General features: G+C 62.4%; 54 protein-coding genes, 1 tRNA gene, 1 pseudogene and 1 riboswitch (1 of these 57 running past the window's edge). Of the genes and pseudogenes, 46 read left to right on the plus strand and 10 right to left on the minus strand.

The annotated features are described in order from the left end of the window. Positions 1-344: 344 nt before the first annotated feature. A complete protein-coding gene (locus ABH924_RS08130) occupies positions 345-848 on the minus strand; it encodes a hypothetical protein (RefSeq protein WP_404497979.1) in 504 nt (167 codons plus the stop codon). Between the two features lie 316 nt (positions 849-1,164). On the opposite strand from ABH924_RS08130, the gene ABH924_RS08135 reads away from it, so the two are divergent. The 14 genes from ABH924_RS08135 (at position 1,165) to hisF (ending at position 12,841) form a co-directional block, all read left to right on the plus strand. Next, the gene (locus tag ABH924_RS08135) at positions 1,165-2,046 is read left to right on the plus strand and encodes a cytochrome (RefSeq protein WP_404497980.1); all 882 of its coding nucleotides are present in this window, start codon (positions 1,165-1,167) and stop codon (positions 2,044-2,046) included. 50 nt (positions 2,047-2,096) lie between these two features. Further along, positions 2,097-2,663: a peptide deformylase gene (def, locus tag ABH924_RS08140; protein ID WP_404497981.1), complete on the plus strand. Its 567-nt coding sequence runs from the start codon at positions 2,097-2,099 to the stop codon at positions 2,661-2,663. Next, complete coding sequence (gene fmt / locus ABH924_RS08145; protein WP_404497982.1) at positions 2,660-3,580, plus strand: methionyl-tRNA formyltransferase; 921 nt, start codon at positions 2,660-2,662, stop codon at positions 3,578-3,580. The genes def and fmt overlap by 4 nt, the downstream gene beginning before the upstream one ends. Further along, positions 3,577-5,127: a transcription antitermination factor NusB gene (locus tag ABH924_RS08150; RefSeq protein ID WP_404497983.1), complete on the plus strand. Its 1,551-nt coding sequence runs from the start codon at positions 3,577-3,579 to the stop codon at positions 5,125-5,127. The genes fmt and ABH924_RS08150 overlap by 4 nt, the downstream gene beginning before the upstream one ends. Before the next feature lie 93 nt (positions 5,128-5,220). Next, complete coding sequence (gene rpe / locus ABH924_RS08155; RefSeq protein ID WP_404497984.1) at positions 5,221-5,892, plus strand: ribulose-phosphate 3-epimerase; 672 nt, start codon at positions 5,221-5,223, stop codon at positions 5,890-5,892. A gap of 70 nt (positions 5,893-5,962) precedes the next feature. After that, positions 5,963-6,117, plus strand: a riboswitch (FMN riboswitch). An 84-nt stretch (positions 6,118-6,201) separates the two neighbouring features. After that, entirely contained in the window at positions 6,202-6,900 is a 699-nt protein-coding gene (gene pnuC, locus ABH924_RS08160; RefSeq protein WP_404498113.1) for a nicotinamide riboside transporter PnuC, read from the plus strand. Next, positions 6,897-8,048, plus strand: a complete 1,152-nt coding sequence (ribD, locus tag ABH924_RS08165; RefSeq protein WP_404497985.1) for a bifunctional diaminohydroxyphosphoribosylaminopyrimidine deaminase/5-amino-6-(5-phosphoribosylamino)uracil reductase RibD — start codon at positions 6,897-6,899, stop codon at positions 8,046-8,048. The genes pnuC and ribD overlap by 4 nt, the downstream gene beginning before the upstream one ends. After that, positions 8,048-8,686, plus strand: coding sequence for a riboflavin synthase (locus ABH924_RS08170; protein WP_404497986.1), 639 nt, complete (start codon positions 8,048-8,050; stop codon positions 8,684-8,686). The genes ribD and ABH924_RS08170 overlap by 1 nt, the downstream gene beginning before the upstream one ends. 71 nt (positions 8,687-8,757) lie before the next feature. Next, complete coding sequence (gene ribB / locus ABH924_RS08175; protein WP_404498114.1) at positions 8,758-9,378, plus strand: 3,4-dihydroxy-2-butanone-4-phosphate synthase; 621 nt, start codon at positions 8,758-8,760, stop codon at positions 9,376-9,378. Continuing rightward, entirely contained in the window at positions 9,375-10,076 is a 702-nt protein-coding gene (gene ribA, locus ABH924_RS08180; RefSeq protein WP_404497987.1) for a GTP cyclohydrolase II, read from the plus strand. The genes ribB and ribA overlap by 4 nt, the downstream gene beginning before the upstream one ends. Positions 10,077-10,170: 94 nt before the next feature. Beyond that, a complete protein-coding gene (gene ribH, locus ABH924_RS08185; RefSeq protein ID WP_404497988.1) occupies positions 10,171-10,656 on the plus strand; it encodes a 6,7-dimethyl-8-ribityllumazine synthase in 486 nt (161 codons plus the stop codon). A 117-nt stretch (positions 10,657-10,773) separates the two neighbouring features. After that, positions 10,774-11,037, plus strand: coding sequence for a phosphoribosyl-ATP diphosphatase (locus ABH924_RS08190; RefSeq protein ID WP_018778638.1), 264 nt, complete (start codon positions 10,774-10,776; stop codon positions 11,035-11,037). 142 nt (positions 11,038-11,179) lie between these two features. Then, positions 11,180-12,040 carry an ATP phosphoribosyltransferase gene (gene hisG, locus ABH924_RS08195; protein ID WP_234750229.1) on the plus strand — a complete coding sequence of 287 codons (861 nt, stop codon included), beginning with the start codon at positions 11,180-11,182 and terminating at the stop codon, positions 12,038-12,040. A gap of 24 nt (positions 12,041-12,064) precedes the next feature. Next, positions 12,065-12,841, plus strand: coding sequence for an imidazole glycerol phosphate synthase subunit HisF (gene hisF, locus ABH924_RS08200; RefSeq protein ID WP_234750232.1), 777 nt, complete (start codon positions 12,065-12,067; stop codon positions 12,839-12,841). 89 nt (positions 12,842-12,930) lie between these two features. On the opposite strand, the gene ABH924_RS08205 is transcribed toward hisF, so the two are convergent. After that, positions 12,931-13,575 carry a TIGR03085 family metal-binding protein gene (locus ABH924_RS08205; RefSeq protein WP_234750234.1) on the minus strand — a complete coding sequence of 215 codons (645 nt, stop codon included), beginning with the start codon at positions 13,573-13,575 and terminating at the stop codon, positions 12,931-12,933. Between the two features lie 89 nt (positions 13,576-13,664). Between ABH924_RS08205 and hisI the strand changes: the two genes are divergently transcribed. The 11 genes from hisI to pyk all read left to right on the plus strand — a co-directional run bounded on the left by hisI (position 13,665) and on the right by pyk (position 28,941). After that, complete coding sequence (gene hisI / locus ABH924_RS08210; protein WP_404497989.1) at positions 13,665-14,093, plus strand: phosphoribosyl-AMP cyclohydrolase; 429 nt, start codon at positions 13,665-13,667, stop codon at positions 14,091-14,093. Between the two features lie 57 nt (positions 14,094-14,150). After that, positions 14,151-15,731, plus strand: a complete 1,581-nt coding sequence (locus ABH924_RS08215) for an anthranilate synthase component I (RefSeq protein WP_404497990.1) — start codon at positions 14,151-14,153, stop codon at positions 15,729-15,731. Further along, positions 15,728-16,333 (plus strand): Trp biosynthesis-associated membrane protein, encoded by a 606-nt coding sequence (locus ABH924_RS08220; RefSeq protein WP_404497991.1) that lies wholly within the window; start codon positions 15,728-15,730, stop codon positions 16,331-16,333. Before ABH924_RS08215 ends, ABH924_RS08220 begins: the two co-directional genes overlap by 4 nt. An 89-nt stretch (positions 16,334-16,422) precedes the next feature. Continuing rightward, positions 16,423-16,695 carry an HGxxPAAW family protein gene (locus ABH924_RS08225; protein ID WP_236817197.1) on the plus strand — a complete coding sequence of 91 codons (273 nt, stop codon included), beginning with the start codon at positions 16,423-16,425 and terminating at the stop codon, positions 16,693-16,695. Between the two features lie 2 nt (positions 16,696-16,697). Continuing rightward, on the plus strand, positions 16,698-17,516 hold the full coding sequence (gene trpC, locus ABH924_RS08230) for an indole-3-glycerol phosphate synthase TrpC (protein WP_234750249.1): 819 nt from the start codon (positions 16,698-16,700) through the stop codon (positions 17,514-17,516). A gap of 110 nt (positions 17,517-17,626) precedes the next feature. Next, entirely contained in the window at positions 17,627-19,009 is a 1,383-nt protein-coding gene (trpB, locus tag ABH924_RS08235) for a tryptophan synthase subunit beta (protein WP_234750252.1), read from the plus strand. Further along, positions 19,009-19,821, plus strand: coding sequence for a tryptophan synthase subunit alpha (gene trpA / locus ABH924_RS08240; protein ID WP_234750255.1), 813 nt, complete (start codon positions 19,009-19,011; stop codon positions 19,819-19,821). The genes trpB and trpA overlap by 1 nt, the downstream gene beginning before the upstream one ends. 19 nt (positions 19,822-19,840) lie before the next feature. After that, entirely contained in the window at positions 19,841-21,058 is a 1,218-nt protein-coding gene (lgt, locus tag ABH924_RS08245; RefSeq protein ID WP_404497992.1) for a prolipoprotein diacylglyceryl transferase, read from the plus strand. A 262-nt stretch (positions 21,059-21,320) separates the two neighbouring features. Further along, positions 21,321-25,934 (plus strand): glutamate synthase large subunit, encoded by a 4,614-nt coding sequence (gene gltB / locus ABH924_RS08250; RefSeq protein WP_234750259.1) that lies wholly within the window; start codon positions 21,321-21,323, stop codon positions 25,932-25,934. Continuing rightward, on the plus strand, positions 25,927-27,384 hold the full coding sequence (locus ABH924_RS08255; RefSeq protein WP_404497993.1) for a glutamate synthase subunit beta: 1,458 nt from the start codon (positions 25,927-25,929) through the stop codon (positions 27,382-27,384). The genes gltB and ABH924_RS08255 overlap by 8 nt, the downstream gene beginning before the upstream one ends. Before the next feature lie 57 nt (positions 27,385-27,441). Further along, entirely contained in the window at positions 27,442-28,941 is a 1,500-nt protein-coding gene (gene pyk / locus ABH924_RS08260) for a pyruvate kinase (RefSeq protein WP_404497994.1), read from the plus strand. 209 nt (positions 28,942-29,150) lie between these two features. On the opposite strand, the gene ABH924_RS08265 is transcribed toward pyk, so the two are convergent. Beyond that, complete coding sequence (locus ABH924_RS08265; RefSeq protein ID WP_028266834.1) at positions 29,151-29,756, minus strand: ANTAR domain-containing response regulator; 606 nt, start codon at positions 29,754-29,756, stop codon at positions 29,151-29,153. Between the two features lie 196 nt (positions 29,757-29,952). Here ABH924_RS08265 and ABH924_RS08270 point away from each other — a divergent pair. Both ABH924_RS08270 and ABH924_RS08275 read left to right on the plus strand, forming a co-directional pair. After that, positions 29,953-30,034: transfer RNA gene (locus tag ABH924_RS08270), tRNA-Leu, on the plus strand. 86 nt (positions 30,035-30,120) lie between these two features. Then, complete coding sequence (locus ABH924_RS08275) at positions 30,121-31,251, plus strand: tyrosine-type recombinase/integrase (protein WP_404497995.1); 1,131 nt, start codon at positions 30,121-30,123, stop codon at positions 31,249-31,251. Between the two features lie 36 nt (positions 31,252-31,287). Here the strand turns inward: ABH924_RS08275 and ABH924_RS08280 are convergent, their stop codons facing one another. Then, entirely contained in the window at positions 31,288-31,536 is a 249-nt protein-coding gene (locus tag ABH924_RS08280; RefSeq protein WP_241708264.1) for a hypothetical protein, read from the minus strand. A gap of 92 nt (positions 31,537-31,628) precedes the next feature. Then, on the minus strand, positions 31,629-31,889 hold the full coding sequence (locus tag ABH924_RS08285) for a winged helix-turn-helix domain-containing protein (RefSeq protein WP_404497996.1): 261 nt from the start codon (positions 31,887-31,889) through the stop codon (positions 31,629-31,631). Positions 31,890-32,118: 229 nt separating this feature from the next. On the opposite strand from ABH924_RS08285, the gene ABH924_RS08290 reads away from it, so the two are divergent. Continuing rightward, positions 32,119-32,604, plus strand: coding sequence for a hypothetical protein (locus ABH924_RS08290; protein ID WP_404497997.1), 486 nt, complete (start codon positions 32,119-32,121; stop codon positions 32,602-32,604). Here ABH924_RS08290 and ABH924_RS08295 read toward each other — a convergent pair. Then, positions 32,558-32,881 carry an ArsR/SmtB family transcription factor gene (locus ABH924_RS08295; RefSeq protein WP_404497998.1) on the minus strand — a complete coding sequence of 108 codons (324 nt, stop codon included), beginning with the start codon at positions 32,879-32,881 and terminating at the stop codon, positions 32,558-32,560. The genes ABH924_RS08290 and ABH924_RS08295 overlap by 47 nt on opposite strands. 304 nt (positions 32,882-33,185) lie before the next feature. Here ABH924_RS08295 and ABH924_RS08300 point away from each other — a divergent pair, with 304 nt between their 5' ends. The 3 genes from ABH924_RS08300 to ABH924_RS08310 all read left to right on the plus strand — a co-directional run bounded on the left by ABH924_RS08300 (position 33,186) and on the right by ABH924_RS08310 (position 35,867). Then, positions 33,186-33,971, plus strand: coding sequence for a sigma factor (locus ABH924_RS08300; protein WP_404498115.1), 786 nt, complete (start codon positions 33,186-33,188; stop codon positions 33,969-33,971). A gap of 52 nt (positions 33,972-34,023) precedes the next feature. Continuing rightward, positions 34,024-34,749 carry a hypothetical protein gene (locus ABH924_RS08305; protein WP_404497999.1) on the plus strand — a complete coding sequence of 242 codons (726 nt, stop codon included), beginning with the start codon at positions 34,024-34,026 and terminating at the stop codon, positions 34,747-34,749. A 299-nt stretch (positions 34,750-35,048) separates the two neighbouring features. Continuing rightward, positions 35,049-35,867, plus strand: coding sequence for a C40 family peptidase (locus ABH924_RS08310; protein ID WP_404498000.1), 819 nt, complete (start codon positions 35,049-35,051; stop codon positions 35,865-35,867). Positions 35,868-36,338: 471 nt separating this feature from the next. Here ABH924_RS08310 and ABH924_RS08315 read toward each other — a convergent pair whose 3' ends face one another. After that, positions 36,339-36,926 carry a TetR/AcrR family transcriptional regulator gene (locus ABH924_RS08315; RefSeq protein ID WP_404498001.1) on the minus strand — a complete coding sequence of 196 codons (588 nt, stop codon included), beginning with the start codon at positions 36,924-36,926 and terminating at the stop codon, positions 36,339-36,341. A gap of 88 nt (positions 36,927-37,014) precedes the next feature. Here ABH924_RS08315 and ABH924_RS08320 point away from each other — a divergent pair, with 88 nt between their 5' ends. From ABH924_RS08320 to ABH924_RS08370, 11 genes are all read left to right on the plus strand, one after another. Beyond that, the gene (locus ABH924_RS08320) at positions 37,015-38,850 is read left to right on the plus strand and encodes a CocE/NonD family hydrolase (RefSeq protein WP_404498002.1); all 1,836 of its coding nucleotides are present in this window, start codon (positions 37,015-37,017) and stop codon (positions 38,848-38,850) included. Beyond that, positions 38,843-39,652: a cyclase family protein gene (locus ABH924_RS08325; protein ID WP_404498003.1), complete on the plus strand. Its 810-nt coding sequence runs from the start codon at positions 38,843-38,845 to the stop codon at positions 39,650-39,652. Before ABH924_RS08320 ends, ABH924_RS08325 begins: the two co-directional genes overlap by 8 nt. Beyond that, the gene (locus tag ABH924_RS08330; RefSeq protein ID WP_404498004.1) at positions 39,649-40,614 is read left to right on the plus strand and encodes a fumarylacetoacetate hydrolase family protein; all 966 of its coding nucleotides are present in this window, start codon (positions 39,649-39,651) and stop codon (positions 40,612-40,614) included. Before ABH924_RS08325 ends, ABH924_RS08330 begins: the two co-directional genes overlap by 4 nt. A 31-nt stretch (positions 40,615-40,645) precedes the next feature. After that, the gene (locus tag ABH924_RS08335) at positions 40,646-41,071 is read left to right on the plus strand and encodes a carboxymuconolactone decarboxylase family protein (RefSeq protein WP_404498005.1); all 426 of its coding nucleotides are present in this window, start codon (positions 40,646-40,648) and stop codon (positions 41,069-41,071) included. 244 nt (positions 41,072-41,315) lie between these two features. After that, entirely contained in the window at positions 41,316-41,507 is a 192-nt protein-coding gene (locus ABH924_RS08340) for a hypothetical protein (RefSeq protein ID WP_404498006.1), read from the plus strand. 121 nt (positions 41,508-41,628) lie between these two features. Continuing rightward, positions 41,629-42,939 (plus strand): 3-hydroxyacyl-CoA dehydrogenase family protein, encoded by a 1,311-nt coding sequence (locus tag ABH924_RS08345; protein WP_404498007.1) that lies wholly within the window; start codon positions 41,629-41,631, stop codon positions 42,937-42,939. A 32-nt stretch (positions 42,940-42,971) separates the two neighbouring features. Then, entirely contained in the window at positions 42,972-44,153 is a 1,182-nt protein-coding gene (locus ABH924_RS08350; protein WP_404498008.1) for an acyl-CoA dehydrogenase family protein, read from the plus strand. A 9-nt stretch (positions 44,154-44,162) separates the two neighbouring features. Then, positions 44,163-45,803 carry an AMP-binding protein gene (locus tag ABH924_RS08355; RefSeq protein WP_404498009.1) on the plus strand — a complete coding sequence of 547 codons (1,641 nt, stop codon included), beginning with the start codon at positions 44,163-44,165 and terminating at the stop codon, positions 45,801-45,803. A 736-nt stretch (positions 45,804-46,539) separates the two neighbouring features. Then, on the plus strand, positions 46,540-47,817 hold the full coding sequence (locus tag ABH924_RS08360) for a hypothetical protein (protein ID WP_404498010.1): 1,278 nt from the start codon (positions 46,540-46,542) through the stop codon (positions 47,815-47,817). Beyond that, positions 47,814-50,258, plus strand: coding sequence for a ThiF family adenylyltransferase (locus ABH924_RS08365; protein WP_404498011.1), 2,445 nt, complete (start codon positions 47,814-47,816; stop codon positions 50,256-50,258). Before ABH924_RS08360 ends, ABH924_RS08365 begins: the two co-directional genes overlap by 4 nt. Next, a complete protein-coding gene (locus ABH924_RS08370) occupies positions 50,258-51,331 on the plus strand; it encodes a patatin-like phospholipase family protein (protein ID WP_404498012.1) in 1,074 nt (357 codons plus the stop codon). Before ABH924_RS08365 ends, ABH924_RS08370 begins: the two co-directional genes overlap by 1 nt. Before the next feature lie 243 nt (positions 51,332-51,574). On the opposite strand, the gene ABH924_RS08375 is transcribed toward ABH924_RS08370, so the two are convergent. The 3 genes from ABH924_RS08375 to ABH924_RS08385 all read right to left on the minus strand — a co-directional run bounded on the left by ABH924_RS08375 (position 51,575) and on the right by ABH924_RS08385 (position 54,926). Then, positions 51,575-52,234 (minus strand): hypothetical protein, encoded by a 660-nt coding sequence (locus tag ABH924_RS08375; protein ID WP_404498013.1) that lies wholly within the window; start codon positions 52,232-52,234, stop codon positions 51,575-51,577. Positions 52,235-52,387: 153 nt separating this feature from the next. Beyond that, positions 52,388-53,506, minus strand: coding sequence for a hypothetical protein (locus tag ABH924_RS08380; RefSeq protein ID WP_404498014.1), 1,119 nt, complete (start codon positions 53,504-53,506; stop codon positions 52,388-52,390). A 52-nt stretch (positions 53,507-53,558) separates the two neighbouring features. After that, positions 53,559-54,926 carry a HEPN domain-containing protein gene (locus ABH924_RS08385; RefSeq protein ID WP_404498015.1) on the minus strand — a complete coding sequence of 456 codons (1,368 nt, stop codon included), beginning with the start codon at positions 54,924-54,926 and terminating at the stop codon, positions 53,559-53,561. 481 nt (positions 54,927-55,407) lie between these two features. On the opposite strand from ABH924_RS08385, the pseudogene ABH924_RS08390 reads away from it, so the two are divergent. The 4 genes and pseudogenes from ABH924_RS08390 to ABH924_RS08405 form a co-directional block, all read left to right on the plus strand. Further along, positions 55,408-55,514 (plus strand): annotated as a pseudogene (locus ABH924_RS08390) (ATP-binding protein); the annotation flags it as partial. A gap of 452 nt (positions 55,515-55,966) precedes the next feature. Continuing rightward, entirely contained in the window at positions 55,967-56,254 is a 288-nt protein-coding gene (locus ABH924_RS08395; RefSeq protein WP_404498016.1) for a hypothetical protein, read from the plus strand. 12 nt (positions 56,255-56,266) lie between these two features. Further along, positions 56,267-57,664, plus strand: a complete 1,398-nt coding sequence (locus ABH924_RS08400) for a type IV secretion system protein (protein WP_404498017.1) — start codon at positions 56,267-56,269, stop codon at positions 57,662-57,664. Continuing rightward, positions 57,657-57,671, plus strand: the 5' end (the start) of a protein-coding gene (locus tag ABH924_RS08405; RefSeq protein WP_404498018.1) for an SCO6880 family protein. Its footprint extends 1,482 nt past the window's final position; only the first 15 of its 1,497 coding nucleotides appear in the window; it begins with the start codon at positions 57,657-57,659; its stop codon lies beyond the right edge, outside the window. The genes ABH924_RS08400 and ABH924_RS08405 overlap by 8 nt, the downstream gene beginning before the upstream one ends.

Raw genomic sequence — 57,671 nt, forward strand, 5'->3', positions numbered from 1 at the left:
GGCACTTCACCGAGGCAACGAAACCACCCATCCGGAGGTTTTCAAATGAGGCAACGTATTACTCTTCCCGGAGGTATTGCAATGAGGCAACAGGGACAGAGGTGCCGCGATTGCCTGCGGTTCTCACACCGTTTTGGATCACTTGGCGAATAAGTGCGTGACTGACGCCACGTGCCGCGGCCTGCGCCACAGCGTGACGTGTCAGGTGCCCCAGGACTAACAAAGCAGGGATCCAGAATGGATCCGCCACCACGGGGAACGCAGTTCCCGAAGTGAACTGAACTCGTTGAACGAGGGTAGACCCGTCTATTTCGAACTTGGTCTCCACGGGGTGGCCCTTCGCGTCAACCGCCCAAGGCCGCAACTGAACCAATTTGATTGTCAAGGCTGTCCCGTATCGTTATCCCGCCATCCTCAAGCGGAACTAGCTGGTTCTCTTCCCTGAACTCGAAGCGATACTCCCTTGGCGACGAATTGTCCGTAATATGGATCAACGCTCGGAACGCCCCACTGCCGGCGTCCTCAATAGATGACGTGAAACGCGCCCCAGACGTTACGTGCGTCGTCAGATCACCTTTCGGTTTTTGCATAGTCGGATGGCCGGGCAAGCCCATCTGAACCTGTGTTCCTCCGTCGGTTGTCGAGGTGACTCGGCCGCTTTCGACGGACAAGTTTCGACGATCGCTGCTCCAGGTGGAGTCCAAAATCTGATCAGTCTGACTGCTGAGTGCCGACAACAAGTCGGCAGCGACCGGATCCGGTTGATTGGCGTGAGCCACAACTGGACTCATGGCCGCGGCAACCATGCCAACAGCAACTGCTACCCCCAAAAACCGGTAAATGCTCATGCTTCCCCTCCATCTAGCTGGCGTGGCTCTTGTCGGCGGTTCAACAAGAGTTTTCGGAGATGCTTTCAGCATTTTGAGGTTGATTGTCGGGTGACGGCGAAAATGAGTGCTTGGCCCAGCGAAAATGAGTGCTCTGCCCGGCGAAAATGAGTGCTCTGCTTTGAAAGGAATGAGTAGTACCGATCCGCCGGCGGCGGTCATGACCGTTGGTGGTCAGGTACGCGGGAGGGGACCCACCGATCGACGGAGCGTGCTTTCGACGGCAGCCACCTAGGCTCCGCATCTTCTTGTCAGCGGTGTGTGAAAGAGTTTTCCTATGACAGATCCACTGCTTGCCCACGCCACCGAATACGGCCGGATGTATGCCCGGTCCACGTCCGAGACCTTCTCGGTCCCTTCCATCACCACAGTGATCGGCCAGCAGGCCCACTCCCTGGACGGCTGGTTCGGCTACATGGGTGCCAGCAGCCTGGCGAAAGATCCCGAACTCCCACAACATCTGTCCAGTCCCGCCAAGCTAAGGCAGGCCGTCAACAAGGCAGCCAAGGCTGCGGAGGTGTACCGGGACGACGCCGCACGACGCGGCGACCGCGTGCATAACTACTGCGAGCAAGTGGCCCTCCGCGCCCTCGGACGCCCGCACCGCGTGAAGGAGACGCGTGAAGAGCTCGCTTCACATGGTGAGGAAGCCTTCGCGGCCCGCTTCGACGAATGGTGGGAGCTCTACCGGGTGGAGCCCATTGCGCCCGAGATCACCGTGTGGAACGCCAGCGTTGGCTACGCCGGAACCCTTGACCTCGTCGCCAAAGTCAACGGCAGGGTCTGCCTGATCGACTACAAGACCAAAGGCACCACCCGCGATGGAACAGTGAAACCCCTCGACGACAAGGTGGTGATGCAACTGGTTGCGGGCATGAAGGCCGAGGAGAGCCTTGTGGATCCAGTCGCAGGGGAGTGGGAGCCGTGGAAATACGGTGAAAACCCTGTCCTGCTTGCGGTGGCTATCGGCGAGACCGAAGTGCGTCCCCAGCGGGCCAACCCGGACGTTCTCAAGCACCACTGGTGGAAGTTCTGCGCCTTGAAGCGGGTGTGGGAGATGTCTGCCGATGTGGCTGCAGCCGGAACGGCGCTGCTCCCTGTAGCTCCGCCGTCGTACCCTGCCGCCGCGGCGCCCGCAGGCTCAACTAAACTGGCCTAGGCCCCTTTTGCGGGGACCGAAGCTTCGCCGATCGTGAGGAAAGACAGCACATGGCCATTTTGAGTATCCGTATCATCGGCGACCCCGTGCTCCGCACGGTTGCTGATCCAGTCACGGAATTCGGGCCTGAGCTCGCCAAACTCGTGTCGGACATGACCGAGACCATGGAAGACGTGGACGGTGCAGGGCTCGCCGCCCCGCAGATCGGCGTCAGCCAGCGGGTCTTCACTTACCGGATCGGCGGCGTGGAAGGCCACGTCATCAACCCCGTGCTGGAAAACAGCGATGACTTCCAGCCTGACGAGGTGGAAGGCTGCCTTTCCATTCCCGGACTCGCCTTCCCGGTTCGCCGCCGCAGGACCACACGCGCCACCGGCGTGGACCTGAACGGCAACCCCGTGTCCGTCGAGGCAGAGGGCATGCTCGCCCGCTGCTTCCAGCACGAGACCGACCACCTGGACGGGATCCTGTTCACCGACCGCCTCGAGGGTGAAGACCGGAAAACCGCCCTCCGGGCCATCCGTGCGGCGAACTACCACTCCGTGACAGAACGGACCACCGCCAAGAGGGCCAACACTGTGGGCTCCAGCTTCGGCAGCTTCGGGGCTGCCGAATGAGGGTGCTTTTCGCCGGCACCCCGGCTGTAGCAGTCCCTTCCCTTGACGCGCTGATCGCGGCCGGATTCGAGATCGTGGCGGTACTGACCAGGCCGGATGCCCCGACCGGCCGCAAACGGATCCTGACGCCGTCGCCGGTGGCAGCACGTGCGGCTGAACTGGGCATCGACATCATCCACGCCTCGAAAGTGGACGCCGGGACCACCGAGCGGATCGCTTCTTATGAGCCGGACGTCGCAGCGATTGTCGCCTATGGGGGACTCGTCCCCAAAGCCGCACTCGGAGTGCCGCGCCACGGCTGGATCAACCTCCACTTCTCCCTCCTTCCTGCCTGGCGCGGCGCCGCACCGGTCCAACGTTCAGTCATCGCCGGTGACGACATCACGGGAGCTGCTACCTTCCTCCTCGAAGAAGGACTCGACACCGGACCGGTCTTCGGGACTTTGACGGAAACCGTACGCCCTGAAGACACGTCCGGCGACTTGCTGGAGCGGCTCTCGCGCAGCGGCGCGATCCTGCTCACCCAGACACTGTCCGCCGTCGAGTCCGGCAAAGCGGCCCCCCAGCCCCAGCAAGGCGATGTCTCACTCGCGCCCAAACTAACGCTCGACGATGGCCGGCTCGACTGGACGCAACCGGCCCTCGCCATCAACCGCAGGTCCCGCGGCGTCACGCCCGAGCCGGGAGCGTGGACCATGCTCGACGGGCAGCGCGTCAAACTGGAGACTGTCGCTTTGCGCCCGGACATCCGGGACCTTGCACCGGGCCAGGTCCGGGTTGACGGCAAGAACGTCCTGGTCGGGACCGGATCCCATGCAGTGCAGCTCGGGCGGATCCAGCCTGCGGGCAAGAAGATGATGCCGTCGGCCGATTGGGCCCGTGGTTTGGCAACACCAGAAAGCGTGGAATTCGAATGAATGAGTCCGGCCGGCGCGGCCCCAACGACAATGGGAACAGGGACGGCGGGGGCCACGGCAACCGCGGTCCCCGCGGCGAAAGCAACCGCAACGCCCAAGGCCGCGAACGCAACAGGGGCCCGCAACGCGGTTTCTCCACCAACGCACCGTCCCAGAGGACCCGGCGCGCGGATCCGGCACGATTGGTGGCGTTCGAAGTCCTGCGCGCAGTCGCTTCGGAAGACGCATATGCAAACCTTGTGCTGCCCTCACGGATCCGCCACCACCACCTCGACAGGCGCGACGCCGGATTCGCCACTGAGCTGAGCTACGGGGCACTGCGCGGCCAGGGGATGTACGACGCCGTCCTCACCCAGTGCGTCGACCGGCCGCTCGACCAACTCGACCCGGCAGTCCTTGATGCGTTGCGCCTTGGTGCCCACCAGCTGCTCGCCATGCGCGTGCCTGCCCACGCCGCACTCGACCAGACTGTCGGGCTGGCCCGCGCGGTCATCGGAGCCGGCCCGTCGTCGCTCATCAACGCGGTGCTCCGAAAAGTCACCGCCAGGACGCTGCCGGAGTGGCTTGACCACCTGCTGGAAAACGAGACCGACGAAACCAAGATCGCTTCCATACGCCACGCGCACCCGGAATGGATTGTCAGGGCGCTGCGCCAATCGCTCGTCATTCATGGCCGTCCCGCGAACGAAATCACCGAACTGCTCGAAGCCGACAACGCAGCCCCTGTGGTGAACCTGGTGGCGTTGCCCGGCATAGGCAATCTTGATGAAGCCCTGGAGAGCGGGGCCACTCCCGGCGAACTCGTCATCGACTCGGCGCTGTCCAGCGGTGGCGACCTCGGGCGCATGTCCTCCATCCGCGAAGGCACCACGCGCGTCCAGGACGTCGGATCCCAGTTGGTAGCACGCGCCGTCGCGGCCGTGGACCTCGGACGGGGCGCCAAGGACGGCGAGAAGTGGCTGGACCTTTGTGCCGGTCCCGGTGGCAAGGCCGCGCTGCTGGCCGCCCTCGCCCGCCAGGAAGGCGCGAGCCTCTTGGCCAATGAACCCGCCGAACACCGGGCAAAGCTGGTCAGCCAAGCCCTCTCGGCGGTTCCGGCGGACGCCTGGACCGTGCGGGTAGGCGACGGTCGCGACGTCGGCAAGGAACAGCCGGAAACTTTCGACCGCGTGCTGGTCGACGTCCCCTGCAGCGGCCTTGGCGCGCTCCGCCGCCGCCCCGAATCACGCTGGCGCCGGACGCCCAAGGACCTTGCCGATCTCGGTCCGTTGCAGCGCGAATTGCTCAACTCGGCCATCGACGCCGTCAAACCGGGCGGAGTGGTGGCGTACGTGACGTGCTCCCCGCACCCGGCCGAAACCACCGCCGTCGTCAGCGATGTCCTGCGCAAGCGGGACGACCTGGAGCAGATCGACGCCGGAGCGGCCCTGGACGCGGTCAGCCTGAGTGGCAACCTGGGCGCCGGGCACGAGTTGACCGCCCAATTGTGGCCGCACGTGCATCAAACCGATGCGATGTTCCTGGCGCTTATCCGGAAGAAGCCGTAACCTTCGCCGCCATTCCGCGGCTGAAAGTCCCGCGTGCCTAAGCTGGAGAATTGCCAAAACCATCAGACCGCCACCAACACTGAGGGAACTGCCTTGACCGAGTGCTGTATCAACCCGAGCATCCTGTCCGCGGACTTCGTGAACCTGGAAGCCGAGCTGAAGAGAATCAGCAACGCCGACGCCGTCCACGTCGATGTGATGGACAACCATTTTGTCCCGAACCTGACGCTCGGCCTGCCGGTTGTGGAGCGGATCCAGGCTGTGAGCCCGGTCCCGCTCGACGCCCACCTGATGATCGCCGACGCCGACCGCTGGGCGCCGGCCTACGCCGACGCCGGCGTGGCTTCCGTGACCTTCCATGCGGAAGCGGCGATGGCTCCCATCAAGCTCGCCCGTGAGCTCCGTGCCCGCGGTGCGAAGGCAGGTATGGCCCTTCGTCCGGCCACGCCCGTGGAACCATACCTGGACATGCTCAGCGAACTGGACATGCTCCTCATCATGACCGTGGAACCGGGCTTCGGCGGACAATCCTTCCTGGACGTCACGCTGCCGAAGATCCGTCGGGCGCGTGCGGCGATCGACGGCTCGGGCATCGGCGTCGCAATCCAGGTCGATGGCGGCGTCACGGAGGAGACCATTGTCCGGGCAGCCGAGGCCGGCGCGAATGTGTTCGTTGCCGGGTCCGCCGTCTACGGCCATGCGGACCCCGCTGCCGCTATTGAGCGGCTGCGTGCCGCCGGCCTCGCGGCAATGTGGCAACAATGACGCAATTGCATGCATATTGCTCCGGGAATACATCGGCCATGCCTCCAGTTGTGTCAGAATAGCAACACACATACGTGCTCCGGGGTCGGTGTAATTCCGAGCCGGCGGTTATAGTCCGCGACCCGCGAGCCATCGCGTTTCCTTCACGGGAATCACGACGGCGGACGGTTGAACTGGTGGAATTCCAGTACCGACAGTTAAAGTCTGGATGGGAGAAGCACGTACAGTCATGCCTTGGCGTTCCGTGCGTCCGGCATCGCACTGTCGTACACCCCCGGAGCCATCGCGGCATTCGAGGGAAGGAACGACATGGACTTTCTGCGATGGCTCTTCGAAGCACAGATTCCCGTAGGCGGATCTGTCCTTGTTCTTCGCGAAGTGCTAGGCAATATTTTCGGGCTCGCCAGCGCCCTGGGCGGCATGCGCCGCAAAGTCTGGGCATGGCCCATCGGGATCGCAGGCAACCTGCTCCTGCTGACGGTCTTTCTTGGCAACGTCTTCGGTGCCGCCTCGCCGGCAACCCTGTGGGGCCAGGCCGGACGCCAGATCATGTTCATCAGCGTCGCCGCCTACGGCTGGTACCGCTGGCGCCAGGGCCTCCAATCAGGCACCCACGGCCGCGCCATTGTGCCCGGATGGGCAAGCCCCAAAGTGCGGATCGCAATGGTGGCAGCCATGATTGCGGGAACAGCCGCCCTGACTCCCGTCTTCGATTCCATGGGTTCCTACCCTCCTGTGTGGGCAGACGCGTGGACCTTCATGGGTTCACTCCTGGCGACGTATGGGATGGCACGCGGCTGGACCGAATTCTGGCTGATCTGGGTTGCCGTTGACATCGTGGGAGTTCCGCTGCTTTTCAGCGCAGGCTACTTTGCCAGCGCGTTTATGTATCTCTTTTACGGGTTCTTCACACTTGCCGGATTCTTTGTCTGGTGGCGCGCTGACCGACGTGAAAGCCGGCCGCTCAGGCCAATGCCCGAGCCGGAAACTGCAGGAGCCCTCTCATGAGCGACGTTTCGAAGCTGAATTTCCCGGAGGCTGAGTCTGCGGCCATGGAGACCGCACTGCACGTGGCCCTCCGGGGACACCGTGGCGCGAATCCCTTGGTGGGAGCGGTTGTGCTCGGGCCCAACGGAGAGCAACTCATTACGGGCTACCACCGCGGCGCCGGCACGCCACACGCCGAGGCGGATGCCATCGCCAAGGCGCAGGCAAAAGGCCTCGACCTCACCGGAACAACCATGGTGGTGACCTTGGAGCCTTGCAACCACATAGGGCGCACGGGACCTTGTGCGCAGGCCATCATTGACGCCGGCATCTCCCGCGTGGTCTACGCCGTGGACGATCCCCACGATCCCGCCGCCGGAGGTGCCGGGACGCTGCGCGCTGCCGGAGTGGACGTGCAGTCCGGGCTTGCCGCCGCCGAGGCCTTGAAGCTGAACCGCGAGTGGTTCCACGCGGTGGAAGCCAGGCGCCCCTTCGTCACGCTTCACATTGCACAGACCCTGGACAGCAGGATCGCGGCCACGGACGGGACCAGCCAATGGATCTCCAGTCCGGAATCGCTGGCCGACAACCACGGACTGCGGCGCTTGATCGACGCCATTCTGGTGGGCACCGAAACGGTCCTGGTGGACAACCCGCGGCTGACGGCGCGCGAGGCGGATGGCGAGGAATCGCAAAGCCAGCCGCTCCGGGCCGTCATGGGGCTGCGGGAGGTCCCCGCGGATGCCGCGGTACGGGGGACTGACGGCAAGTTCATCCATTTGCCGACCCGCGACCCTTCCGAGGCCTTGGAGTTGCTTTTCGCCGAAGGCGTCCGGCACGTCATGGTGGAAGGCGGTTCCCGCATCCTGAGCGCCTTCCTTGCCGCGGGTCTCGTGGATGAATTGATCGTCTATCTTGCGCCCACCCTGTTGGGCTCCGGTACAGCGGCCCTGACGGATCTCGGCATCTCCACCCTCGCCGACGCCCAGCACTGGAACTGGGACGACGCCGGCGGCGGTTCAGTCCATGCACTGGGTCGCGACCTCCGGCTGCATCTGAGGTCCGGACCATCGGAGGGAAACAAACCGGCCTGGACGAAATCCCACACCGAACACCACGAACCATTTCCGGGCAAGGACGCCTCGGACACCACTACAGGAGGACACTGATGTTTACCGGAATCGTTGCTGAACAAGGCACGGTCCTGTCCGTCGAGCACGACGGCGAGGCCAGCGCCACGCTGCGCCTCATGGCCCCCAGCACCACTGAAGGGCTTGGCCTGGGCGGCTCCATCGCCGTCAACGGCGTGTGCCTCACCGCGACGGACATCGACGGCCGGGAGTTCAGCGTTGACGTCATGGGCGAAACCCTCGTCCGGACCACTATCGGCGAACTGACCGCGGGTGACACTGTGAACCTCGAGCGTTGTGTCCAGGCGGGCGGCCGCTTGGACGGCCACGTCGTCCAGGGGCACGTCGACGGCGTCGGGCGGCTTCTGGAGCGCGAGTCGCTGGGCAACTGGGACCGCCTCCGCTTCGCCGTGCCGGCCCCGCTGGCACGGTACATCGCCGAAAAGGGGTCAATCGCCGTCGACGGCGTTTCACTCACCGTCACCGCCGTCAGCCCGGCCGAAGAAGAGAACCCATGGTTTGAAGTGGGACTCATTCCCACCACCCTGGACGAAACCGGGCTCGGGGCCAAGGCCACAGGCGGCCGCGTCAACCTTGAGGTGGACGTCCTCGCGAAATACACCGAGCGCCTGCTGTCCTTCCGTACACCGGCAACCGCCGCCGGGGCTGCCCAGTGAGCGCCGCACACAACGGCAGTACCACAGTGGTGCGCCAGGGGCTGGACCCCGTTGAGAAGGCCGTGCAGGCCATGGCGGCCGGCCGCCCCGTCATTGTTGTGGACAATGAAGACCGCGAAAACGAAGGCGACATCATCTTCGCCGCCGAACACGCGACGCCCGCCCTCATGGGATGGACCATCCGCTACAGCTCGGGAGTCATTTGCGTTCCCCTCGAGGAGTCGCGGGCTAATGCCCTGGCGCTGCCGCCCATGGTCCTGGTCAATGAAGACGCCAAGGGCACGGCCTATACCGTGTCCTGTGATGCTGCGGTGGGCGTGAGCACCGGTATTTCCGCAACGGACAGGGCCCTGACGGCCCGGATTCTGGCTGATTCCAGCAGCACGCCGTCCTCGATCACCCGTCCCGGGCATATTTTTCCGCTCCGGGCCGTTAAGGGGGGAGTGCGTGAACGTCCGGGACACACGGAAGCGGCAGTTGATCTTTGCAGGCTTGCGGGGCTCGCCCCGGTGGGCGTGATCGCCGAGTTGGTACATGACGATGGTGAAATGATGCGCCTGGACAGCCTCCGGGAGTTCGCTGCCGAGCATGGATGTCCTTTGATTTCGATCGAGGATCTCGTGGCTTACGTTGTAGCGTCGGAGGCTGAGCACCAGGTTGCAATTCCGGCAGGAAACGAGGAGCAGCGATGACTACAGCGACAACGCACGACGGCGGCACGCCCGCGCGCGCAACGCATCCCGTGAGCGGCGGCCCGATTGTCCAGCTACCCACCGCCTTCGGTGAGTTCGTGGCACAGGCGTGGATCGACCTTGCAACGGGTGCGGAGCACCTGGCGGTAAGTTCCCCGAAAGCGCCGCGTGCAGGCAAGGCCCCGCTGGTGCGCCTGCACTCGGAGTGCCTCACGGGCGACGTTTTCGGCTCGTACCGCTGCGATTGCGGCGAACAGCTGGCCTACGCCCTCGAGCTGATCCGCGAAGAGGGCGGCACCCTGCTCTACCTGCGCGGACAAGAAGGCCGCGGCATCGGCCTGGCCAACAAGATCAAGGCCTACGCACTGCAAGAGGCCGGATTCGACACGGTTGAGGCCAACGAGCAGCTCGGGCTGCCGGTGGACGCCCGCTGCTACAAAGCGGCTGCGCAGATCCTTGCCGAAATGGGCCTTCACGAAATCCGCCTCCTGAGCAACAACCCGGACAAGCAGAACAGGCTTGCCGCGGCTGGCGTGAAGGTTGTCGAGATGGTGCCCACCGAGGTTCCGTCCCGTGAAGAAAACCTTCGCTACCTTCAGACCAAGAAGGACCGCATGGACCACCGACTGACCCTCGGCGACACCGAACCGGCCGGCACCCATGCAGCTGCCGGCACTTTTGACCTCGAACAAGACTGAACTGCACTACCAAGACTGAACTGCACTACCAAGACTGAACTGCACTACCAAGACTGAACTGCACCAACAAGGCTGAACGGACTACCACACACCCATGAGCGGACACGGCGCCCCCACCATCGACCTCACCACCCTGAACCCGGAGGAAACCCACCAACTGAAACTCGCCATCGTGGCCGCGAGCTGGCATACCCAGATTATGGACGGGCTCCTCGACGGGGCACTGCGTGCTGCAAAGGAAGCCGGCATCTCCGAGCCCACCGTGCTGCGCGTCCCGGGGTCCTTTGAGCTGCCCGTCGCGGCCGCACGGCTCGCGCCGCACTTTGACGCCGTCGTTGCCCTCGGCGTCGTGATCCGCGGCGGGACGCCGCACTTCGACTACGTGTGCCAGGCGGCGACGTCGGGACTCACCGAAGTAAGCGTCCGCACCGGCGTGCCGGTGGGCTTCGGCGTGCTCACCTGCGATACCGAGCAGCAGGGCCTGGACCGCGCCGGACTGGAAGGCTCGTCCGAGGACAAAGGGCACGAAGCCGTGACCGCGGCGCTCTCCACTGCACTGACCCTCAAGCAGTACACCTAGCAAATCGACGCAAGGGATGTGGGCGTGCCGGCGCACTTTGTGCGTTCGCTCACATCCCTTCCGTCATCCAATGACCCGACAGGCGGTCACCGGCCCCGAGCAAGTAGGCTGTAGGGCGTGAAGAATTTCGAGACGCTGTTCGCAGAACTGAGCGAAAAGGCAGCGACCCGTCCGGCAGGCTCCCGCACCGTCGCCGAATTGGACTCCGGAATCCACGGCATCGGCAAGAAAGTCGTGGAGGAAGCCGCCGAAGTCTGGATGGCGGCAGAGTATGAATCCGATGAAGCCGCGGCCGAGGAAATCTCCCAGTTGCTCTACCACCTGCAGGTCCTGATGCTCGCCAAGGGTCTGAGCCTGGAAGACGTTTACAAGCATCTCTAGCCACGTCCGCTCCGTCAGGGCCTGAAGAGGTCTCACCGGAGCGCCAGCGTGGCCCTCGCGCTCACCGCAAAGTTTCTTCTGAGAACAGTGCCGTGAGCACAATGCCTGAAACATCCCCTTCCACTCCCCAAGAAAGTCCCCAATGCTGCGAGTAGCCGTCCCCAACAAGGGATCCTTGTCCGAAGCCGCCTCCGCGATGCTGACCGAGGCGGGATACCGCCAGCGCCGCGATACCCGCGAACTCGTCATGGTCGATCCCGACAACGACATTGAGTTCTTCTTCCTCCGCCCCCGTGACATCGCCGTGTATGTCGGCCAAGGAACGCTCGACGTCGGCATCACCGGCCGCGACCTCCTGCTGGACGCGCAGGTCGAAGCCGAAGAGCTGCTTCCCCTTGGCTTCGCCGCGTCCACCTTCCGTTTCGCCGGCCCCGTCGGCGACTTCTCCAGCGTCGAGCAGCTTGAAGGCAAGCGCCTCGCGACGAGCTACGACGGCCTCTTGCGCGACTACCTCGCCGAGCGCGGCGTCAAAGCCAAGGTCGTCCGCCTCGACGGCGCCGTTGAGTCTTCCGTTCGCCTCGGCGTCGCTGACGCGATCGCCGACGTCGTCGAAACCGGAAACACGCTCAAAGCTGCAGGAATGGAGATCTTCGGCGAGCCCATCCTCAAGTCCGAAGCCGTCCTGATCCGCCGCACCGGCGAGGGCGGTGCCGCAAACGGCACCGCGAAGGAGATCGAGGTCCTGATCCGGCGCCTGCAGGGCGTGCTCGTCGCGCGTCAGTACGTCCTCATGGACTACGACATCCGCAAGGACCTTGTGGAGGAAGCCGCCACCCTCACCCCGGGCCTTGAATCGCCCACCGTGTCGCCGCTGCGCGACTCGGATTGGGTCGCTGTCCGCTCCATGGTTCCGAAAAAGGAAACCAACCGGATCATGGATGAACTGTACGACCTGGGCGCCCGCGCCATCCTGGTCAGCAGCATCCACGCCTGCCGCATCTGACACGAGACACTTCCAGGAGTAGCAATGGCTGTAGCAGTACGTGTCATCCCTTGCCTAGATGTCGACGCTGGCCGTGTGGTGAAGGGCGTCAACTTCGAGGGTCTTCGCGACGCCGGAGACCCCGTCGAGCTGGCGCACCGCTATGACAACGCCGGGGCAGACGAACTCACGTTCCTTGATGTCACGGCGTCTTCCGGCAACCGGGAAACCACGTTCGACGTCGTTCGCCGCACCGCCGAGGAAGTCTTCATCCCGCTGACCGTCGGCGGTGGCGTCCGGGGCGTGGCTGAAGTGGACAAGCTCCTGCGTTTCGGCGCGGACAAGGCCTCCATCAACACGGCCGCCGTCGCGCGCCCGGACGTCATCGACGAGATCACCCGCCACTTCGGCTCTCAGGTGCTGGTCCTGTCGGTGGACGCGCGGCGGACGAGGCCCGGCTCCGAGCCCACGGCTTCCGGCTTCGAGGTGACCACCCACGGCGGACGCCAGGGAACCGGGATCGACGCCATTGCGTGGGCCAAGGAAGCTGCGGACCGCGGTGTGGGGGAGATCCTCCTGAATTCGATCGACGCCGACGGCACCAAAGACGGCTTCGACCTCGAACTCATCCGCCTTGTCCGTGCGGCCGTCCACATCCCGATCATCGCTTCCGGCGGCGCTGGAGAACCGGCGCATTTCCCGCCCGCAGTGGAAGCAGGTGCCGATGCCGTTCTGGCAGCCTCGGTGTTCCACTTCGGTCCGGATGACATGATCGCCCAGGTCAAGGCAGCGATTCGCGAAGCAGGTTTCCTGGTCCGCTAGTAGTTCCCGACCCAAGTAGCTCGCATTTGTTGTCGTTTTGAGCCCTCATAACGGCAACAACTGCGAGTCAGTTGGGGTTTAACGGCGGGTCAGAGGCCGACTTCGGCTGACTGAAGAAGGGCGACGGCGTCCGGTTGGCCTTCGAAGGTGACCAGCGCGTGATGCGTGCGGCCGTGGGCGTGCATCAGGAGCTCACCGGGCTCGCCTACGATGGCGACCGATACGGGAGCCCGCTTGGCAACATGGCGGGGACCTGTGGGGCGGACCAACACGATCCCGAGATCCACGCCGCGGTAGAGAATGGCAGCGCGCTTGATCAATTCGTCCCACAAGGCGTCCGAGTATTCCTGGTCCAGGGCCCGCGGAGCCCAACGGTCTCCGGCCCGGCGGATGTCTTCCGTGTGCACGAAATATTCAATGAGGTTCGAGGACTCATCGAGGGCCTTGATCTTCAGGGGAGACAAGGCGGGCGGCCCCGAGCGGAAGGTATTCACCAGCTCGGCGTAATCTTCCGTGGTTTTGAGCTTGGAGGCCAGTTTTGCCGTGGCTTTGTCCGAGGCCCGGGCAAGGCTCTTGATGACCAAGCCGATACCGACGGCCGCTTTGCGCTCCCGCAAGTACAAGTGCGCCGCGAGGTCCCTTGTCAGCCACCCTTCGCAGAGCGTGGGGGAGTCAGGTCCGGCCGCCAGGAGTGTTTCGGCCAGTACTTCGCGGGAGGGATCGACGAAATGCATCACTTGTGAAACTAGCACGAGACGCGCTGTGTTGCGCAGTGGAACCGCCGCTGAATTTCGGCTCCGTATGAGGCACTAGACTTGATCTGATGTCTGAGCAGTCAACACCCCCAGCCACGCCCGCTGCCGCTTTTGCCGCGGAGCCCGTCGTCGCGCCCGTAAGTCCTCTCCCGCAAGAGCTGGCCGCCGCGCTGAAGCGCGATTCTGCCGGTCTTGTGGCAGCGATCATCCAGCAGTTCGACACCGACGAAGTGCTGATGCTCGGCTGGATGGACGACGAGGCGTTGCACCGCACCCTGACCACCGGACGCGTAACGTTCTTCTCCCGTTCCCGCCAGCAATACTGGCGCAAGGGTGACACTTCCGGGCATGTCCAATTCGTGAAATCGGTGGCCCTGGATTGCGACGGCGATGCCCTCCTGGTCCGCGTCGACCAAGTAGGCGCGGCCTGCCACACCGGTACACGCACATGCTTCGATGACCGGAGCCTCGCCGCCGTGACCGGCGAGCGGGACTAGCCCACCACACACCATCCACTGAGGCAAGCACAGAAGAAGAGGCGGAGAACACTAACCATGCAGGACCTTGGAATCATCAGCCCGGGCCTGGAGGAGTTCCGCGAACTCGCCGCACACAGCCGGGTCATCCCGGTCCGGCTCAGGGTACTGGCCGACGCGGAGACTCCCATCGGGCTCTACCGCAAGTTGGCCCAAGGCCAGCCCGGTACCTTCCTCCTGGAGTCGGCAGCCGTCGGCGGAGCATGGTCACGCTATTCCTTCATTGGTTCCCGTTCCCGCGCCACCTTGACCAGCAAGGACGGCCAGGCCCACTGGATCGGCGAGCCTCCCGTCGGCGTGCCGGTCGACGGCAGCACGGTCGACGCCGTCCGAGACACCATTGCTGCCCTGCAAACCGACCGCTTCCCGGACCTTCCGCCCTTCACCTCCGGACTTGTCGGCTTCCTCGGTTGGGAAACCGTCCGGCACTGGGAGAAGCTGACCAGCCCGCCGGAGGATGACCTCCACCTGCCGGAACTGGCGCTGAACCTCGTGACGGACATGGCCGTCCACGACAACATGGACGGCACCGTCCTGTTGATCGCCAACGCGATCAACTTCGACAACAGTTCCGAACGGGTCGACGAAGCCTGGCACGACGCCGTCGCCCGGGTGAAGCGACTGCTGGACCAGATCAGCACGCCGGTGAAGCAGCCCGTATCGGTGTTGCAGTCCGAAGCCCTCGACTTCGCGTCCAGCGTGCAGGAACGCTGGGATGAGCAGGATTACCTGAACGCGATCGATCGCGGCAAGGAAGCAATCGTCGATGGCGAGGTCTTCCAAGTGGTCATTTCGCGACGCTTCGAAATGGAGTGCTCCGCGGATCCGCTGGACGTTTACCGCGTACTGCGCAACACCAACCCGAGTCCATACATGTACCTCTTCAGCCTCGAAGATCCCGACGGCCGCGAATACACGATTGTCGGTTCTTCTCCCGAGGCCTTGGTGACGGTCACGGGCAATGAGGTCATCACCCACCCGATTGCCGGATCGCGGCCCCGTGGCAAGACCGTCGAAGCCGACAAGGCGCTGGCCACCGAGTTGCTCGCGGACCAGAAGGAACGCGCCGAACACCTCATGCTCGTGGACTTGTCCCGCAACGACCTGTCCAAGGTCTGCGTGGCAGGAACCGTGGACGTCACGCAGTTCATGGAAGTCGAACGCTTCAGCCACATCATGCACCTCGTGTCGACAGTGGTCGGAGAGTTGGCACCCGGGGCAAAGGCATACGACGTGCTCAAGGCGACCTTCCCCGCCGGCACGTTGTCCGGTGCCCCCAAGCCGCGGGCATTGCGTCTCCTGGACGAACTCGAACCGCACCGACGTGGCATCTACGGCGGCGTGGTGGGTTACCTGGACTTCGCAGGCGATATGGACATGGCGATCGCGATCCGCTCGGCACTGTTGCGTGAGGGCCGGGCGTATGTCCAGGCCGGCGGCGGGATCGTGGCCGACTCCCACAAGCCTTCCGAAGCGCTCGAGACCGTGAACAAGGCGGCTGCCCCCTTGCGTGCCGTGCACACCGCCGGATCGCTGCACGATATTTCCCCGGACGCGGTTTCCGGGGAAACGATCGTCGACGGGAACCCCGCCCTATGAGCGCCGCCCGGCCCCAGACGGCCACCACAAAGCCTCCCGTGTGGGCACGGAAGGGCAATGTCGTGCTCGCCATGGCAATCCTTGCCCTTGCCGTCTTCGGGACCACCACACAGACCTGGATCAACGTCCGGCTCGATCCCGCTGCCGCGGCGAATGCCGATCTCCACGTTCAGGGGAGCAAGGCCGCAACTGCGGTGACCGCACTCGCGCTCGTCGCCCTTGCCGGGGGACTGGCATCGTCCATCGCGGGCAAGGTTTCGCGCTGGACCATTGCGACGATCATCGTGCTTGCCTCGGCAGGCATCATTGTCGCCGCGGTGACGGTCCTGGCAGACCCCCTCGGTGCGGCGCAAGGAACCATTGCGGCGACCACCGGCATTTCGGGTGGACACGCCGCTGCGTCGTCCACCGTGTTCCCGGTACTCGCTGTCGTGGCTGCAGGGCTGCTGGCTTTGAGTGGTGGCCTGCTCCCGCTCGCGGGCCGGCACTGGAAGGCGCGCACCAAGTACGACGTCGCCAGCCGGGCAGCCCTCGCGGGTTCCGGACCCGTCGACGAGATCGACAGCTGGGACAGCCTCTCGCGCGGAGAAGACCCCACGTAAGACCCGACTGTCCGGACGTCGGACGATGTCCCGGGTGCGGTCAATAAATGGCAGAATGTAAGCAGTATTCATCCTGAGGAGATTTTCACATGAGCAAAACCACAGTGTCCGCGAGCAAGGCCCCTGTGACCGCTGCCAGCCACAGCGACGCCATCGGCCACGGCAACAGCCCGGCCGCGTGGACCTGCGTGATTGTCATGCTGGTAGGGGCCCTGGTGTCCTCCATCGCCTTTGTTATCGCCAGCACCCCCATTTTCATCGCCGGCATCGTCGTGATGGTGGCCGGCCTGATTGCCGGCTGGGCCATGCGCAAGGCCGGCTACGGCGTCGACGGCAGCAAGCTGAAGAACGCCGGCCACTGACCGTGACCGTTCTTGATGACATCATCGTCGGTGTCAGGGAGGACATGGAGGCCCGTCGCCGCCTTGTCGGCCTTGACGAGCTGAAAGAACGCGCCGCGGCCACCGCTCCTGCGCTGGACGCGTGGGCTGCCCTGGGCGGTCCGTCAGCCAGCCGCGACGAACTGAAGGTCATCGCGGAAATCAAGCGCCGCAGCCCCTCCAAGGGCGATCTCGCGAGCATCGTCGACCCTGCTGCGCTTGCAGTGCAATACGCCGACGGCGGCGCCTCCGTGATCAGCGTCCTCACCGAACAGCGGCGCTTCAACGGCTCCCTGGCGGACCTGGACGCGGTCCGGGCCGCCGTCGACATTCCGTTGCTGCGCAAGGACTTCACGGTTGACGAGTACCAGATCTGGGAAGCCCGCGCCCATGGTGCGGACCTCATCCTGCTGATCGTCGCCGCGCTTTCAGATGCACAGTTGCGGGAATTCAGCGCGTTGAGCCACGAGCTCGGCATGAACGTCCTGGTGGAAACCCACACGCCCGAAGAAATCGAGCGTGCGGCCGCAGCCCAGGCGCGGATCATCGGGGTGAACGTCCGCAACCTCAAGACGCTCGACGTCGACCGCTCCCTGTTTGCCTCGCTCGCCGGAAGCATTCCAACCGGAGCGGTTGTCGTGGCTGAGTCCGGAGTGCGGAACGCCGACGACGTCGCGCATTATGCGGGGAACGGTGCCCACGCAATCCTTGTGGGCGAAGCCCTTGTGAGCGACTCCACCCCGCACGAGCGGATCAGCGAATTCAAGGCGGCCGGAGCTGCCGCCATCGCCGTCAGGACCTGAGACAGGCCTGATTCGCGGCGTGGACCCGGACAGCAGCAGACAACGCGGCTGGTAGCTGACCTGCGGCCCTGGAAAAACCCAACTACCAACTGAACAGGACGGTGAGACTGATGGTGGACGCATCAACAGCCAACTCGCAAGAGAATGTGGCCGACGCATTCCTACAAGGTGGAGCCTCGCTCCGCAACGCCGCTGGGCCCTACTTCGGCTCTTACGGCGGACGCTGGATGCCCGAGTCCCTCATCGCCGCCCTGGACGAAGTCGAGGACACGTTTGAGAAAGCCAAAGCCGATCCTGAGTTCCTTGCCCAGCTGAAGGACCTCAACAAGAACTACTCGGGCCGTCCGTCGCTGCTCACGGAGGCCAAGCGTTTCTCTCAGCACGCCGGCGGCGCGCGCATCTTCCTCAAGCGCGAAGACCTGAACCACACCGGATCCCACAAGATCAACAACGTCCTCGGCCAGGCTTTGCTCGCGAAGCGCATGGGCAAGACCCGCGTCATCGCCGAGACCGGCGCCGGCCAGCACGGCGTTGCCAGTGCCACCGCTGCAGCCTTGCTCGGACTGGAATGCGTCGTCTACATGGGCGCCGAGGATTGCCGCCGCCAGGCACTCAACGTGGCCCGCATGCAGCTCCTGGGCGCCACCGTGGTTCCCGTGACCAACGGATCACAAACGCTCAAGGACGCCATCAACGACGCCCTCCGCGATTGGGTTTCCAATGTGGACAACACCCACTACTTGCTTGGCACCGCTGCAGGGGCACACCCGTTCCCGGCGATGGTGCGCTTCTTCCACGAGGTCATCGGCGAGGAAGCGCGCGCCCAGATCCTGGAGCAGACCGGCAAACTTCCGGATGCCGTTTGTGCCTGCATCGGTGGCGGTTCCAATGCCATCGGCATCTTCCACAGCTTCCTGGATGACGCCTCCGTGAAGATCTACGGTTTTGAAGCCGGCGGCGACGGTGTCGAAACAGGACGCCACGCGGCCGCCATCACCCTTGGACGCCCCGGCGTGCTGCATGGTGCCCGGTCTTACCTCATGCAGGACGAAGACGGCCAGACCATCGAATCCCACTCGATTTCCGCAGGTCTGGACTACCCGAGCGTCGGTCCGGAGCACTCCTACCTCGCGGACATCGGCCGCGTCACGTACGAGCCCATCACTGACACCGAGGCCATGGACGCGTTCCGCCTGCTCTGCCGGACCGAAGGCATCATCCCAGCCATCGAGTCCTCGCACGCCCTCGCCGGTGCCATCAAGGTGGGCAAGCAGCTCACCGAAGGCAAGGAAAACCCGGCTGACACGATCATCATCGTGAACCTGTCCGGGCGCGGTGACAAGGACGTGGAAACGGCCGCCGAATGGTTCGATATGTTGGATGAAAACGGCAACGTCAAGGGCACCACCCTCTCCACGCGCAAGCCCAAGGGCCCGTCCGAACGCAGCAACCTTGAGATCAGCACTGAAGAAGCAAGCGAGGACCAGAACTGATGACTGAGCAGATGACCAGCAAGTCCGCTGCCGCGATCGACCGCGCGAAGGCACAAGGCCGGGCCGCGTTGATCGGATACCTGCCCGCAGGCTACCCGGACGTTCAGTCAAGCATCGACGCCGGCATTGCCATGGCCCGCAACGGCGCGGACCTCATTGAAATCGGCATCCCGTATTCGGACCCTGTCATGGACGGCTCCGTTATCCAGGCTGCAACCACAGAGGCCATCGCCAACGGGTTCCGCGTGGCCAGCGTTTTCGACGTGGTAGCGGGCATCACCGCAGCCACTGACGCCGCCGTGCTTGTCATGACCTACTGGAACCCGGTGATGCGCATGGGCGTCGACGAGTTCTCACGCAGGCTGGCCGAAGCCGGGGGAGCCGGACTCATCACGCCGGACCTCATTCCGGACGAGGCTGCCGAATGGTTCGCGGCATCAGACAAATACGGACTCGACCGGGTCTTCCTCGTGGCACCCTCGTCTACGCCGGAACGCTTGGCGATGACGGTGGAGGCGAGCCGCGGTTTCGTTTACGCCGTCTCCATCATGGGCGTCACCGGAACGCGGCAGTCTGTCAGCAGCAGCGCGGAAAAGCTTGTCGCCGACACCCATGCGGCCGGTGCCGAGAGGGTCTGCGTCGGGCTCGGAGTCTCCAACGCAGACCATGTCCGCGAGATTGCGGCATACGCCGACGGCGTGATCGTCGGTACCGCGTTGGTTGCGGCCATCCGCGACGGCGGCGTTGACGCCGTCGCGCAACTCACCAAGAACCTCAGCGCCGGCCTCGGCCGGGCAACAGCGCAGGCTTAGAAAAGGAAAAGCGTAGACAATGCAGAGTCTCCTCCACGTCGCGGCAATGGCTCCCATGAGCATTCCGAGCCCCTCATGGTCCGGATTTGATATTCCGCTGCCGTGGGGGACTCTCCGCATTCATGCGTACGCCCTGTGCATTCTTCTCGGCATCATCCTGGGCCTGTGGCTCACCGCCGTGCGCTGGAAGCGCCGCGGCACTCCCGAAGGCAGCCTGTGGGACATCGCCATCTGGGCGATCCCCTTCGGCATTGTGGGCGGACGCCTCTACCACGTCATCTCCTCGCCGGACGCGTACTTCGGCCCGGGCTTCAACGGCACGGGCGACCTCTCCCTGATCCCGCAGATCTGGCGGGGTGGCCTGGGCATCTGGGGTGCCGTGGTTCTCGGCGTTGTCGGTGCTTGGCTCGGCTGCCGCCGCTCCGGCGTCAAGCTGACCGCCTTCCTCGACGCCGCAGCCCCCGGGCTCCTGCTGGCGCAAGCGATCGGGCGTTGGGGGAACTGGTTCAACCAGGAACTCTTCGGCGGACCCACCACGTTGCCATGGGGCCTTCAAATTGACCCGAACAGCCCCAATTTTCCGGCCGGAATGCCGAGTGACACACTGTTCCACCCGACGTTCCTTTACGAATCCCTCTGGAACATCATCGGCGTCGTGGTCCTCCTGGTCCTGGACCGCCGCTTCCATTTCCGCCGGGGCAGGCTCTTCTGGCTGTACGCCATCTACTACACGCTTGGTCGCGTCTGGATCGAAGCGTTGCGGATTGACGATGCCGAACAGATCAACCTCTTCGGCATCACCACACGGCTCAACGTGTGGACCAGCATCTTCGTCTTCGTCGCAGCGCTCATCATCTTCATCGTCCTGAGCCTGCGCGGCAGGCCGGAGCCGGACACTGCCTACCTTCCCGGCAGGGAACCTGCTGCGGTGACCGCCGAAGAGGACGAGCCCGCCACGGTTGACTCAAGTGCCGGGGACGATGAGACGACTGCTGCTGAGGCGAACCGCACAATTGTGACCGATACGAAGGCCCATGATACGGACGGATCTGTCTCAGATACCGGTGCGCATGGTAATCTCCGGAATAACCAAAGCGATCTGGGCCATACTGCTGAGCCTACGGAAACGGCCGAGGAGTCACATGCCGGCGTCACGTCGGATTCCGGCTCCGCGTCCACCGAAACCACCGCCAGCAGCGCCCCCGGATCCGGGCCGGAAGCTGGCAGCACCAAGTAGCCAGCGCTACGGCACAGGGGAACCGGGCTACCGCCCAGAGGCCCCCGGCCACAGCGTCGTGGCACACTTGGCAGTCGCCCGGCAGCACACAGAGGCTCCGCGGTCAAGCTTGGGTCAGGGACATGCGTAACTGTTCGTTGCGTCCTGCGCGCTGACCTACAATTTCAAGTAACTAGCGCTTTGTTATGCCCGTCACACGGCAGGCAAGGTGGGGCCAACGTTGTCCCTTCCATTCGCACGATCTCGAGGAAGGACGTCTTCAATGACCCATCTTCATAACCCAAGCTGGTCCGAATCAGTCGAACCGCAGGGGGCCATCTCGCCCTTCAAGCGTTTCGCTGCGCTCCCGGAAGCCCAGGGACTCTACAACCCTGAGCAGGAGAAGGACGCTTGTGGCCTGGCCATTATTGCCACGCTGCGTGGTGAACCCGGCTATGACATCGTGGAAGCGGCCCTGACTGCCCTGCGCAACCTTGAACACCGGGGCGCCGTGGGCGCCGACGAAGGCACGGGCGACGGCGCCGGGCTCCTCATGCAGGTTCCGGACGAATTCTTCCGGGCCGTCACTGAGTTCGAGCTCCCCGCACCCGGCCAGTACGTGGTGGGCACTGCGTTCCTGCCGGCTGAAACCCGCGAAGCCGAGACCGCAAAGGCCGGCATCGAGGCTCTTGCAGTGGATGAAGGACTGACAGTCCTTGGCTGGCGTGAAGTGCCGGTCGTGGGGGACCTGGTCGGCGCCATGGCCCGTGCTTGCATGCCTTACTTCGCACAGCCCTTCCTCGCTTCGGCCACTGGCGAAGTGCTGGACCGGAATGAACTGGACTCCCGGGCGTGGCGTGTCCGCAAGCGTGCCCAGAACAAGTTCGGCGTGTACTTCCCGTCGTTGTCCTCGCGCACCATCGTGTACAAGGGCATGTTGACCACTGCCCAGCTGGAGCCGTTCTACCCGGATCTCTCGGACAAGCGCTTCAAGACCAAGCTGGCCATCGTGCACTCGCGCTTCTCCACGAACACGTTCCCGTCGTGGCCGCTCGCCCAGCCCTTCCGCACCATTGCCCACAACGGTGAAATCAACACTGTCAAGGGCAACCGGAACTGGATGCGGGCGCGCCAGTCGCAGCTCGCGAACCCGCTGCTGGGCGATTCCCCGGAGGAGTTGTACCCCATCTGCACGCCGGGTGCCTCGGACTCCGCGTCCTTCGATGAGGTTGCCGAGCTGCTCTGGCTTTCCGGTCGGCCCATCACGCACTCGATCATGATGATGATCCCCGAGGCTTGGGAAAACCACGCCACGATGGATCCTGCCCGCCGCGCCTTCTACGAGTACCACTCGCTGCTCATGGAGCCGTGGGACGGTCCGGCAGCAGTGTCCTTCACCGACGGCAACCTTGTTGGTGCAACCCTTGACCGCAATGGCCTGCGTCCCGGCCGTTACTGGATCACCGAAGATGGCCTGATCATCTTCGCCTCCGAAGTCGGCGTGATCGAGGTCGAACCGGCCAAGGTAGTCAAGAAGGGCCGTGTTTCGCCGGGCAAGATGTTCCTGGTGGACACCGAAGCCGGTCGCATCATCGACGACGCCGAGGTCAAGGCCGAGGTCGCCGCAGCGAATCCTTGGGCCGAATGGGTCAAGGACAACCTGATCGACCTCAACGATCTCCCTGAGCGCGAGCACGTGCTGCACACGGCTGCGTCCGTCAATATCCGCCAGCGGACTTTCGGTTACACCACCGAAGAACTGAAGATCCTCCTCGGGCCGATGGCCCGCACGGGGGCCGAACCGCTCGGCGCCATGGGCTCCGACACGCCGGTTGCCGTGCTGTCCAAGCGCCCGCGCTTGCTGTTCGACTACTTCGTGCAGTCTTTCGCCCAGGTCACCAACCCGCCGCTGGACGCCATCCGTGAAGAGCTTGTCACCTCGCTGACGTGCGCCATCGGTCCCAACGGCAACCTTCTCGATGTCGGGCAGGTGCGCCAGCCGCAGATCTCCCTGCCGTTCCCGGTGATCAACAACGACCAGCTCGCGAAGATCGCCAACATCGAGAACGCCGACGGCGACAAGGTCGCCATGAAGGTCCGGGGACTCTACCGTCCGGAAGGCGGCGAAGCAGCCCTCCGGAGCCGCCTGACCGAAATCTGCGAGCAGGTTTCCGGCGCGATCAACCGCGGCGTGCAGTACATCGTGCTGTCCGACCGCGACTCCAACGCGCAGTGGGCACCCATTCCTTCCCTCCTGCTTGTCAGCGCGGTACACCACCACTTGCTCCGCAGCGCCAACCGCACCAAGACCGCCCTGGTGGTCGAGGCCGGCGACGTCCGCGAAACGCACCACGTGGCTGTGCTCGTGGGCTTCGGCGCTTCCGCCGTGAACCCGTACCTGGCCATGGAATCCGTGGAGCAGCTCATCAGCACCGGCGAAGTCGTTGGTGTGACTCCCGAAGACGGCGTCTACAACCTCATCAAGGGCCTCGGCAAGGGTGTCCTGAAGATCATGTCCAAGATGGGCATTTCCACGGTGGCCTCCTACACCGGCGCCCAGACTTTCGAGGCCCTGGGCCTGTCCCAGGACCTCGTGGACGAATTCTTCTCCGGCACCCACTCCCAGTTGGGTGGCGTCGGCCTCGACGTCATCGCCGCCGAAGTGTCCGCACGCCACCAGATGGCCTACCCGGAAGGCGGCATCGAGCTGCCGCACCGTCCGCTGCTCGGTGGCGGCGAATACCAGTGGCGCCGCGACGGCGAACCGCACCTGTTCAACCCGGAGACTGTCTTCCGCCTGCAGCACGCCACTCGCGAACGCCGCTACGACATCTTCAAGTCCTACACCAAGGGAATCGACGACCAGTCCGAGAACCTCATGACCCTCCGTGGGCTCTTGAAGTTCAAGGACAGCCTGCGCCCCGCAGTGCCCCTTGAAGAGGTCGAGCCGGTTTCCAGCATCGTGAAGCGCTTCTCCACGGGAGCGATGAGCTACGGCTCGATCTCCAAGGAGGCCCACGAGACCCTCGCGATCGCCATGAACCGGCTGGGCGCCAAGTCCAACACCGGTGAAGGCGGCGAAGACGTGGACCGCCTGCTGGACCCGGAGCGCCGCTCCGCCATCAAGCAGATTGCCTCCGGCCGTTTCGGCGTGACCAGCCTGTACCTGACCAACGCCGAGGACATCCAGATCAAGATGGCCCAAGGCGCCAAGCCCGGTGAAGGCGGCCAGTTGATGGCGCAGAAGGTCTACCCCTGGGTAGCCCGGACCCGCCACTCAACCCCCGGCGTCGGGCTCATTTCCCCGCCCCCGCACCACGACATCTACTCGATCGAGGATCTCGCGCAGCTCATCTACGATGCCAAGCGGGCCAATCCCTCGGCACGCGTGCACGTCAAGCTGGTGTCCGAAGTCGGGATCGGCACGGTGGCGTCCGGCGTCACCAAGGCGAAGGCCGACGTCGTGCTCGTCTCAGGGCACGACGGCGGAACCGGCGCCTCGCCGCTGAACTCGCTCAAGCACGCGGGTGTCCCGTGGGAGCTCGGCCTCGCCGAGACCCAGCAGACGCTCATGCTCAACGGGCTCCGCGACCGCGTCGTGGTTCAGGTGGACGGCCAGCTCAAGACGGGCCGCGACGTCCTCATCGCTGCGCTGCTGGGTGCCGAGGAGTACGGCTTCGCCACCGCGCCCCTGGTGGTTTCGGGCTGCATCATGATGCGTGTCTGCCACCTCGATACCTGCCCGGTCGGCGTCGCAACCCAGAACCCGGAGCTTCGTTCGCGGTTCACCGGCAAGCCCGAATTCGTGGTCAACTTCTTCGAATTCCTTGCCGAGGAAGTCCGTGAACTGCTTGCCGAACTCGGTTTCCGCAGCCTCGAAGAGGCCATCGGGCACGCTGAGGTCCTGGACACCCGCGAAGCAATCGACCACTGGAAGGCCGAGGGACTCGACCTCGACCCGATCCTGCACGGCCTCGAGTTCGACGACGACGTTCCCCTGCGGAACCTCACCGGCCAGAACCACGAGCTCGACAAGCACTTCGACCAGCGCCTCATCGGCATGGCCGCCGAAGCTTTGAGCGACCGGACGCCGGTGAAGATCGCCGTCGACGTCATCAACACGGACCGCTCCGTCGGCACCATGCTGGGGCACGTCGTGACCAAGACATTCGGCATCGATGTGCTCGCCACCGACACCATCGACATCACGCTGAAGGGCACCGCCGGGCAGTCGCTGGGCGCCTTCCTTCCGGCAGGCATCACCCTGCGCATGTTCGGCGACTCCAACGACTACGTCGGCAAGGGCCTCTCCGGCGGACGCATCATCGTCCGCCCGGACCGCACCAACGTCTTCCAGGCGGAACGCAACGTCATCGCCGGCAACGTGATCGGCTACGGCGCCACGAGCGGCGAAATGTTCCTGCGTGGCCAGGTGGGCGAACGCTTCATGGTACGCAACTCGGGGGCCACCGCCGTCGTCGAAGGCATCGGTGACCATGGCTGCGAATACATGACCGGCGGCCAGACCCTGATCATCGGCCGCACCGGCCGCAACTTCGGCGCCGGCATGTCCGGTGGTACCGCCTACGTACTGGACCTCCAGCCTGCCCGGGTGAACAAGCAGGCCTTGGATTCCGGCGAACTGCAGCTGCTTGAGCTCGACGACGAGGACCGCACCATCGTCCACGGCCTCCTGGTCAAGCACCTGGAAGAAACCGAATCCGTCCTCGCAGGCCGCTTGCTCGAAAACTTCGATGACACAGCCGCCCGCATCACCAAAGTTCTGCCGCGCGACTACGCCGCAGTCCTGCAAACCCGTCTCGACGCTATCGAAGAGGGCCTTGATCCCGATGGCGAAGAAGTATGGTCTCGAATCCTGGAGGTAACCGGTGGCTGATCCACGCGGATTTCTGAAAGTCCGGCAGCGCGAGACGCAGCCACGCCGTCCCGTTCCCGTCCGCATCATGGACTGGAAAGAAGTCTACGAAGCCCAGGACAAGGGCGTGCTCAAGAGCCAGGCAGGGCGCTGCATGGACTGCGGCGTTCCGTTCTGCCACCAAGGATGCCCCCTGGGGAACCTCATCCCCGAGTGGAACGACCTCACCTGGCGCGGCAAGGGCGAGGAAGCGATCGAGCGCCTGCACGCGACCAACAACTTCCCGGAGTTCACGGGCCGGCTGTGTCCTGCGCCCTGCGAAGCATCCTGTGTCCTGGGCATCAACCAGCCCGCTGTGACCATCAAGCAGGTTGAAGTTTCGATCATCGACGACGCCTTCGAAAACGGCTGGGTACAACCCCTTCCGCCGGCGCGTCTCTCCGGCAAGACAGTCGCCGTCGTCGGCTCCGGCCCCGCAGGGCTTGCCGTCGCACAGCAGCTGACGCGGGTTGGACACACCGTCGCCGTCTACGAGCGCGACGACAAGATCGGGGGACTGCTGCGCTATGGCATCCCCGACTTCAAGATGGAGAAGGAACAGGTCGACCGCCGCGTCGAGCAGATGAAGGCCGAGGGCACCCGCTTCCGCACGGGTGTGACGGTCGGAAGCGACGTGACGTGGGAGCAGTTGCGCCGCCGTTACGACTCCGTGGTGATCGCCACCGGCGCCACCGTTCCGCGCGACCTTCCCATCCCGGGCCGCGAACTCGAAGGCATCCACTTCGCCATGGATTACCTGGTGCCCGCCAACCGCGTGGTTGCCGGTGAAACCGTGGAGGGCCAGATCGATGCCAGGGGCAAGCACGTGATCATCCTCGGTGGCGGTGACACCGGCGCCGACTGCCTCGGGACGGCACACCGCCACGGCGCCGCGTCAGTCACCACCCTCGCGATCGGCAAGCAGCCGCCGCTTGAGCGCGCCTCGCACCAGCCATGGCCGACGTTCCCCACGCTCTTCGAAGTCGCCAGCGCACACGAAGAGGGAGGCGAACGCACCTACCTCGCCTCGACCGTTGAGTTTGTCGGCGAAAACGGCAAGCTCACAGGGGTCAAGGTGGCCGAGACCGAGTTCGTCGACGGCAAGCGCCTTCCGAAGGCCGGCACGGAACGCATACTTCCGGCCGATCTGGTCTTGCTGTCGCTCGGCTTTACGGGTGCGGAACCTGCCGGTATCACCGAACAGGTCAGCGCAGAATTCGACGGCCGCGGCAACGTGGCCCGAGATGGGTACTACATGACCAACACCGAGGGCGTCTTCGTGGCAGGCGACGCCGGCCGCGGGCAGTCCTTGATTGTCTGGGCTATCGCCGAAGGCCGCGCCTGCGCTGCCGCCGTCGACAAGTACCTCATGGGCAGCACCATTCTCCCCGCGCCGGTGGCTCCCACCGACCGGGCCATAGCGGTCCTCTAAGGACCGGCGCACGACGCTTTCCCAACTCCAACTGCAGCACACTACTAGGGTAGGTATATGAGACGCGCAAAAATCGTGGCAACGTTCGGACCGGCAATTTCCAGCTTTGACAACACCCTCGCGGTGCTGGAAGCCGGCGTCGACGTCGCCCGCATGAACATGAGCCATGGCGACTACTCGGTACACGACACCACGTACGAGAACGTCCGCAAAGCCGCCGCCCAGCTTCACAAGCCGGTCGCCATCATGGCTGACCTGCAGGGCCCGAAGATCCGCCTGGGTCGATTTGTCGACGGCCCCCACGAACTCGCCGTCGGTGACACTTTCACCATCACCACCGAGGACGTCCTGGGTACCAAGGACATCTGCTCCACCACGCTCAAGAGCCTGACCGAAGACGTCAACGTCGGCGACGCACTGCTGATCGACGACGGCAAGGTTGCCCTTCGCGCCATCGAGGTTGACGACGTCAAGGTGGTCGCTACGGTGACCGTCGGTGGCTGGGTCTCCAACAACAAGGGCATCAACCTGCCCGGCGTTGCCGTCAACGTCCCCGCCCTGAGCGAAAAGGACGAGGACGATCTCCGCTGGGCCATGAGGCGCGGTGTTGACCTGGTGGCACTGTCCTTCGTCCGTGATGCGTCCGACATCAAGCGCGTGCACGAAATCATGGACGAAGAGGGCCGCCGCGTGCCGGTGATCGCCAAGATCGAGAAGCCGCAGGCAGTGGAGCAGCTCCACGAAATCATCGACGCCTTCGACGCCATCATGGTTGCCCGTGGCGACCTCGGCGTGGAACTCCCGCTCGAGGAAGTGCCGATCGTCCAGAAGCGCGCCATCGAACTGGCACGCCGCTGGGCCAAGCCGGTCATCGTGGCCACCCAGGTGCTCGAATCGATGATCGACAACCCGCGCCCGACCCGTGCCGAGGCTTCGGACTGCGCCAACGCAGTGCTCGACGGCGCCGACGCAGTCATGCTCTCGGGCGAGACCAGCGTGGGCAAGTTCCCGATCGAGACGGTCAAGACCATGGCCAGGATCATCGAGTCCACCGAAGAGCACGGTCTTGAGCGCGTTCCTCCGCTCGGTACCAAGCCCAAGACCCGCGGTGGCGCCATCACGCGTGCCGCCGTCGAAATCGCCGACCAGCTGGACGCAAAGTACATCTGTACCTTCACCCAGTCCGGTGACTCGGCCCGCCGGCTGTCCCGCCTGCGGCCCGTCAAGCCGGTGTTCGCCTTCACCCCGGTGGAGCACGTCTGGAACCAGTTGGCGCTGACCTGGGGCATCCAGCCCGTCCTGGTCCCCATGGTGGGCCACACTGACGCCATGACGGCCCAGGTGGACCGCAGCCTCCTCGAGATGAAGATCGTGGAGAACGGCGACCTTGTGGTCATCGCGGCCGGATCGCCTCCCGGACAGGCTGGTTCCACGAACTCCCTCAAGGTCCACAGGGTGGGCGACCTAGCGGACACTTCCCGCGTGGAAGAAGCCGCAGCCCGCAAGGAAAAGGTCGGACCGTGGCCGGAAAAGAAGAAGGCCAAGTCGAAGGCCTGACCTTTTCGGATTAGCTTTTCGGATCAAGCAGGGGGGCTCCGCCGTTTGGCGGGGCCTCCTTTGCTTTGTTTTTGGGGCTGGTTCGTGGGCGGCGGCGGGTGGTAGCGCTGTCCGGGGCGGCGGGCCGGAGGGCCGGGTGACCCAGGGTCGAGCCGGAGACGACGAAGGGCGCCGCTTCCAGCGGAAGCGGCGCCCTTCGCGGGGGAGTGCTAGTTGACCTGGTTGATGATCGTCTCGGCGACCTCACGCATGCTGAGACGACGGTCCATGGAGGTCTTCTGGATCCAGCGGAATGCTTCCGGCTCCGTGAGGCCCATCTTGGTGGTCAGGAGGCTCTTGGCCCGCTCCACAAGCTTGCGCGTGGCGAACTGCTCCTGAAGGTCGGACACCTCGTTCTCGAGCGCCTTGATCTCCTCGTGCCGGGACAATGCGATCTCGATTGCGGGGATCAAATCGGCAGGAGTGAAAGGCTTGACGACGTAGGCCATGGCTCCGGCGTCGCGGGCGCGCTCCACGAGCTCCTTCTGGCTGAACGCCGTCAGGAGGACCACGGGAGCGATCCTCGCCTTGACGATCTTCTCCGCGGCAGAGATACCGTCCATGACAGGCATCTTGACATCCATGAGGACCAGATCCGGCTTCAGCTCCTCGGCCAGCTGGACAGCCTTCTCACCGTTGTCGGCCTCACCGACAACGTCGTAGCCTTCGCCCTTCAAGATCTCGATAATGTCCAGGCGGATGAGGGTCTCATCCTCTGCGACAACTACTCGGCGTGCCGGCTGGGATGCGGGCTTGGACTCCGTCTGTTCTGACACGGGATCTCCTTCAAGACGTACGGCGGGTTCTCAACCATCTTAGTTGCACCCGGTCCCTGCGTATGATTTATTGCTCGGCCGAGCCGGTTCTGGAAATTAGCCTATCTGCATGTAGAGTAGTTTCGCGCACTGCAACAGGGAGCGTTGAGTTCTGTGAAGAGCTCGACGTCGGTTAGTCTTGTTTCGGTGTTTCCGCGCCCGAGTGGCGGAATTGGCAGACGCGCCGCACTCAAAATGCGGTATCGAAAGGTGTGTGGGTTCGAGTCCCACCTCGGGCACAGTGTTGTCGCAGGTCAGGGGCCTATTTGGCCCCTGACTGTTGACAAAAACCCCAAAAGTGTTGACACGGGTCTAGCATTTTTGTGTGGCCAGCATCCGCAAACGCGTGAAAAAGGACGGAACATCCTCCTTCATGGTGCTATGGCGCGACCCGAAGAGCCGCGAGCAACAGGGGCTTACCGTTGCGTCCGAATCCGAGGCCGAGACCCTCAAACGGCTGTTGGACGCGAACGGACAATCCTTCGAAATCGCCCAGCAAGCAATCCTCGCGAACCAGTCGAAAGTACCGACTGTGGCCGAAGCGATTCAGGAGCATATTGACCTCCTGATCCGGCCCTCAAGTGGAACCACCCGGACTTACCAGACGATGCTGGACCTTCATGTGCGGGACGTCATTGGTCATATCCCGGTGGACAAGCTCGATTATCGGCACCTGAATCACTGGGTGAAGTCGATGATGGCCAAGGGCCGTTCACCGAAGACCATCCACAATGTTCATGGTCTTATCTCTGCGGCGATGAACACTGCCGAGATGCTTCAATACATCCCCCGGAACCCTTGTCGTGGCGTGCAGCTGCCTAGCCTTGACCGGGCTGAGGATGAAGCGATGTTTCTCACGCATGCCGAATTCAGCCTGATTATGGAAGGCATGGGGGAGAGATACAAGGCGTTTACGAGCTTCCTCGTCATGACCGGAACAAGGTTCGGCGAAGCAACGGCGCTTACCGTGGGGGATGTTGACCTTTTGTCCAAGCCGCCGACGGTACGGATCAACAAGGCCTGGAAACGGGACGGGCAGTCGCAGTTTTACGTTGGAGCCACGAAGACCGGCGCCGGAAAGCGCACCATCGGACTCAATCCGGCACTGGTCGAGCTATTGATCCCTCTGGTGGCCAGCCGCCCTGGGAAGGAACTTCTATTCACCACCCCAAAGGGTCAGCGAATCGTCCACAAGCTGTATTGGCATCACTACTGGGTGCCAGCCGTCCGGACGGCGCAGGCGATTGGCCTGACGAAGACGCCACGTATACATGATCTCCGGCACACGCATGCGTCCTGGCTGATCCAGGACGGAGTTTCGCTATTTACTATTTCGCGGCGCCTCGGCCACGCTTCCACCCGGACAACGGAACAGGTGTACGGCCATCTGATGCCACAGGCGCTGCAGGCAGGCGCTGACGCCACAGAGCGTTCGATCACCGGATTCGTTCACTGAAGGTGTGGGCGGCGCCAAAGCCGCGCGTCCCGCGCGTTAGTTCACCGGGGACAGCCGGCCCTTCCCGCGAGTTCCGATGAGTCGGGCGGGCGCCGTCGGTGCTGCTTGCACTGGCACCTCACTCAGGCGAGCGATTTCCATGATGTGCTCGGACGTAAAGATGATCTTTCCCTTGCCCCAGCAGGTATGTGGGAAACGCCCAGCGGCGGCGCCGTCGCGAAGCCAGGCCTCAGTGCATCGCATGATGGCAGCCGCCTCGGCTGGCTCGAAGAACTCAAGGTCCATTTGTCTTCCCTGACTTCGTGAGTGGTGTTGGCTGTTCATGCCCGTGGATGCAGGAATTGACATGACTAAGCCGAAGTGACCACATTGGCCGGTCAATACACGGACAGACTTTCGCTCCCCAAGGTCGTGGAAAAGGCTTCGGCGGCCGCTTGTACGCTCTGTGGGGAGGCCGAAACCCTTGATGAATCGGAAGATTCCACGAGCCCGGCGCCCTTCAAAAGTGCGATCTGACGGCGGATGGCTGAGGAGGAGATCCGGAGTTCCGAACCGATTTCCGTGCAGCTCGCGGGTCCATTCCTAAGAAGGAAACGGATGATTTGGCTTCGTGTTCGGTTCATCAAGATGTTCGACATTGAGACCAGACCTGTGAACGATAGAAATTGCTGCTGTAGACGGGTCTACAGCAGCAGGCTACTCCGGACTACTTAACCTGTGAAGGCCCGCGTGAACGTGGGCGGGCTCATTGCCCTGCGGGATCACCCGCGAAATACTGGGGACACTAGTAAATGCTGCGAAATCTGATTCTGGGGCGGGGTCTCAGTAAGTTCCGAGGAGGTGTCTATGCCAAGAGAAGAGACGGGCTTGGCGGGCACTCTGACCCCTCAGGCGGAACTTGCCCGGCGCCTGAATCTGCTCCTTGACGTCGTCGTAGCGGAACGAGGGAAGCCGGTGACGTTCCGCGAAGTCCAGGATGAACTGGCCGGAAGGGGTATCAAGCTTTCCAGAGCCCGCTGGTTCTACATGAAGGATGGACGCGGTCGCCTCGTCAGCGATGCTGAATTGCTAACCGCATTGTGTGACATCTTCAACGTCGACCGCTCATACCTTCTGGTGGGCAACAAAGCTAACTTGCCAGAACGCATCGATTCCCAGCTTGAGTTTGTCAAGTCCCTCCGCGCGGCACGGGTGAAGTCCTTTGCGGCCCGAACTCTAGGGGATGTCTCGCCCGAGACTCTTCGTGTGATCTCCGAGTATCTCAACAAGGACATCAGCAGGCATCCTGCCGCCGAGGATGCTGCTGCTAGTTCTCCATCAGATACTGAAGATGAGCATCCAGAAGTTCCTTAATGCGGGCGGGGTTTGCTGAATAACGAGGCGACCGGCCGTGCCTCCGACCAGGTTCTACGTCGGCTTTGATCACGCCGAACTTTTCAAGGGCCAGAAGGTGTTTTGCCACGCTTGGCTCACCAGCACTCACTGCATCCACGATGTCTCCGCGTGTTGCGGGGCCGTGGGCTGAAAGATAGCGGAGGATTTCGTTCCGAGACCTATTCCCAAAGGTCGCGACGGCAGCCTCGACGTCGGACGACCAAGCGTCGTCGCGGGGCTGAGTAATCCTTGGCATGGAACCATTCTTACCGAACGCGTACAGAAAAGTAAGACTCGCAGTCTTGACGGTATTTTAATTATTCTTGACAATAGTTTGCATAGCTTTGTTGCGATGGAGGGTGGGCCGATTCTGGGGCTGACACCCTAATGTGCGGGGGTACCCGCGCCGGACTATTGGAGCCTGCTTTGTCGAAGCGGTGAAGACCATGAGTGTCGAAGACGGGGCGAATCAAGCCCAACAAGAACAACCAATACCAGCGACTATTGATGCTTCTCTGACCAAGCCTCTCGAACCTGTGCCAATCCCGGTTGACCAGATCATGGTGGCCGTCGAGGGAGTCCGACGTTACGTCGTTTCCCATCTCTCGCGGATCGGGCGAGCATGCGATGCGGACGACGTCATGCAGGACATCCGGGTGGCGGTCTGGGACGGAGTCGCGCGCGGCCACTATCGCCAACTCCCCGGTGTTCGCTTTGAGGCGTGGGTTCAGGGAGTGACCGGCAACGTATGCGCCGCGCACGTTCGTCGTGAGCTGTCCCATCAGACGCTGCCGCTGCTGGTCGAACCAAGCTGCGGTGACTCCCCGGCTTCGTCTGACGCCCTCGCTCTCTTGGCTATCGACCGGAATTGGGAGAGAGGCGCTGATGGGGTAGTAGACCAGGAATGGGCGCGAGCGATTATTGCCCTGACCAGAGCGAGTGTGAATGAGAGCATTTGGGGCCTAGCCATGGACAGTCTTACTGCGCCGCGTCGATACGGTCCGCCCTCGCCACAGGATCGCCGTCGCTGGCATGCGGTGACAGTAGTGCGCCAGACGGCGAAGACTGTTCAAAGTGCCTTGGACGTAGAGCCGGCAGACGTCCGCAGCGTCGAAGATCTCTGCCAATATGCAGCTGAATGCCTGCCGACGCTAGTGCTCCGTCGACTTGCATCGACCATCGTTCGTCGAGGTCTTCGTGGGCCGGAGAGGAATCGAGCCCTGGAATCGTTGGCCGCTGAGCTCGGGGTCACCGAACGCTATGTCGCTGTGCAGATCGGCTTTGCCCGGCGGTTGTATCAGGCGTCGTGGAAGATTCTCCGGAATGGAATGACAGCGGCCCCATGAGTCATGTCGTGGGCCGGTACTGCTTGCAATAGAAGGGGACAAGGAGGCAGACGTGGGGCTGTTGCAGAGGCGTATTCTGCTGGGCTCAGGGAAACGGCGGTCCTGGTGGATCGGCGTCCTGGCAATTCTGAGCGTGGTGGCGGCGATGGTCGTTCTTGCGGTTCCCGCGGGCGGGAACCGCAAGGAGCCGGCTTCACTTTCGACGGCGGGCCCGGCAACCACTGGCCCGGCGGCGTCGTCGACCTTCTCGCCAGTCGCATCACCGACCGCATTTTCCGCGTTGGAAACTTCACCTGCGGTCGGAGAACCACGCACAACGGACTATCGGAGGCTTGCTTCTGCGGCGGCGACGGCGATTTACACCTGGGACACGAGAACGGCGTCGTACTCTGAGGTCTATTCCCGGCTCCGCGACTGGTGGGACGTTCTGCCGGACGGGTCCAACCCCCTAACGGTGTTTGTGCAGGAGTTCGAAGCGACCGGGGTCAACGCGGGAACCTATGCAACCTTGGCGGGGGAGCAGGCGCGCCGTTCGGCGACGGTTCAGTCCCTTGTGTGCGACGGCGAGCTGGCCAAGGTGCGCGACCACCCGGCGCCGTGGGTTGGCCTTCACGTCTGCACAGCCACTCTGAGCGTTGTGGATCAATCGAAATCTGACCGCAACGCCTATGCAGCTCCCGTGAGTGTCATGGTGAATTGTCCACCGGCCAGCACGGCCCCGACTGATCATTGTGACGTGGTTGGCTTCTACGCGACGCCGAGCAGGATCGTGTACTGATGCCTGCTATTGCGGTTCTGGTCGGCTTGGCGAAGCGCCGCGCCTTTCTGCGGTCATCGACGGCTGCGGTTATGGCACTGATCCTGCTCTGTGCCTTTGCGTTTTGCGCTGGCGTTGCAGTGTTTGCCGCCAACTCCTCGAGCACTGCTGGTACTTGCTCGCTCGGCGCGATCGCCAATGGCCAGCCGCCATCGGATGGAACCGGTGGTCTGGAGATTCAGCCGCATAGGCAGGCGCCGGCCACTCTAGCTCCTGCACAAGCGTCAGTCGCCCGGATATACATTGCAGTCGGAAAGCAAATGGGCGTCCCGAGGGACGGCCAAATCATCGCGATCATGATGGCCCTCCAGGAATCCGGGCTGAGAGTCCTGGCGAACACAAACGTCCCCGCTTCGCTTTTGATCCGGCACGACGGAATCGGCAGCGACCACGACTCCCTTGGGACCGCGCAGCAACGTCCAGCGGCTGGCTGGGGGACCATCGAGCAACTAATGGACCCTAACTACAACGCACGGGCCTTCTACGGCGGACCGGGCGGACCCAACCACGGGAGCCCGCGCGGGCTGCTTGATGTCCCCGCCTGGCAGTCCATGGATAAGGGCGAGGCCGCCCAAGCTGTGCAAGTGTCGGCCTTTCCCGAGCTGTACGCGCGGTGGGAACCTGAGGCAACGGAAGTCGTTGACGCCCTCACAGGTGGCAATGCACCAGCTTCTTGCGACAGCGTTCCGAACGGTTCGGCGTCGCCGGTCATGCCGACGAATCTGAGCCAGATCCGGAAGGACATTCTGCACTTTGCTCAAGAAGGGCTGGGTGGGGCGTACGTGTGGGGTGGAACGGCGTTCAAAGCGTGGGACTGCTCAGGCTACGTCCAATGGATCTTCAAGCAGGTGGGGTTCAACCTGCCACGTGTAGATCAGTGGACCGCGGGGCACCGAACTGACAATCCACAGCCAGGGGACTTGGTGGTGCAGAACCCGCAGGGCCCGAACAATTGGGGGCACGTCGGCATCTATGCCGGTGATGGCATGATGTACAGCGCGCTGAATCCGGCTGTTGGGACGTTGATCCACCCGATAACTTGGAATTCGGGTACGGCTTATTTTGATCTGTTGGACTGACGTCAGGCGGAGTTCAATAGGGGAGAGGCCAGGGTTTCCAGACCATTGCGATGGCTCTGGACAATGCGATGCCCTCCGTGCCTTTGATGGTGCGCCGCCGGGGCCACACCATGTGCTGCTGTGCGGCCCCCCGGGTCTATGTCCTTAACTACTAATGTGGTGGAGCGGGAGTAGCGGCCGAGTTGCAGGTAACCATGCGGCGATCCTCCTGCGTGCAAGGACTTGACCGAGCCAGGCATTTACATGTTCCCCAAGCTCACTGTCGGTAATAAGCACGTGGTGAGTGCGGGGCGACGGTGAAGGCGGCGTCGCTAACGCGCCTCACGCCCGTCTCTGACGGACTGTTTGAAACTTTATATGGGTTCAAAGAAGGCAAATTCGCGCTTTTCCGCACGTCAAAGCTGTTCTCAGTACCCATCCCTGGCTCATAGTTTGTTTCCCACCAAACTTGAGTCTTCATGTGCTCCCAGGTCAGGGCACGATCAGTCCGTGGAGAAGTGTGTCGACGAGTCGCTCGGGTAGGCCGGGGTCGAGGGGTTCCCGGGTGAGGATGACTCTGAAATGCAGGGGTGCGACGAGCATATCGATTGTTTCGCGCGGGCTGGTGGCATCGGGCAACTCGCCGCGGTCGATTGCCCGGGTGATGATTTGGCTGGAGCGCCCGTATCGGGTGTTCCAGTACTGGTCCCGGGCTTGACGTGTGTCTGGGTCGTCCCCGGCTGCGGCCAGTGCCCGGTCGAAGTCGATGCCGCGCGGGGTGCTGAGGTATGCCGCCAAGGAAGTGAGGTAGGCGACCAGGTCCTCGCGGAGCGAGCCGGTGTCCGGCACAGGAAGCAGTTCTTCGGCTTCGTCGAGAAGTGCCTCGATCAGCAGGTTCTCGCGGGTTCCCCAGCGGCGGTAGATCGTCGTTTCGTGCACCCCGGCCCGGGCCGAGATGTCGGCGATGACCAACCCGTCCATACCGACTGCGTGGAATAGCTCGAGGGTGGCGTCGAGTACGTCGCGCCGCACCCGGGCCGATCTACCACCCGGCCGTCGCCGGTTCCCTACATCAGTCATAACCACACTCTAACGCAAGACTCTTGCTTTTAAAAATATCGAAGCGCATACTTCTAACGCAAGTAACTTGCATCTAGAGGAGGTAGTGGTGAGTTCACGAGGCTTGGCCGTGGAGGGCAATGATGCCCAGATCACGCCCCGCAGCGAGGCGGTAGGCGGCATGAGGATTGATTGGGACTTACCGGTACCCATGCCCGACGGCGCGGTGTTGCGGGCCGATGTTTTCCGTCCAGACGACGAGGGCGCGTATCCCGTACTGATGACCTTGGGCCCGTACGGCAAGGGCCTGGCCTTCCAGGAGGGTTTCACCGGGATGTGGCAACGTCTCGCATCGGCCTATCCCGACGCCGTGGCCGGCACCAGCAACGCCTATCAGGTGTGGGAAACGGTTGACCCGGAAAAGTGGGTTCCAGACGGCTACATCTGTATTCGTGTTGACTCCCGCGGTGCCGGTCGTTCCGCCGGACAGCTGGACATGCTCAGCCAGCAAGAGGCCCGCGATTACTACGAGGCCATCGAGTGGGCCGGCACCCAAACATGGTCGAACGGTCGTGTGGGCCTGCTCGGGATCTCCTACTACGCGGCCAACCAGTGGCTGGTCGCCGCACTGCAGCCCCCCCACCTCACGGCAATCTGTCCGTGGGAGGGGTTTACAGACTTCTACCGGGACTTCAACCACCACGGTGGCATTTTGTCCCGGTTCGGGCAGGCCTGGCAGGACCAGCAGATCTTCACCGTCCAGCACGGGGTGGGCGAGCGTGGGCGGCACAACCCGAACACCGGCGAACTCGTCGCCGGACCGCCCACCCTTACCGAGGACGAACTCGCCGCCAACCGGGTCGAGACGATCGGGGAAGCGAAACGACGGAAGCTGATCGACGGGTTCAGCCAGGCACGGACGCCGGACCTGACCCGCGTCCAGGTGCCGGTGTTGTCGGCGGCGAACTGGGCACACCACCTGCACACCCGCGGCAATTTCGAGGGCTACAGCCGGGTCGCCTCGCCGCAAAAATGGCTGGAAGTGCACGGCAACGAGCACTTCGCAGAGTTCTACACCGACTACGGCGTAGCTCTCCAAAAGCGGTTCTTCGGCTACTTCCTCAAAGACGAAGACACCGGCTGGGACCAGCAACCTCCGGTTCGGCTGAACGTGCGGCACGTCGACGGGTCCTTCGAAGGCCGCGACGAGGCCGAGTGGCCGCTGGCCCGCACGAACTGGACCCGCTTCCACCTGGACGCCCAGTCCGGATCATTGAGCACAACCGAGCCGTCCGCCGAGCACACCGTGGTCTTCCCAGCGCTTGGTCCGGGAGCCGATTTCTGGACGGAACCGCTGACGGAGCAACTCGAGATTACCGGGCCGGCATCGGCGCGGGTGCGTCTGGCGTCCTCCACCACTGACGCTGACATCTTCGTCACCTTGCGTGTCCAGGACCCCGACGGACACGAGGTCTCGCTGGTGTCCGCGATCGACGAACACGGCGTGCTGGCCGTGGGATGGCTTCGTGCCTCCCACCGCGAACTCGACCAGGAACGCACCCTGCCCCACCAGCCGTGGCATCGCCATACCCGCACGCTTCCGCTCAACCCTGGGCGGCCGGTCGACGTTGACGTCGAGATTTGGCCCACTTCCTTGGTGATCCCGCCCGGCTACCGGCTGGGCGTCACTCTGTCGGGCCGTGATTTCCAAATGCCGGGAGACGGTCCGTGGCCGGTTGCCTACGGCATCGAACAGCGCGGCAACGGCGTCTTCGTGCACGATGACCCGGACGATCGCCCAACCGGAATCTTCGACGGCGTAACCACCCTGCACACCGGACCGGGCTCAGGAACTTCACTGCTGCTGCCGGTCATACCAGCTACGCCCACGGACAAGACTTCGACTTTCGCCGATCGCCAGAAAGAACCTGACCACCATGCTTAAGCTCGTGGACCTCTCCGTCAGCCTCCGCGCGAATATTGCATCGGATCCGCCCGGGCTCACCCCCCAAATCACCTATTTCAACCACCAAGAAACAGCCAAGGACCTGGTTTCCTACTTTCCCGGGATGACAGCAGCCGACCTGCCCGGCCAGGAAGGGTGGGCAATCGAGAAGATCACTGCCACGACACACTCTGGAACTCACCTCGACGCGCCGTACCACTATGCGTCCACCATGGACTGTGGAGCACGAGCCATCACCATCGACGAGGTCCCTCTTGAATGGTGCTTCGGTCGTGGGGTGAAGCTGGATTTCCGTGGATTCGATGACGGTTACGTTGCAACAGCAGCCGACGTCGAATCCGAACTCCGCCGGATCGGTCACGACCTGGCCCCGGGCGACATCGTCATCGTCAACACGTCTGCCGGCACCCGCTACGGCATGGACGACTACCTCTCCAAAGGCTGCGGGATGGGCCGCGAAGCCACACTCTTCCTCACCAGCCGCGGGGTCCGTGTGACCGGAACAGACGCATGGAGTTGGGACGCACCGTTCATCCACACAGCAAAAAAATACGCCGAAACCGGGGACACTTCGCTGATCTGGGAAGGACACAAAGCCGGCATGGAGATCGGCTACTGCCACATCGAGAAACTGCACAATCTCGAAGAACTCCCGGCCACCGGGTTCCAGATTTCCTGCTTCCCGGTGAAGATTCACGGTGCGTCAGCCGGCTGGACCCGTGCCGTTGCCATCCTCGACGAAAAACCCGGCGAGACAAACATTGACGGAGGCCACTCATGAAGTTCTTCCGTGTTCTCGCAAACGGCGTCCCACGCCTTGGAGAAGCCAACGATGACCTGGATTCGGGCCGGCTCTATCCGTCGGGTCTGGACGCGTTCGATGTCATTTCACAACCCTCGGCCGTGGCCGACGGGGATCATGTGGACTTACGTGCTGCTGAGCTTCTGCCACCGATTGATGTCATCACCATCCGTGACTTCATCACCTTCGAGCAGCACACCGTCGGGGCGCTGCGGTCCGTTGCAGGAGACAAGGGTGTGCCGGAAGCATGGTACGACGCACCCGCCTTCTACTTCACCAACCCACACGCCGCGATGGGACATAACGCGACTGTGCCCGTTGCGCCGGGATCACAACAATTCGACTTCGAACTGGAAGTGGCAGCTGTCATAGGCAAGGACGGTTACAACCTCTCCCCGGCGGAAGCAGAAGAACACATTGCCGGATACATGATCTTGAATGACTGGTCTGCCCGTGATCTTCAGCGCCAGGAAATGACAGTTGGACTGGGTCCGGCCAAAGGCAAGGACACCGCCACATCGCTGGGACCACTGTTTGTCACGAAGGACGAATTCGACGACGTCACTGACGGCGGTTTCCTGAAACTGCACATGAGCGTCTCCATCAACGGGAAAGAGCTTGCCACGGATTCCCTCGCGAACATGGCGTGGAGCTTTCCCGAGCTCATCTCCTACGCCAGCCGGGGTACCTGGGTCCGCCGCGGCGACATTCTCGGCTCGGGTACATGCGGCGGCGGTTGCCTGGCCGAGATGTGGGGATGGGCAGGAACCACGACCCCGGCACCCCTGCACCGGGACGACGTCATCAGCCTGACCGTGGAACGACTGGGAACACTCACCAACTTCATTGGAGAAGCTGCCCCCGTCCACGAGATTCCAAAAGCAAGACGCCGGCCATTTACTCCGCCGGTGCCCTGGGCCCCTGCGCAGACAGCGGAGTGATGAGCCAGTGCGCTTCCGGAAAGAGATACAAATGGTTGACCAAGAAGAGATTCGTAATGCAAGATCCCGGAACAGTGACACCTCGGCCGGGATGGAGCAAGGTCTCCGCGTACGCCGGCAAGTCATGGGGGTTTCCTTCGTGGACAAGGCCCTCGGCAAAGCAGTTGACACACCATCGTGGCCATTGCAGGAACACGTTACTGAGCACATTTGGGGAGCAGTGTGGACCCGGGATGGGCTTGACCGGCGAAGCCGAAGCATCGCGACACTGAGCATCCTCGTGAGCTTGCGCGCACACGAGGAACTGGGGGGCCACGTCAGGGCAGCGCTGACGAACGGACTCTCACAAGAAGAGGTCGTCGAGCTCATCATCCACGCCGGCGCATACTGCGGGGCACCGGCGGCGTTATCGGCCATGCGCGTCGTCGAGGCATCCCTCAACAGCGTATCGGACTAACCCGGTCCGGATCTGGAACCCGCGCCGGCCACGCTTCATGCAGACGGCCCCAAATCCCCGCAGTACCAGGGGCGTTCATTCACAGCACCAAAATTGAAACGTCGCATCAAGGGGTTCACGGGGCTGCAGACAGGAACATCAGGACAGAACAATGAGCGATCCAGTCATTATGCTCGTGCAGCACCGTGGGGAGTTGGAACCTGGTGACAGGGTACTAATTCGCCATCCATCGGGCCTTCAATTCATGGAGACAGTTGATGACCTCACCGAATCGGGTGACGTGATCTGGACCATCGGCCACTACCTCCACGAACGAAAAATGGTGCTTTCAACGGATCCGATAGAGGTATGGATCTACCCGAAAGGGATCCGGGGGACTGCGCCCACAAATGAAGACCAGCCCCGGGTTGACATGACACCGGAAACGTCCGCATAGGAGGGCCGATGTATGAAGCCCGGTAGGGGTGAAGGCGTGGCCGCTCGTCGCCCAGAACTCTTTCGTCGAGTGGGCAACCAAATCCCGAGTGGCAGTACCTTATGCGTAGAAAGGTCCTTATATGGATTTTGACAATGTCGTTGAAACTCAGCTATCGGCAGCCCAGCGAAGGGACGTGCTCAATGCCCGCCACGTAATGCCTGCTGCCTATGCCGAGCAGCTGCTGAGGGAGGAATCCGGGATCTTCGCGAACACCTCTTTCGAGCCCCAGACCATTCGTTGCGTGGGCGTGATCGGTGCGGGGCTAATGGCCGGCCAGCTCGCTATACTCTTTGCTCGTCGACTTCGTGTCCCGGTCCTCATTACTGACGTTTCCCAGGCAAGAATTGACCACTGCCTTGCGTGGATAGCCACCCATCTGGACAAACTGCAGGGCCGGGGCCATCTTAACGAAGCAACTGCCGCGGAGCTTCGTGCACTTTTTCGAGGGACGCTGGACCGAAAGGACTTCGGGTCCTGCGACGTGGTGATTGAAGCGGTCATCGAGGATCTGGGCGTCAAGCGGACGGTACTGTCCGAGATCGAGAAATTTGTCAGCACTGAAGCCTTGCTGTTAACGAACACGTCGTCCCTGTCTCTCGCTTCGATGGGCGAACAGTTAGCTCACAGGGAAAGATTGGTCGGGATGCATTTTTTCAATCCCGTAGCTGTGCTGCCGCTGGTCGAAGTTATTAGGACCGCAGAAAACGATGCTCCCACCCTGGCCAGGGTGGGCGATCTAGCCCGGCTACTTGGCAAGACCCCGGTTTTGGTCGAGGACACTCCTGGCTTCGTCGTCAACCGCATACTAACCAGGCTCTTCAGTGAGCTGCTGCGGCTCATCGACGCGGGGTTTGATATCAAGACGGTCGACCACGCGTTGGATCCGCTCGACCTGCCGATGACCCCTCTGACGCTATTGGGGTTTATCGGTCCAGCTGTCCAACGGCACATCTGCGAGAGCATGCACGCCGCCTACCCTGGGCGTTTTGGAGTCAGTCCAGGCCTGGTTGCTGCAGCTGAGGCAGGCCTTTCCGGCTTCCTGGATGCGTCAGGAGTACTGCTGCCGGAGGCAAAAGCGTTGCTGCAACCCTCAAATGTCGACAGCGCCTCAATGACCGCCGATGCTGCAGGCATCGGGGCCCTGGTCCTCGAAGCATTGGCCGAAGAAGTGGGATTGATCCTGGCCGAAAAAGTAGTGGCAAGTCCGAAGGAAATTGACCTTTGCATGATCCTGGGGGCCAATTTCCCGAAACGCCACGGCGGCCTCACGCCCCTGCTCGATCTAAGCGGGGCGTCGCGGAAGGTGTGGGGAAAGAATCTTCATGAGAGCCCTGGTTTCGCAGAAGAGGCGGCGTCCAGCGTCGGTTCCACACAGGCCGTGTCAACGTAACTCCGTACTACATGTCTAAAGGATGCATATCGATGCTTGAATATGACGTCACCGAAGCGCTGAACACCGACTACTACTCCGTTTTCGCGGATATCCCCGAAACGGATCGCGCTGCATGGTGCCGCGCACGGACTTTTGTTGAGGATTCCCTCCCTGAAATGAACGACTGCTGGGAACGGGCCGAGTTCCCGGCCCATCTTGTGAAAGGCATGGGGGAGATGAACCTGCTGTCCGACGGAGTCAGCGTCGAGGGGCACCAGCAGCTGTCAGCCCTGGCGGCCGGTCTGGTCAATATGGAAGTCTCGCGAGGTGACGGCTCCCTGGGCACGATCATCGCCGTGCAAGGTGGATTGGCATTGCGATCCATCGCCTTCTTCGGATCTGAAGAGCAGCATCGTGCATGGTTGGGTCCTATGGTCCGCGGCGAAAAGCTAGGTGCGTTTGCCCTGACCGAACCGGAACATGGATCCGACTCCGTTGCTTTGGAAACGACCGCCAGACTGGACGGAAGCGAATATGTTCTCAACGGAGAGAAGAAGTGGATCGGCAACGGGTGCGGGGGAGACATCACCGTTGTCTGGGCCCGGGACGAGGCCGGGAACGTCCGCGGGTTCCTTGTAGAACAGGGCCGGCCAGGGTATGAGGCCGCACCGATCACGGGAAAGGCGTCGTTGCGCGCCATGAACCAAGCCTTGATACGCCTGAACAATGTCAGGGTGCCAATCACAAACGTGCTCCCCGGAACTCGGACATTCAAGGACGTGACGAAAGTCCTGGTCGCCACCCGCCTCGGAGTGGCCTGGTCCGCGCTTGGACATGCCACCGCAGTATACGAAGCAGCACTGAATTACGTGGCGCATCGAACTCAGTTCGGCAAACCCTTGGCCAAATTTCAACTGATCCAGGACCGGCTCGCCTACATGCTCTCCGAACTCACCAGCATGCAGTTGCACTGCGTTCACCTTGCCGCCCTTGATACCGCAGGAAGGATGACTCCAACTCAGGCAGCAATGGCCAAATACCACAACACCCGCAAGGCACGAGAGCTCGCCTCAATCGCCCGCGACATGCTAGGCGGCAACGGCATTCTGCTGGCAAACCACGTGATCCGGCACCTACTGGACATCGAGTCCATCCATACCGATGAAGGCACCCAAAGTATCCAGGCTCTACTCATCGGGCGCGATGTCACCGGACAAAGCGCCTTCGCTTAAGGACTGACCATGACGACAGATTTTGCCAATGACATTCCCCTGACCCCCCTGCGGTTCCTCCAGCGCTCAGCCGAGGTGTTCGGCGATAAAACGGCGATTGTTCATGGAACGCGAACGTACACCTATGGTCAGTTCGCCGCCGAAGCACAGAAGCTAGCCAAGGTCATCAAAGGCCGGATCAGACCCGGCGACCGGGTCGCGTTCCTATGCCCCAACGTCCCCGAACTGCTGATCGCGCACTTTGCTATCCCCCTGGCCGGCGGCGTCCTCGTGGCTCTGAACTCACGCCTGACGGCACGTGAACTTCAATACATCCTCGAGCATTCCGAATCCAAGCTCCTCTTTGTTGACACCGAACTACTTTGTACTGCAGCAGGCCTCGACCTGGAACCGACCCATCTTCTGGACATCGTGGAGGTGCCCGACAGCACCAGCACCATCGCCGGTTTCGACACCAGCCGGACCCCGGCCACCGTGCAGTACGAGCACTTCCTGGGTGACCGAGTAACCAGCGAGGCAGACCTCCCGTGGGACATTCAGGATGAGCGAACGCCTATCGCGCTCAACTACACCTCTGGCACCACGGGCAAGCCGAAAGGTGTCCTGTACTCGCATCGAGGCGCATATCTGAACTCCATCGGGGAAACCATCCACAACCAGTTCAACGCTGACACCCGCTACCTCTGGACACTCCCGATGTTCCACTGCAACGGCTGGTGCACCACCTGGGCCGTCACAGCCGTCGCCGGCGTCCATGTCTGCCTGCGCGCGGTGCGCCCCGAGAGCGTCTGGAGCGCCATTGATACTCAAGGCATCACCCATATGTGCGGTGCCCCAACGATCTGCAGCGTTATTGCCGACGCGCCCCAGGCGCACACCGTCTCGGCCCCCTTACGAATCACGACCGCGGGCTCTCCGCCCTCACCGTCGATAATCACAGCACTGGACTCCCTCGGAATCGGCGTCACCCACGTCTATGGACTTACCGAGGTGTACGGCCCGTACACGATATGTGAATACCAAGACCAATGGGACGGGCTGACCGCAGAGGAGAAGGCAGTGAAGATCTCCAGACAGGGCGTCGGAATGCTGCAGGCAGAAACGGCGCGCATCGTCGATTCGGCCATGAACGATGTACCGGCCGATGGAGCCACCCTCGGGGAAATCGTGCTTCGCGGCAACAACGTTATGATCGGCTACTTCAAAGACCCGGAGGCAACAGCCGAAGCTTTCCGTGGAGGCTGGTTTCACACCGGCGACCTCGGAGTCATGCACCCTGACGGCTACATACAGCTCAAGGACCGCGCCAAAGACATCATCATTTCCGGCGGTGAAAATATCTCGACCATCGAGGTTGAACAGGCCATCATCAGCCATCCAGACGTGACCGACGTGGCAGTGATAGGCGTTCCACACGATAAGTGGGGGGAACGGCCCGTTGCCTTCGTGGTCCGCAGCAGTACCAGCACCCTGACCGCCGAAGCCGTGCGCACCCATGCGAAAGCCCGGATCGCCGGATTCAAGGTCCCTGACAAGATCCTTTTCACCGACGAACTCCCTCATACCTCAACCGGCAAGACAATTAAAGCGCAATTGCGTGCTCTGGACATCAGCAAAAGCACAGAAGAGTTGCGGACGGAAACCAGTTAGGAGCCACACCGGTGGGCGAGAGTGGTGAACTGTATTGATCGCAGCAAGTGCCGGACTGCGGCTGTTTTCCGACTACCTGTGTCATGCGGTACCTGGTGTCTCGACCGTTGACGTGATCCGATTTGCGGCTGCGGTAACTGAGACCCACAACTATGTGCTTAGCGAGATGATGCTTGATTTCCCCCAGGGCTCGATCAAAATACCTCAAGGGCGAGCTGCTAACAGTCCGCCGCCGCTTTGGGTTGTTCTCCGAGGCGGAATTCGAAGACAAACCCGCCCCGGACGATCTGGTCTTGGCGGTTTTTCCCCGCTCCACACCAACTGCAGAGATAGCGTGACGAATCCAGGCGTCTCCCCTCTCTTTTCCATTGCGGGGTCGGGACTCGAGAGTTAGTGAACATGTGGTGATCGCACTTGGATGGCCTGTTTGTGCTGATTTTGTAGGGATCTTTTGGCCTCATAAACGTGCACATCACGTCTATGATTCACATTCCTCCGGGTCCCAGCCCTTAACCATGTATGCGTGAGGGCCCTGGCTGACGTGCCGTCAAACTGCATGCGGCGTCTATCGCGCCGGACACGCGATCTGCTCAAGCCGGTGTGAATGGGCCTGTACCGTCCGCCGGTTCGTGGATGGATTGTCGGTGGCTGCGGATAGTATCTCTCTTGTCCACGCTTCGAATCGAAGTATCGAATAGGAGACCTCATAACCACGGAGCTGCCCGAGCGCGGAGCGGTGTTTTGGCCGGTTGGTACTGGTGACAGCACCACGCTGGTGATCGACGAAGACGTCGTCATGCAGATCGATCTGCATGACATGGCGAAGGCTGACCAGGATGACACGCCAGAGGTGCCTGTCGTCGACGAACTCGCGGCGTCACTGCCGATGGTCGATGGTAATCCCTATCTTTCGGTTTTTGCCCTTACCCATGCAGACAAGGATCATTGTCTTGGGTTCGCGGACCTCCTCACCAAAGTCACCATCGGTGAGCTGTGGGCGACTCCACGGCTCTGGCGCGAGTACACCGACAACCCTGACGGTGACGGGCTGTGCGACGACGCGCGCGCCTTCCAGGAAGAGGCGGAACGCCGCGTCGAGGCGACGAGGAAGGCCGGCGGGGATCCCGGAAGCGGCAACCGCATCGTGGTTATCGGCTATGACGGCGAGTCCGAGCACGCGTACAATGATCTCCCCTCGGCGTACCTGTCCGGCCCCGGGCATTCGATCTGTGTGCTCGACGGGCACGACTGCACCGGTCGGTTTGAAGCGTTCATCCACGCTCCGTTTGCGGCCGACGCGGCTGCGGCGCGCAACGAGACGTCGCTGGCAATGCAGGTCACTTTGACCGACGAGTCCGGACATGCCGGAAAGCTGCTTCTCTTCGGTGACCTTGCACACGACACCATCGTCAAGATCTTCTCTTTCAGCGAGCAGCACGAACGCCCTCAGTACTTGGAGTGGGATGTGCTGCTTGCCCCGCACCACTGTTCCAAGTACGTCATGTACCTGCGTTCCATTGAAGGCGACGACGTGTATCAGGGCGATGTCATGGACTTCTTCCAGAAGCACCAGCGGCCGAACGCTGTCGTGATCAGCAGCAGTGCGGTGCTTCCGGAAACGGATGAGCCGGGCAACAATCCGCCACACCGGAAGGCGGCCAACCGCTACAAGGAGCTCGTCGACGAGCTGATCAACACCATGTCGTGGCTGGACGTGAACGAACCATCCCCGGTCGTCTTCGGCGTCACCGCTGACGGTGCGGCGATCGTGAGGGACGAACTCGTGGAAGTGTCCGCCAACGCTGTGCTCGCGGCTGGCCTGACCAAGTCGGCTACGCGCCGTCTCGGTCGAATTGCTGCTGCTGCCACACTCGTCGCCAGGTCCGCTGCAGCGGCCCGCGGGACGGCAGCCCCTTCAGACCAGCGCACCGGTCCGGAACGCGTGCAGCAGGGTATCGCCGCTGACCGTGGCGGTGAAAGTGCTCCGCGGACCGCGGTCGGCTTCGGCGGGTGAACAGGCAAGCCGAGGAACAGCTTCGCGCCCTCCAAGCAAGCAGTGGCGGCGCTATCGAGCTGCTGACCATCACTGAACGCGAGGGGTGGACGAACTTCCGTGTGTCCTTGGATACCAGCGGGATACGAAGCCAGCCCAATGGGATAGCGGTCCGCGACCGCGAACAGTTCGTGATCTCGGTGAGAGACACATACCCCTTCATTGTTCCGTGGGTCAACGTACGGCATCGCCGATGGGCGGGCACAGCCCACGTGCAGTGGGGCTACCATCTATGCATCTATGCGGCGCCGTCTGTCGAATGGGATCCCTCCGACGGTATGCGCGGGTTCATCACTCGGCTCATGCAGTGGCTGCAGCGCGCTGCTGAAGGCACCCTCGACCCGGATGGCCAGCCGCTTCACCCACCGGCCGTCTACCAGTCAAAGAAGGCGGGCACCCTTGTCGTGCACCCCGACCTCGGTGATCGAGTGCCGTGGCGAAATGGGGGTAGGGACAGCTCCGAGTTCGCGTTTGCCTGGTGCGTGCGCGAAGGTGACCGCGTCGACGTCGTCGAATGGCAGGACCACAGTGCCGTTATCGACCGGGTCTTAGGGGACGCTTACATCAACGTCGACTCGGGCGGCCGGCCTTACTTCGTGGCACCGGTGCTGATGTTCAATGGGCAGATCGGGTTCGAATACCCTTCTGCTGCCTCCGCACTGATCACGGGTTTGGTTGAGCAGGGGGCGTCCGAGGAGGAGCTGTTGCGCTGGATTGCCCGAGCCGGCCAGATCAACGGCTATCTTCGGTACCTCGCGGCAGCGGACGAGGACGACCCCCGCTTCGCGAGTATCGTCCTGCTGGCTGCGCCGAGCAGGCGTTTGGAAGGTACCAAGCTCCTTGCTCACATCTCCGGATGGAAGCTCGATGAAACCGGTTCTCAACTCGCACGACTTCTCGCTGAGACCGTCAATGGTGTGCTCACCGATGTCACTGACGAGGTCATGGATCTGGCGCGGCAGTGGCTTACGTTCGCGAAGACAGCATGGATGCGCGTTCTAGAGGACCGCGCCGAAGTGACACACCGTCGTGACGAGAACACGCCCGCTCGGTTCCTCGCAGGCAAGCGTGTGCTCATCCTCGGCTGCGGTGCTCTCGGCGCTCCGATCGCCGAATCCGTTGTCCGGGCTGGGGCAGCCTCACTGAAAGTCGTCGACAATGGACTGGTCACCCCGGGCCTTCTCGTCCGGCAGCCCTACTCGGACGCCGACATAGGGGTGCCGAAGGCTGAGGCACTCTCGGCGCGCCTCAGCCGAATCCGCCGCGGCCTAAGTGTCGAGTTCGCCATCGCTAACGCGATCGACGAAATAGCTGACTCCTCCTCTGTCCTCCGTTACGACCTCATCATCGACGCGACCGCCGATGCCGGTGTCCGCTCTGCGATCGAGCGAGCTCGCGGGGGCGATGCCATGGGGGAGTGGCCGGACCTCCTGACGGTACTGATTGGACACCAGGCAAAACGCGGAGTCGTCGCTGTGTCTCCGAGAGGAGCAACCGCCGGAGGGGCTGACGTCCTCCGCCGGGCCGCCGTTCGAGCTCAAAGCGAAGGGCTCCGGGAGTGGCGTGACGTCCTCGATGATCTCTTCCCGGCGGAGCCGCGCACCGACCTGTTCTTCCCGGAGCCGGGTTGTTCCTCGCCAACATTTGTCGGCTCGTTTCACGAGGTGACCGCGCTGGCGACCATGATGCTTGACGCGGCGCTTGCCGCGCTTGCCGCGACGCCGGCGCAACTGGCCGCCGCAGCCGTCAGGCTGCCGTCGACTATATCGCCGGCAGTGAGCGTCCTGCGATGGGAGCCAGACTGGGCCATAAAGGACCAGTCCGGCACATACCAGATTCGAGTCTCTGCAGCAGCCGTGGCGGAGATGCGTTCCGAAGCCCGGCGAGGTGCCCGACTGCGTAACAGGAACGTCGAGACAGGCGGAATGCTTCTCGGCCAAATCGACGAGGCCACCCGCATCGTATCCATCGACGCCGCAGTAGGCCCACCGCCAGACAGCCGCCTTTCCTCCCTCTACTTCGAGCACGGGACCGCTGATACCCAGGAAACTGTCGACTACTTCAGAAATCTGTCCGGCGGCGCAACCGGATTCATCGGCATATGGCACACCCATCCACACGGGAAAGCGCGCCCGAGCAAGACCGACGAGAACGGCATGGCAGAGATCCTCACCTTCACCGGCGGCGCAAGGGCAATCATGCTCATCCTTGGCGGAGAAAACGGCGAGTGGACAGCGTTCGTCGATTCGGACGCACAACCGGCCCTGTACGCCGAAATCGTGGACCAGGGCATGCCTGGGACGACCGGGAGCAACGCTCTCGGGGTGCCCGTTGGGATCGAGTTTTACCCAGGCGGGTTCGGCTATGTGCCTGACTCGCAAAGGAGGAACAAGACGCAGTGATGACCCGGCAACCGCGAATTGGCCTTGCCCTCTCCGGTGGAGGTTTCCGAGCCACTGCGTTCGGCCTCGGCGCGATGCGTGCCCTGCACGACCGCGACCTGCTCCGCCACGTCCGAGTCGTCTCTGGGATCAGCGGGGGCAGTCTGCTCACCGCCATGTGGGCATACGGACCGGAGCAATTCGCCGATTTCGACCACACCGTGACGAAGATCCTCCGCCAAGGACTTCAGCGGGAACTGCTGAAACGGACGGTCTCGCTCAGTCACGCAGCCCGTACAATCCGGAGCGCAGCAAGCTGGAGGAGCATCGCCACCGGGAGAAGCTTCAGCCGGACGGAATCCCTCGTCCAAGCGGTCATGCATCGAGACTTTGGTCAGCGACTGATGAATGAAGTCACCCACCCGAACCTCGACGCGATCATTTCCGCCACAGACCTGGCCACGGCGAACGCGGTCCGGTTCGGCAGCCGTGTTTCTTCCAGCTCACCGTACGGTCGGATCACCGACGCCGTTCCGGTCGCCGACGCGGTCGCAGCATCAGCCGCCTTCCCTGCACTCCTTCCGGCACTAGTACGCAACTACACGTTCGAGGCATTCGACACCGGCATCAGGACGGTTCAGCGCCTTTCGATGACCGACGGGGGCGTCTACGACAACCTCGGAATCACACCACTGCTTCCTGGGCGGTCGTCGAAACACACAGCCCATGTATACGACCTCGACTATGTGATCGCAGTTGACTCCGGTCGCGGACGAGAGACGGCCAAGCCCGCGCAGTACCTGATGAACCGATTGAAGCAGACACTGACGATCTCGCACGGGCGTGTCCAAGACTCCGGACGGTCTCTCCTGAACGTCGCCGCCGGAAATGGACTCGACGGTTTTGTCCACGTGTACCTCGGGATGCGCGACCATTTAGTGCGCCCGCTCGCCGACCTGGTGCCGCGAGACGTCGCCCGTCGCTGCCCGACAGACTTTGCGGCCATGTCAGATGCGATGTTCGACGCAGTCACGATTCGAGGCGAGCAACTGACGAGACTGGTGATCGCCCGGCACGCTCCGAACTTGCGCTGAATCGGAGAGGGCACACCCGTAAGGAGGACTGGGTATTTCACACAGAACTTGTCAGCATCAATCCATGAGGAAGGCGCAGAAGCCCGGAGACCCGATCGTCTGGCGTGGCGGCTTGGAGTGGACACCGTCGCGGAGGCCCTGGCTCGCCTCCAGCGTCCCTGCCACCCGTGTTCCCGACAGTCGGAATCAACCGGCCCGGCACTGACCGGTGGTGGGTGCTGATTCAGGAACTGTCCGTTTTCATCAACGGTCAATCAATTCGATCTCTCGAACGACTTCCTGTACATCTGCGGACGGGAGCCTATCCATAAAAAAGATTCTTCTTCCGATACCGTTCAAGGAAGCACCCACGATCACGCCTCGATCCCGGTCGGCAATCCAGAATCGATCGTGGAAGTTATTGCTCCTAATAACGTTCAGCGATACGTCAGGCATAAGTCGGGCCAGTTCTTGCTCGGTCAGATCTTTGACCTCATGATCCATGCTTCCGTTCACCACGCAGGTAACGGTACCGTCTTCTACAAGCACAGAGGCCATGAGTTGCGCGAGCCACTGTGCGTACGCTGGATTCCCGGCAAAAAGGTATGGATCTGTAATGATGAGTTCACGCGCTGGGGCAAGCTTGGCGAGGCGTTCTTCTACGAAATCTCGCGCAGTTGGTAGCGACGATTTAGGGGAGATGTCCTCCTGCAGCGAGACGATTCCAAGAAAGGCATTTGCCCCCTCAGAACGAAGCCTTTCCTTCACCTCGGACAAGGAGTATTCCTTGTCGGATTCCGTCATGGTGTATCCGAGACCTTTGGCGTGTTCATCGATCTTGAGCAGGTGACCGTAAGTGAGATTGGGTCCGATCACAAGTGGGCCCATATTGATAGGAATGTCGTCCAAGGAATCCGTAGTCATGCTCGGAACACTAGCAACCTGGGAGCGACGGGTCCTGCTCATTGCAAGAATTCACTTCTGCTGCTCAGTTAAGACGCTGCGACTGATAACCCCGGCTGTGTGACCAGTCCTGCCGTCTCGCCCTCGGCGAGGCGTTCCCGGCTGGAGCGCTGATCATTCCAGAGGAGCAGGGCGTAGTGCCCCAAGAAACATGTCTCCATCGGAGGTGGGCGAAAGCATCCACTCCGTTAGAAGGTCGACGAATCGGGTCAGGTGGTTTACGACACGGGCGGCAACTGTGTCGGCGCCCTGCCTTGTGTAGGCGTACACGGCATCGTCGATTGTGCTCCCTAAACCGAGGCTCCCCGCGATGTCCTGAAGCCCGAGATGAACCAGCCCGTTCCGGAGCTTAGCCTGTCCCAGAACCCACACCGACTCGGGGTCGTCCAGAAATGCTTTCATGCTGGCGGGCAGAAAGGCGTGAAGATCACCACTTCGCATGATGTCAAGGGCTGTGAGTGACTGGAATAGGGCAATGAACCGATGCTTGCGAGTGGCGGCTTCGCACCATTCGCAAAGTGATCGGGACACGCTCAGCACCGCGGATGAAGAGGTGCTATGGATAGTTAGGAGTGCTGCTGCAAGAGAGGGTTGGAGCTCGCCCCCAAATAGGCGCGGCAAGGCGACTGAGCTCTTCCCGTCGAACCACTCAAAGGATAGGACGGGTCCGTGCGGGTGCAAGTCAATGCCGGAGTTGTTCAGAAGGGCACCAGCGACGTTGCCGACCCCGGTGCTCAAGCGCCCGATGGCAGGACCGACGGTTGCGAGGTCACCTACCTGCTCCGCTCCCAGCCCCGTTAGATAGTGTGCACTGACAAGGTTCGTGTACGGACTACCGTCAAGGATGACAACCGAAAGGTCGTCGCGAAGAAAATCGAAGAAGCGGCCTAGCCGGTTCCTCGGGAAGAACGCGCCGTGGTTGGCCTGGAGAAGCTCGTCGAAATGGGTGACGACACCGTGGAGGTTTCTCTTGTTGTCAGCAAAGAACTTGCCGCTCATTCGGGCAGCCTTCGCAGTACCAGCGTCCCAGTTTGCCTCCAGGTGCCAGCCCAGGGTTTTCCGGAAATGGAGCTGGGCCTCATAGGCAGCCATGGTTCCATACTGGAGAAGGGCCATCTCTGCGGCAGCCGCGGAAAACGGAAGGCCGGTCAACGAGGTAGCTATGTAGTGCATGTCTGCCCGCGCGATGTTGAGGGCGATGACCGCGATCGGGTCAAGTTCCGTTGCAGTCATGGTCCGTAGCCCTTCCCATGGTCGAGGATCTCGGCTTTGACAGACTCCACTCCTATCCCGATGTTTCTTGGCTCGCACGAAAAGTTTGTAGGCACGAAAAGCCCGGCCAGTAATCCTCCACATCCATATTCGCAAGGGCGAAGGCGAAGATCTGCGATTCGCCGAGGGCAAGGCCAAGTCGGGTGGGATCGGCAAACTCCAGCAGGATCCGAAGCACAAGTACCCAGCGCCCGGAGATACTCGCGATGTGATACTGGGTTATTTCTTCATCATAGAAGTGGTCGAGCAACTGATGGCTCTGATCATTTCGGATACTTCTCATGGACTTGACCCAAGCCGACAAGTCAGGCCCACAAAGGCCGGGTGCAACCTCTACGACCGGAGATGCCATTTCCAACAAGCGTTGCTGATAGCTTGGCTGGTCGATGTTGTTGAGAGCCTCGCTGAAAAGCCTGGTGGCAAGGTCCTCATCATCGAAGCCGCTTTCCACCAGCTTCTGGACGCCGGTTTCCCGCGCTGCACGGGTTGCTCTCTTGACTGCCCCAGCACTAACTGGGGCGAAAACCCGGGGATCACCGCGTAGACGACGGTGCAGACCTTCGAGGGCAGTGGCCACTGCCTGTGCATCGATCTGGAGTACCCCGGCTTTATCAGAGGCTATGTAGGGCAGCGGATCGAGCCGGAATGCCATGGGGAGCCAGCGTGACAACGCTTGCAGGGTAACCTCCCCTAAAGGCAGAAGCCTTGTTCTCGAAAATTTACCCTCACCCGGCGGAGGGGCAGAGCACTCGTGCCAATTTCCGTCGCCCAACTTGATCTCCACGTGGCGCGGAGCCATCTCGCACCCTGTCCACAACACTAGAAATTGTGTGGAGGCTCCCATGACTCCTTGTCGAACGACACGCAGCTCAGCTGGCCCCGAAAGCTGGAGTTCAAAGCCGGGCTCCTTCTCGGACACCCAAGGCTTCAACTGTCCGCGCACAGGACCATCGGTTAGGCCAACAGGAGAGTCCTGAAGCCAGCCAGCATGTCTGGTCGAAAAGTTGTAGGTCCATCTAATGCCATGTACCTCATGGTCTTCCCCCTTGATGTGAGCGTTGAGGACGTAAGAGGGTCCAGTAAACCTCTGAACCAGAGGGCCAAACATGTGAGCGAGGAGGTCTGTGTCCATGTGCGCGCGCAGGAGGGTTACGGGGCCTGCGCCATCTAACTCGCCATAGATTGTGCGGGGCGCGAAATCAGCGGTGATTGCCGCAGGGTCGCCGCTGAGGCCAATAAAGCCTGGTTGAATGTCCCAACTTTGAGGGGTGAAGCAGAATCCGTTGAGTTCTAGAGAATAAGTGCCGGACTCTAGCTTCAAGGTCCCTTCGATCCGCGGACCGTTCGCCAGCCAGAATGTTCCTGTTACTTCATCGCTCACGCGGCAACAATAGCCGAACAGACCTCGGGAGCCCCGCATCTTCGGCTCGGGGAGTCAGCTGCTCTGGCCAGGCACATAAAGATGTGGCCGGGGCACAAGGAAGGATCGGTCTTGGCCTCACAACTGGTCGACAGATGCAAAAACTCGTGAAACTTGGTGTTCGGTGACGGGCGTCCGGTTCCGACCGCCAGCGCCCAGTCAATGCCCTCAACGAAAGCTGCACCGCGCTCGAACGCGACCGGACTTCCCGCATACATCTTGGTCGTATGTCAATGGCGACAGAATCGTCCACACCCGCCGTTTGGTTCCGTGCGCGAGAGGGGACGTGCTGAGAACGTCCGACATGGCCTCAGTTTTCCACCGCCGGAACGGATCTCAACAGTAGTGTGCATGTGATGATCACACTGGGATGGCCTTGTTTGTGCTGATTTTGCAGGGATCTTTTGTCCTGGTTTATGAGTGTAAAACCTACTCTTCACATGGACCCCCGGGTGCCGGCAAGACCATGCTTGCAGGGCGCCTCCCGGGGCTCTTGCCGGATCTCGGCGACGAGGAAGCCTGGAAATCACAGCGATCCACTCACTCTCGGCTGTCCACGTTGACAACGCAGCTGCACAGGGGCCCCGGAGAATTGCATAAATCTGTTTGCTGAACCGGATGATCATGCGATAGCACGAGCCGCATAACGTAACCTGCCCGAGACGGGCTAGTCGGCGAGGATCGGGACCTTCGAGGTCGGTACGAAACGAAAAATTCCCCCGGACAAGACTGCTCGGGGGAATTCCTAGTCACTCCGGGAGTAATTCTCGAACCCCCGCTGCAATCATGGGACCTCGACCGCAACGCCCACCGACCTGATCAATAACGCAAACGGCTCCCGGGATATCGGCGCGCTGCCGCTGCTGGTAAGCCCACAGATGCCTCTTTCATCTTTAGGAGCGCTAAAGCCAGGTGACGTCATGTCGCTCCAGCCCTCCGCCTCCATGAAGTCGTGAGCCCACACAGCTCATTCCTCTGGAAGACGACGGACGGAGCACTCGATGTTGCTGACTGCGGTGGATCCTGGGATTACCCCGAATCCTAACTTTCCCTTTCTTGCCTCGTTGAAGGAGATAGGTGGAGGTATCCTCGTCGGTGCCTTCATTGTGATCGCTATCGTGGCGATCGTCGGAGCGGCGATGCTTCTGGCCGGCAAGTTGAGTCAGTCGTCGCGGCTGGCGTCCGGCGGTGGCATGATCTTGCTCTGGACTGGCCCGGTGGCTGCGATCCTGGGCGGGATCAACGGCTACATTCTCTGGTCCCAATCGGCATTCCCGCTCGGATTCTAGGACCGATCCGTCATGCCGGTTCAGTGTGATCTGAATGGGTGGGGGCCGCCCGGGTGCGGGCTCGTCTCCCAGGCGAACGATGGGTTCCTCGGAGCCGCCACGGCCCTCTTTGCGAATATTCTTCAGAACATCGCGTCCTGGATCTGGTCGTTCATCACGGGAGCCTTCAGCGTCTCGAACGTTGATGACTCGCAGTGGATCGCCGTGCAGGGGCTGACGAATTGGTGGGTGGTGGTCATGATGACGCCGCTCGTCGTGGCTATGATCCTTCAGCTTCTATCGGGCCTGATCAGCCAACAGCCCCGCCGCTTGGTGAGGGCGCTGGTAGGTGGTGCTGCCGCCATTCCCATGGTGGCCGGAGGAGTTTTCCTCGCTCGCCAGCTCACTCACGTCGGCGACTCCGCATCGCAATCGCTCCTCGACTCCATGGGGACGGATCCGTACGTGGTGTTCATGCGACTCTTTGGCTTCGAGCGGGCACCTGCGGGATCCGGCCGGGACTGGAACGTTGTTTCGCTCGCCCCTGGGTCGAGCAGCGGGGCGGCTGGGGCAGTGATCGTCACGACGATGGCCGTCATTGTTGTCTGGATTTTGGCGTTCATTCTCATGTGCTCAATGATCTTCCGGTCATTTGCGCTCATCGTCCTTGCCGCCGTCGCTCCGGTCGCCCTCATGCTCATGCCGTGGGAGAAAACGAGATCCTGGGCACGACGGTGGTGTGAGATCGTGGTCGCGCTGCTCCTGGCCAAGCCTCTGGCCGCGACCGTTCTGGCGGTTGCCCTCAAGCTTTTCGCCGAGTCGAAGTCGTTCGCTGGACTGGCTGCCGGCGTCGTCGGAATGACGCTGGCGTGTGGCGCTCCTCTGATGGCCCTACGGCTTGTCAGTTTCGCCGGCGGGGAACTGGCGGCGGCTGCCCAAACTGCTGGCGGCGGTCACATCCTTTCGCGCAGCTCCAGCTTCACTGCAAGGCAGATCAGTCGGCAAACGGGTGGCCGATTCACGCTCGCAGGCATGGCTGCCCGTTCGTCGATAACTCGCCCGATCCCGTCGAGTCGTCCGCAGTTTCCGACAACTGCATTGCCACCCAGAGTGCCACTACCCGGAGCACCGAACAGGACGACGACGTCGCGAGCGGCTGCCCGAAATGACACCCCTTTGATGCTCGACGTCGGCACGTCGGCTCCCAGTCCAGCCTCGCCTCAGGCGCGTGGCACCGGTGCGCCGCCGGCGACGTCTGGGGCGCAGGCCCGCGGATCAACTCACGGCATCATTGACGATCGACCGAGGCCTTCGGCGTCGCGTCCTTCACCCGTTCCTGAGGCCTCTCCATCGATAGCACCGCCGGTGCCACCATCGGTCCGCTCGCAAACGATTATCCAGCCACCGAAAGACGGTGATTCCCATGTCTGAGACTTCA

Origin of the sequence: Arthrobacter sp. GAS37, from assembly GCF_044908325.1 — a bacterium.
In the GTDB taxonomy this organism is placed as follows: Bacteria; Actinomycetota; Actinomycetes; order Actinomycetales; family Micrococcaceae; genus Arthrobacter; species Arthrobacter ramosus.

Excerpts from the sequence above, each read along its gene's own strand:
- ABH924_RS08130 (WP_404497979.1), bottom strand. The coding sequence starts at position 848 with ATGAGCATTTACCGGTTTTTGGGGGTAGCAGTTGCTGTTGGCATGGTT.
- ABH924_RS08135 (WP_404497980.1), top strand. The coding sequence starts at position 1,165 with ATGACAGATCCACTGCTTGCCCACGCCACCGAATACGGCCGGATGTAT.
- def (WP_404497981.1), top strand. The coding sequence starts at position 2,097 with ATGGCCATTTTGAGTATCCGTATCATCGGCGACCCCGTGCTCCGCACG.
- fmt (WP_404497982.1), top strand. The coding sequence starts at position 2,660 with ATGAGGGTGCTTTTCGCCGGCACCCCGGCTGTAGCAGTCCCTTCCCTT.
- ABH924_RS08150 (WP_404497983.1), top strand. The coding sequence starts at position 3,577 with ATGAATGAGTCCGGCCGGCGCGGCCCCAACGACAATGGGAACAGGGAC.
- pnuC (WP_404498113.1), top strand. The coding sequence starts at position 6,202 with ATGGACTTTCTGCGATGGCTCTTCGAAGCACAGATTCCCGTAGGCGGA.
- ribD (WP_404497985.1), top strand. The coding sequence starts at position 6,897 with ATGAGCGACGTTTCGAAGCTGAATTTCCCGGAGGCTGAGTCTGCGGCC.
- ABH924_RS08170 (WP_404497986.1), top strand. The coding sequence starts at position 8,048 with ATGTTTACCGGAATCGTTGCTGAACAAGGCACGGTCCTGTCCGTCGAG.
- ribB (WP_404498114.1), top strand. The coding sequence starts at position 8,758 with ATGGCGGCCGGCCGCCCCGTCATTGTTGTGGACAATGAAGACCGCGAA.
- ribA (WP_404497987.1), top strand. The coding sequence starts at position 9,375 with ATGACTACAGCGACAACGCACGACGGCGGCACGCCCGCGCGCGCAACG.
- ribH (WP_404497988.1), top strand. The coding sequence starts at position 10,171 with ATGAGCGGACACGGCGCCCCCACCATCGACCTCACCACCCTGAACCCG.
- hisG (WP_234750229.1), top strand. The coding sequence starts at position 11,180 with ATGCTGCGAGTAGCCGTCCCCAACAAGGGATCCTTGTCCGAAGCCGCC.
- hisF (WP_234750232.1), top strand. The coding sequence starts at position 12,065 with ATGGCTGTAGCAGTACGTGTCATCCCTTGCCTAGATGTCGACGCTGGC.
- ABH924_RS08205 (WP_234750234.1), bottom strand. The coding sequence starts at position 13,575 with ATGCATTTCGTCGATCCCTCCCGCGAAGTACTGGCCGAAACACTCCTG.
- hisI (WP_404497989.1), top strand. The coding sequence starts at position 13,665 with ATGTCTGAGCAGTCAACACCCCCAGCCACGCCCGCTGCCGCTTTTGCC.
- ABH924_RS08215 (WP_404497990.1), top strand. The coding sequence starts at position 14,151 with ATGCAGGACCTTGGAATCATCAGCCCGGGCCTGGAGGAGTTCCGCGAA.
- ABH924_RS08220 (WP_404497991.1), top strand. The coding sequence starts at position 15,728 with ATGAGCGCCGCCCGGCCCCAGACGGCCACCACAAAGCCTCCCGTGTGG.
- ABH924_RS08225 (WP_236817197.1), top strand. The coding sequence starts at position 16,423 with ATGAGCAAAACCACAGTGTCCGCGAGCAAGGCCCCTGTGACCGCTGCC.
- trpB (WP_234750252.1), top strand. The coding sequence starts at position 17,627 with ATGGTGGACGCATCAACAGCCAACTCGCAAGAGAATGTGGCCGACGCA.
- trpA (WP_234750255.1), top strand. The coding sequence starts at position 19,009 with ATGACTGAGCAGATGACCAGCAAGTCCGCTGCCGCGATCGACCGCGCG.
- lgt (WP_404497992.1), top strand. The coding sequence starts at position 19,841 with ATGCAGAGTCTCCTCCACGTCGCGGCAATGGCTCCCATGAGCATTCCG.
- gltB (WP_234750259.1), top strand. The coding sequence starts at position 21,321 with ATGACCCATCTTCATAACCCAAGCTGGTCCGAATCAGTCGAACCGCAG.
- pyk (WP_404497994.1), top strand. The coding sequence starts at position 27,442 with ATGAGACGCGCAAAAATCGTGGCAACGTTCGGACCGGCAATTTCCAGC.
- ABH924_RS08280 (WP_241708264.1), bottom strand. The coding sequence starts at position 31,536 with ATGGACCTTGAGTTCTTCGAGCCAGCCGAGGCGGCTGCCATCATGCGA.
- ABH924_RS08285 (WP_404497996.1), bottom strand. The coding sequence starts at position 31,889 with ATGTCGAACATCTTGATGAACCGAACACGAAGCCAAATCATCCGTTTC.
- ABH924_RS08295 (WP_404497998.1), bottom strand. The coding sequence starts at position 32,881 with ATGCCAAGGATTACTCAGCCCCGCGACGACGCTTGGTCGTCCGACGTC.
- ABH924_RS08300 (WP_404498115.1), top strand. The coding sequence starts at position 33,186 with ATGGTGGCCGTCGAGGGAGTCCGACGTTACGTCGTTTCCCATCTCTCG.
- ABH924_RS08310 (WP_404498000.1), top strand. The coding sequence starts at position 35,049 with ATGGGCGTCCCGAGGGACGGCCAAATCATCGCGATCATGATGGCCCTC.
- ABH924_RS08315 (WP_404498001.1), bottom strand. The coding sequence starts at position 36,926 with ATGACTGATGTAGGGAACCGGCGACGGCCGGGTGGTAGATCGGCCCGG.
- ABH924_RS08325 (WP_404498003.1), top strand. The coding sequence starts at position 38,843 with ATGCTTAAGCTCGTGGACCTCTCCGTCAGCCTCCGCGCGAATATTGCA.
- ABH924_RS08330 (WP_404498004.1), top strand. The coding sequence starts at position 39,649 with ATGAAGTTCTTCCGTGTTCTCGCAAACGGCGTCCCACGCCTTGGAGAA.
- ABH924_RS08335 (WP_404498005.1), top strand. The coding sequence starts at position 40,646 with ATGGTTGACCAAGAAGAGATTCGTAATGCAAGATCCCGGAACAGTGAC.
- ABH924_RS08340 (WP_404498006.1), top strand. The coding sequence starts at position 41,316 with ATGGAGACAGTTGATGACCTCACCGAATCGGGTGACGTGATCTGGACC.
- ABH924_RS08345 (WP_404498007.1), top strand. The coding sequence starts at position 41,629 with ATGGATTTTGACAATGTCGTTGAAACTCAGCTATCGGCAGCCCAGCGA.
- ABH924_RS08350 (WP_404498008.1), top strand. The coding sequence starts at position 42,972 with ATGCTTGAATATGACGTCACCGAAGCGCTGAACACCGACTACTACTCC.
- ABH924_RS08355 (WP_404498009.1), top strand. The coding sequence starts at position 44,163 with ATGACGACAGATTTTGCCAATGACATTCCCCTGACCCCCCTGCGGTTC.
- ABH924_RS08370 (WP_404498012.1), top strand. The coding sequence starts at position 50,258 with ATGACCCGGCAACCGCGAATTGGCCTTGCCCTCTCCGGTGGAGGTTTC.
- ABH924_RS08375 (WP_404498013.1), bottom strand. The coding sequence starts at position 52,234 with ATGACTACGGATTCCTTGGACGACATTCCTATCAATATGGGCCCACTT.
- ABH924_RS08380 (WP_404498014.1), bottom strand. The coding sequence starts at position 53,506 with ATGACTGCAACGGAACTTGACCCGATCGCGGTCATCGCCCTCAACATC.
- ABH924_RS08395 (WP_404498016.1), top strand. The coding sequence starts at position 55,967 with ATGTTGCTGACTGCGGTGGATCCTGGGATTACCCCGAATCCTAACTTT.
- ABH924_RS08400 (WP_404498017.1), top strand. The coding sequence starts at position 56,267 with ATGCCGGTTCAGTGTGATCTGAATGGGTGGGGGCCGCCCGGGTGCGGG.